Genomic DNA, 57,671 nt, shown 5'->3' with positions numbered 1-57,671 from the left:
CCGGATGCTGGCGCGCGGTCCGGCCGAGCTGAGCCCCACCGACATACCGCAGGCGGCGCTCACCGCACTGGCCGCGAGCCGGGTGACCGACATCCACATGGTGGGCCGGCGCGGCCCCTCGCAGGCCCGCTTCACCACCAAGGAACTGCGTGAACTGGGCTCCTTGCCGGACACCCAGGTCGTCGTGGACGAGGCCGAGCTGGCGCTCGATCCGGCGTACGCCGACCCGTCCGCCCTGCCCGCCGCGCAGCGCCGCAACGTGGAGGCACTGCGCGGCTGGGCGACCGTGTCTCCCTCGGGTGCCGCCCGCCGCATCAGGCTGCGTTTCTTCCGCCGCCCGGTCGAGCTGCTCGCCGCCGGGGGCCGGGTGGGTGCGGTGCGTTTCGAGCGGACGGTGCCGGACGGGACCGGCGGCGTGACGGGGACAGGGCAGTACGAGGACATCGAGGCGCAGCTCGTGCTCCGCTCGGTCGGCTATCGCGGGGTCCCGCTCGACGGGCTGCCGTTCGACGCGGCCCACGGCACCGTGCCGCATCTCGCGGGCCGCGTCCTGCGCGGCGACAGCCCCTCCCTCGGCGAGTACGTGGCCGGCTGGATCAAGCGCGGCCCGACCGGCGTCATCGGCACCAACCGCCCCTGCGCCAAGGAGACGGCGACCTCCCTGCTCGCGGACGCCGCCGCACTCGTACGGCAGGAGCGGCCCGAGGACCCGCTGACGGCACTGCGCGCGGCGGGGTTCCGGCCGGTCGAGTGGGCGGGCTGGCAGGCGATCGAACGGGCCGAGGCGGAACTGGGCGCCACGCTGGGGCGGGGCGTGGTGAAACTGCCTGACTGGAACTCCCTGATGGCGGCAGCAGGGGCTGCGGGCATCCCCTAGGGGCGCGGGGAACTGCGCGGTCGGCCCCCACCGGCCCGCAGACAACACACCACCTCCGCAGGTACGACACGCATCGGCAACAGGTCAGTAATCAACAAATTGTTCAAGCCCCTTACGGTCTCGTCGAGCACGGATGCTCGCCCGCCGCCGCCCCTGGAGTACCTATGACCCCCACCGCACCCCCACCCGTGCACCCCGTAGACGAGGTCCCACCCGTACGACAGCTCGCCGCCTTCGGCCTGCAGCATGTGCTCGCGATGTACGCGGGGGCCGTGGCCGTGCCCCTGATCGTCGGCGGCGCGATGAAGCTGTCGGCCGCCGATCTGGCGTATCTGATCACCGCGGACCTGCTGGTCTGCGGGATCGCGACGCTCATCCAGTGCGTGGGTTTCTGGCGCTTCGGTGTCCGGCTGCCGATCATGCAGGGGTGCACCTTCGCGGCCGTGTCGCCGATGGTCCTCATCGGTACGACGGGCGGCGGGCTCCCCGCGATCTACGGCTCGGTGATCGTCGCGGGGCTCGCGATCGTGCTGCTCGCGCCGGTCTTCGGGCGGTTGCTGCGCTTCTTCCCGCCGCTGGTGACCGGCACGGTGATCCTGATCATCGGCCTCTCGCTGCTGCCGGTGGCGGGCAACTGGGCGGCCGGCGGGGTGGGTTCGGCGGAGTTCGGTGAACCGAAGAACCTGGCGCTGGCCGGCTTCGTGCTGGCCGTGGTGCTCGGCGTGCAGCGGTTCGCGCCGGTGTTCCTGAGCCGGATCGCGGTGCTGATCGGCATCGTGGTGGGGCTGGCCGTGGCGATTCCCTTCGGCTTCACGGACTTCGACGGGGTCGGGGACGCGGACTGGGTCGGCATCAGTACGCCGTTCCACTTCGGGGCGCCCACCTTCGAGGCGTCGGCGATCATCTCCATGCTGGTGGTGGCGCTGGTGACGATGACCGAGACGACCGGTGACCTGATCGCCGTCGGCGAGATGACCGGCCGGAAGATCGAGCCGCGCTCCCTCGCCGACGGACTGCGGGCCGACGGCTTGTCCACCGTCCTCGGCGGTGTCTTCAACACCTTTCCGTACACGGCGTACGCGCAGAACGTCGGCCTCGTCGGGATGACCCGGGTGCGCAGCCGCTGGGTCGTGGCGACCGCCGGCGGCATCCTCGTACTGCTGGGCCTGCTGCCCAAGCTGGGCGCGGTGGTCGCGGCCGTACCGGCGCCGGTGCTGGGCGGCGCGGGCCTGGTGATGTTCGGGACGGTCGCCGCGAGCGGGGTGCGCACGCTGGCCCGGGTCGAGTTCGGCGACAACCACAACCTGACGGTCGTGGCCGTCTCGGTGGCCGTGGGCATGCTGCCGGTCGGTGTGCCGACGGTGTACGCGAAGTTCCCGGACTGGTTCCAGACGGTGATGAACAGCGGCATCAGCGCGGGCTGCCTGACGGCGATCGTACTGAACCTGCTCTTCAACCACCTTGCGGGGAAGGGCGGTTCAGTCGGTGGCGACCCGGCCGATACGGTCGGCCTGGCGGGCGGCGGCGAGCAGGACGCTGTCGAGAAGTCCCGGGAAGAGGTCGTCTAGGTCGTCCCGGCGCAGGCCGTTCATCTTGGCCGTGCCCTGGTAGACCTGCCGGATCACGCCGCTCTCGCGCAGCACCCGGAAGTGGTGCGTGGTCGTGGACTTGGTGACCGGCAGCACGAAGTGCGAACAGGAGAGCTCGTCGCCGGTGGCGGCGAGCTCTCGCACGACCTGGAGCCGCATCGGGTCCGAGAGCGCGTGCAGCACGCCTTCCAGCCGGATCCCCTCGCGCACCGGGTGCGGAAGATCGCGGCTGCCGGGGGCGGGGGCTGCGGTGGTCACGGCGGCTCCACTTCGTATTCGCCCGAGAATTCCGGTCCTGAGAGATTCAGCCCTGAGAGTTTCAGTCCCGGGAAGCCCATAGTACGAGAAGTCTCGTAGTTTGACACTCGCCGTACTACGATGCCTATCGTACAAGTCGTCCAGTGACCTCGTGACGTACGACGAGACGAAGGGAGCCCGCCGTGAGCGCGCTCTTCGAGCCCTACCGCCTCCGTGACCTGACCATCCCCAACCGCGTGTGGATGTCCCCGATGTGCCAGTACTCGGCGGCTCCCGAGGGTGTGGAGACCGGCGCCCCGAACGACTGGCACTTCGCGCACTACGCGGCGCGCGCCGCCGGGGGCACCGGCCTGATCGTCGTCGAGGCCACGGCCGTCAGCTCTGAGGGCCGGATCACCCCGTACGACCTGGGCATCTGGAACGACACACAGGTGGAGGCGTTCCGCCGGATCACCCGTTTCCTGGTCTCCCAGGGCACCGTTCCGGGAATCCAGCTCGCTCACGCAGGCCGAAAGGCGTCGACCGGCCTGCCCTGGCAGGGCGGCGCGCCGCTCGACCCGGACGACGCGTACGCCTGGCAGCCGGTCGGCGCGAGTCCGCTGCCGTTCAACGAGGAGCACCCGGTCCCGAGCGAGTTGACGGTCGATCAGATCCGGGACGTCGTCGGCCAGTTCGCGGACGCGGCCCGTCGCGCCCTCGACGCCGGCTTCGAGGTCGCCGAGATCCACGGTGCGCACGGCTATCTGATCAACAGTTTCCTGTCCCCGCACTCCAACCACCGCACCGACGTCTACGGCGGCTCGTACGAGAACCGGGTCCGCCTCGCGCTCGAAGTCGTCGACGCCGTACGGGAGGTGTGGCCCGAGGAGAAGCCGCTGTTCTACCGTGTCTCGGCGACCGACTGGCTGGCGGACGGCGGCTGGAGCGCCGACGACACCGTGCGCTTCGCCGCCGAACTCCACGCCCATGGCGTCGACCTCCTCGACGTCTCGACCGGCGGCAATGTCTCCGGCGTACGCATCCCGACCGGGCCGGGCTATCAAGTCCCCTTCGCCGCCCGGGTGAAGGCCGAGACCTCTCTGCCCGTGGCCGCCGTGGGGATGATCACCGACGCCGAGCAGGCGGAGAAGATCCTGTCCAACGGCGAGGCCGACGCGGTGCTGCTCGGCCGTGAGCTGCTGCGCAACCCGTCGTGGGCCCGGCACGCGGCTCGTGAACTGGGCGCCGAGGTGCGGGTGCCGGACCAGTACCACCGGTCCGTCTGAGTACGCCGGACCGTAAGTCCCCTGAACTCTCACAGAGTTGGCGGCAGCGCCTGTTCCGCCCAGATGGTCTTGCCCGTGCCCGTCGGGCGGGTGCCCCAGCGGTCGGTGAGCTGGGCGACCAGGAGGAGGCCGCGTCCGCCCTCGTCGAAGATGCGGGCCCGGCGCAGAATCGGCGAGGTGCTGCTGGCGTCGGAGACCTCGCAGATGAGGGTGCGGTCACGGATCAGCCGGAGCTGGATGGGGTCGCCGCCGTAGCGGATGGCGTTGGTGACCAGTTCGCTCACCACCAACTCGGTGACGAAGGCCGCCTCGTCGAGGCCCCAGCGGGTCAGCTGGTCGGTGGCGTGCTTGCGGGCGGTGGCGACGACCGCCGGGTCGGCGGGCAGGTCCCAGACCGCGACCTGTTCGGCGTCCAGGGCGCGGGTGCGGGCGACCAGCAGGGCGACGTCGTCGCCCGGTGTCTTCGGGAGCAGGGAGCCGATCACCGTGTCGCAGACGTCCTCCAGGCTGTCGGCCGGTGCCTCGAGTGCCGCGCACAGGGCGGCCGTTCCGGCATCGATGTCGCGGTCTCGGGCCTCGATCAGACCGTCCGTGTAGAGGGCGAGCACGCTGCCCTCGGGCAGCTCGAGCTCGGTCGCCTCGAACGGGAGCCCGCCGACGCCGAGCATGGGTCCCGCGCTCACCTCCACCACCTCGACCCTGCCGTCGGGGTACCGGACGACCGGCGGTGGATGCCCGGCGGCGGCGAGCGTGCAGCGCCGGGACACGGGGTCGTAGACCGCGTACAGGCAGGTCGCGCCGATCTCGCCGGACTCGCCGCTCTCGTCGGTCCCGAGGTGGCCGACCAGGTCGTCGAGGTGGGTGAGCAGTTCGTCGGGCGGCAGATCGACGTCCGCCAGTGTCCAGACCGCCGTACGGAGCCTGCCCATGGTCACCGAGGCGTGCAGGCCATGGCCGACGACGTCCCCGACGACCAGCGCCACCCGGGTCCCGGACAGCGGGATCACGTCGAACCAGTCGCCGCCGACGCCCGCCTGGGACAGCGCGGGCAGATAGCGGGAGGCGGACTCGACGGCCGCCTGCCCGGCCACCGTCTGGGGCAGCAGGCTGCGCTGGAGGGCCAGGGCGGTGGTGCGCTCACGGGTGTAGCGGCGGGCGTTGTCCACGCACACGGCCGCGCGGCTGGCCAGTTCGCGAGCCAGCGAGACATCGTCCTCGTCGAAGACGTCGGGCTTCTCGGGGGTCAGCAGCCGCACGAACACGGCCACCCCCAGTGTCATACCGCGCGCCATCAGCGGTACGGCCATCAGCGCGAGGTCGTGGGTGTCCGTGCCGCCGGTGGTGCGCAGCTTCGCGGAGCGTGCCGTGTGCAGGCCGAACCACCGGTCGAGGTCCGGATCGCCGGTACGGGCGAGGACGGGCAGGCCGGTGGCGAGCGCGCGGGCGGGCGGCGAGTACGGCGGGTAGACGTCCGCCGCGCCGAGGCCGATCGCCGCCTCCGGCACCCCGGCCGTGAGCGAGTGGTGGGCGACCCGGCGCAGCTCCACACCGGCTTCGACCTGCCCGAGAACCGGTTCGTCGCCCTGGAGCACCGAGTCCAGCAGGTCCACGCTGGCGAAGTCGGCGAGCCGGGGCACCACCAGTTCGGCGAGTTCCCGGGCGGTGCGGACGACGTCGAGACGGGTGCCGATGCCCGCGGCGGCCTCGTTCAGCATGGCCAGCCGCTGCCTCGCCGCGTACTGCTCGCTGCTGTCGAAGGCGGCGAGCGCGACGCCGAGCACCTCGTCGGCCGGATCCCGCAGCGGCCACATCTCGGTGGTCCAGGCGTGCATGCGCCGGCCCGAGGGCGACCGGGTCCAGCTCTCGTAGTGGACCGGCCGACCGGTCTCCGCGACGATCTCCAGATGGCGCAGAAAGCCCCGGCTGTGTTCGGCGTCCTCGACGGTGTCGGGGAAGTACCGGTGCAGGAACCCGTCCTCGGGCTGCCCCATGACGGCACAGGCGACGTCGTTCATGCGCAGATACCGCTGCCCGGTGTCGAAGACGGACATGGACACGGAGGCCTGCCGGAACGCCAGTTCGCCCAGGTCACGCCCGGCGTCGTCGGGCGTCACGGTGACGACGTACGCCCGACGCTCCCCCAGGGCCACCGGGCACAGGCGCAGCGTCGGCTCCAGGCGCCGCCCGTCCCGGTGCCGTACGCCCACGACGGCGGCGCCGGACGCTCGCAGTTCCCGCCAGGCCGCGCGCGGGTCACCTGCCACCAGATCCGCCGCCGGGCGGCCGGTGGCCTCGGCGGCGGTGTACCCGGTGAGCCGGCGGGCGCCCTCGCTCCAGCCCGTGAGAGTGCCGTGCGCGTCGATCACCGCCAGGGCGTCACCGGCAAGGACCACCCGCTCTTCGTCGCGCGGCCCATTCACCATATGCCCAAGAATGCGGGCATTGGTGACTGTCATCAACCCGGGATCAGCTCTTCCTGAACCAGGTCGCGGGAACGGCGGCGGCCAGCGTCCGGTATCCCTCGGGGTTCAGATGCAGCCAGTCCCCGTCGTGGAGGTCCGCGCGCAGCCGTCCCGGATCGGCCGGATCGCGCACCGCGCGGTCGAAGTCGACGACGGCGTCGAAGGCGCCTCCGGTGCGGATCCAGGCGTTCACGGCCTGTCGGGCCATCTCGCGCAGACCCGCCGGATCGTCGTACGACGTGTTGCCGCGGAAGGGTGTCAGGGTGGCGCCGTAGACGCGGATGCCCTGGGCGTGCGCGCGGACGACGATCTGCCGGTAGGCGGCGATGAGGCCGTCGGTGACGCGCTGCTGCGCGGCCGGGGTGGCCTCGGCGGTGCCGATGTCGTTGACGCCCTCGAAGACGATCAGCCAGGAGACCCCGCTGTGCGCCAGGACGTCCCGGTCGAGCCGGGCGAGGGCGTTGGGGCCGAGGCCGTCGTTGAGGACCCGGTTGCCGCCCGCGGCCTGGTTGAGTACGGCGATCCGCCCCCCGCCGGGAAGGCCCCGGAGCCGGTCCAGGAGCTGGTCGGGCCAGCGGTTGTTGCCGTTGGTCGTGGAGCCCCGGCCGTCGGACAGCGAGTCGCCCAGCACGGCGACGGCACGCGTGTCCCGGCCGGAGAGGACCTCGACGTCGCTGAGCAGGTACCAGTGGTTGACCGGGGTGGCCCCGGTCAGGTCCTGCTCTGCCGTGCCGTCTCCGGTACGCAGGTACGAGGTGGTGCGCGAGCCCGGGTGCGAGGTGAGCGCGAGCGAGGCCTGGCCGTTCGCCAGGTACGTCGTCACGGTCAGGTTGGTCGCGGGGCGCAGCCCGAAGTCCAGCGGGTCGGAGACGACCTGGGCCCCGGCGGGAACGGTGGTGGACCGGCGTCCGGCGAACGTCACCTCGCGCAGGGTGCCGGGTTCGACGGCGCTTACTCCTGCCCGGCCGTCCAGCGGAAGGGCGACCGTCACGGCCGTCAGCGGGAGCGGGGTGGTGCCGAAGGCGTTGGAGAAGCGCAGCCGGACGCGCTCGCCGCCGGTGGAGACGCGCACGGTCTGGCGCAGGGTGGTGTCGACGAGGACGGCACGCTCCCCGGTGAAGGGCGCGGGCGGCATGTTGCCGGGCTCGGTGAGCTGCGGCATCGACGTCCAGGTGTCGACCCAGTGCGGGGCGGACCGGGCCGGGTCGGCGACCGTCGGCTGCGGGCTTCCGACCAGGGCCACCACGGCGGAGGACGCCACGGCGAGGGCCAGCACGAACACACAGGTGGCGACCAGGTAGGCGAGCGCTGCTCTGGCGGACGGCCGCTGGGGCCGGGGCGACTGCGCGAGGCGGGGCGACTTCACGGGCCGGGTGCCTTTCTCTGTCTCAACGACGTCTTCCTCGGACCACTTCAGGCGAGGTGACCGGGTGCGCGCTCGTGGCACGCACCCGGCACAGCGGGGCTCAACCGGCCGTGCAGGCCGTTCCGTTGAGCGTGAAGCCGGACGGCGCCGCACTGTTGCCGGTGTGGCTCGCCTGGTAGCCGAAGCCGACACTCGCACCGGGCGCGATGGCCGCGTTGTAGGTGGCGTTGGTGGCCGTCACCGCGCCGGAGGCCGGGGCGAAGGTGGCGCTCCAGCCGGAGGTGATGGTCTGGCCCGAGGCCAGGGTGAAGCCCAGTTTCCAGCCGTTCACCGCCGTCGTGCTGTTGTTGGTGATGGTCACGGACGCGGTCAGCCCGTTGTTCCAGGCGTTCGTGGTGACCGCCACCTTGCAGGGGCCGGCCGGAGGCTGGGGCACGGTGCCGCCACTGTCCAGGCCGAAGAAGGTGATCACGCGGGCGGCCATACCGGTGGTGATCAGGTTGTGGCCGACACCCTGGAGGCTGAGGGCCTCTACGGGCGCCTTGTCACCGGTGGCGCCGTAGCGGGTGCGGGTCCAGCCGGACTGGGGCGAGTCGGTCGCGGACGGTGTCTGGCCGAGACCCTGCACGTTGGTCCACTGCTTGATCTCCTCCCCGAAGTTGGGGTAGCGCAGGGTGTCGTCCTCGGTACCGTGCCAGAGCTGCATGCGCGGTCGGGGGCCGGTGTAGCCGGGGTAGGCGGTGCGCACCAGGTTGCCCCACTCCTGCGGAGTGTGGATCACCGTCCCGTTGGCGCAGTCGCTGTTCCACTCGGAGCCGTTGGTGGTGGCGAAGCAGCCGAACGGCACGCCCGCGAAGGCGGAACCGCCCGCGAAGACGTCCGGGTAGTCGCCGAGCAGGACGTTGGTCATCATCGCGCCGGAGGAGACCCCGGTGGCGAAGACCCTGCTGGTGTCGGCGTTGTAGGTGCGGGTCACCCAGTCGACCATCGACTTGATGCCCACCGGGTCACTGCCGCCGCCCCGGGTGAGCGCCTGCGGCGAGGAGACGTCGAAGCACTTGCTGCTACGGGTGACGGAGGGGTAGATCACGATGAAGCCGTAGCGGTCGGCCAGCGAGGCGTACTCGGTGTTGGAGTAGAACACGGGGCCGGAGCCGGTGCACCAGTGCACGGCCACCAGAACCGCCGGGTGCGTGGTGACGCCGTCCGGCACGTACACGTACATCTGCAGGTTGCTGGGGTTGGTCCCGAAGTTCGTCACCTCGGTGAGCGCGGCGGCGGCGACGGGGGCCGCAGCGGGCGGCTCCGTACGGGCCGCAGCCGACGGCGCGGCGAGGAATGTCGCCGCGAGTAACGGCAGCAGGCCTGCGAGAAGCGTGGCGAGCACCGAACGCAGAGGTCGTTTCGCGATGTTGCCGACAGTGGTGGACACGTCCTTGTCCCTTCCTGATCACGGCTCGTGGGGTACGCGTGGCGGAAGTCGAAGTCCCGCTCGGCGGGGCTGCCCGCCCGCATCGTGGCATGAGCATGGCCTCCATGGAAGCGCTCCCACGCGTCGAAAACATTCGCTGACCAGCGGTTGCAGATCCGGTCGGCACGCATTGCGCGCAAAGCGTTGACCAGAAAGCGCTTACCCTCTACCTTCCGTTCAGCGATGTGACCCATCGATGTCGATCCGCATTCGACGGGACGACCCCGAAGCATGCACCCCCAGGGACAGTGCACTCTCTGGGGCACTACCGCCCCCCACGCTTCGGGCCCACCGTCACCGCTCCACCGCTCCACCGGCTCGCGCGCAGCACGCAACATGGCGCACAACATGGTGAATGAAGTTCATATAGCTGATCGCCCCGTCGATCAGCCAGCCCTCCCGAAGGGACGCACCCGCATGCGTACACACCCCCCACGTACACAGAAGCAAAGGCCCGCGGCGGCGGCAGCCGTGGCCACCGCCCTCGCGGCCGTCGCCGTTCTGGCCGTCCCCCAGCCGGCCGGGGCCGCCGAGAACGCGCCCATCGGATTCGGTGCCGGAACGACCGGCGGCGGCAGCGCCACCCCGGTCACCGTGACGACGCTCGCCGCCTTCAGGACGGCCGTCACGGGCAACGCGGCCAAGGTCGTGCGGGTGAACGGCCTGATCACACTGAGCGGTCAGGTCGACCTGGGCTCCAACACCACGGTCCTGGGCGTCGGTTCGTCCTCCGGGTTCACCGGCGGCGGCCTGAGGATCAAGGAGGAGACGAACGTCGTCGTCCGCAACCTCAACATCAGCAAGCCGCTCGCGCCGTCCGACGGCGTGACCGTCCAGAAGTCCACGAAGGTGTGGATCGACCACAACTCCTTCTCGGCGGACCGCACCCACGACAAGGACTACTACGACGGCCTGCTGGACATCAACCACGGCTCCGACAACGTGACGGTGTCCTGGAACACCTTCAAGGACCACTTCAAGGGCTCGCTCGTCGGCCACAGCGACAACAACGCGTCCGAGGACACCGGTCATCTGAAGGTGACGTACCACCACAACCACTTCAGCAACGTCTACTCGCGCATCCCCAGCCTGCGGTTCGGCACCGGCCACTTCTACGACAACTACGTCCAGGGCGCCGAGACGGCCGTGCACTCCCGGATGGGCGCCCAGATGCTCGTCGAGAACAACGTCTTCCGTTCGACACCGGTCGCCGTCACCACGAACCGCAGCAGCGACGTCGACGGATACGCCAACCTGCGCGGCAACGACCTCGGCGGAGCCGCCACGGAGGTCTCGCGGGTCGGCACGTTCACCACCGCTCCGTACAGCTACACCGCGGAGCCGGCCTCGACCGTCGTCGCATCGGTGACGTCGGGCGCGGGCGCCGGAAAACTCTGAAACAACCCCCAATCCCCAATCCCCAACTCCCCACACAGCACGACCGACCGGAAGAAGGCATCGGGACATGACTTCTGCAGTAAATCCACGCGCGCGCGGGCGCGCACTGACCGGCACGCTGGCCACCCTCAGCCTCTCGCTTGGCATGATCATGACCAGCGGCGCGCTCACCCCGGCGAGCGCCGCGACCTGGCCCACCGCCAACGGCAGCCAGGCCGTCTCGGCGACCATCCCGGTCTCCGGCACCAAGGACTACGCGATGAAGCGCCTGTACGGCACCGGCGACCTCGGCTCCGACAACCAGGACGAGGACCAGGGGCCGATCCTCGAGCTGGCGGCGGGCGCCGTCCTCAAGAACGTCATCATCGGCGCCCCGGCGGCCGACGGCATTCACTGCAAGGGCAGCTGCACCCTGCAGAACGTGTGGTGGGAGGACGTCGGCGAGGACGCCGCCACCTTCCGGGGCAGCTCCTCGTCGAACGTCTACACCGTGTCCGGGGGCGGCGCCAAGGAAGCCAGCGACAAGGTGTTCCAGTTCAACGGCGCCGGAACCCTCAACATCTCCAACTTCGCGGCGAAGAACTTCGGCACCTTCGTCCGGTCCTGCGGCAACTGCTCCACGCAGTACAAGCGGACCATCAACCTCACCAACATCGAGGCGACCTGGTCGGGCGGCAAGCTCGCCGGCATCAACACCAACTACGGCGACAGCGCGACCCTGAGGGGCATCACGATCGTCGGGGACTCCAGCAAGAAGATCGTCCCCTGCCAGAAGTACATCGGCAACAACACCGGCAAGGAGCCGACCACGAACGGCTCCAACCCCGACGGCACGTACTGCAAGTACGCGACGAGCGACATCACGTACCGCTGATCCATCCCCCCTCCGGCGGCTGTACGAGGCGGATCGCACCCGCCTCGTACAGCCGCCGTCCTTCTGTCGTGAGCTGCGTGCCCGACGCCCTGGCCCGCACGGGGGATCCGAGGACGGTACCCGTCGTGGCGGAGCTGCCTGCCGGCCCCGCCGCGCCGGACGACCCGGGCCACACGGTCGCGCACCTGGAACCGGCCGCGCCATGCAGGTGCCGGGGGCGACGGGGCCGCCTTGCCCCCCGCTCCCCGTTTCCCGGCTCCCTCGACACGCGGTCAGCGCGTGTTGCGCCCCCACATCGGGTCGAACCGCTCCCACGCCTCGTCCCACTCCTCCATCCGCCGTCGCTCCAGACGGCCACGGAGGAGACGCCAGGCGACATAGGGCACGGTCGCCCCGCTCGCGCCCGCCAGAGCGCCGACCAGGCCGGCCCTGAGGCGGGCCTCGGACGCGGTGGCGGGCTTCGTCACCAGCCGGCCCTGCGGATCCGTCCAGACCGTCGCCAGGCTGCCCGCGGTGCTGCCCGAGTCGACCCGGGCCTGACCCGTGTGCCGGGTGCCGTCCGCGGCACTCCAGCGGACCTTCGCCCACACCTTCTCGCTGCCGACGGTGCCGGGCGCGTCCTCGACGACCAGTGCCGTCACGGGACGCCACTCGGCTCGCTCTGTCGCCAGCCCTTGTTCGACGGAGCGGTTCGACACCAGGCCGACGAGGACTCCGGTGAGCACGATGAGCGCCCAGGTGGCCAGTGCGGCCCATCCCTCCACGGCATCCACACGGCGCCTCAGCGGATTCCGCCGCCAACGCCACAGCCACACCCTGGGACCACGGAATGCCGCCATCGAAGGCAACCTCCTCACGCGCACACGGACATGCCCTGCCGTCCTCCCATACGCGCGATGTCCCGCCGCTGCTCACGGCTGACCCGAGGTCTCCGTCACATCCCGCCGACAAACCGCTCCGACCTGCGAGGACGCCGTTCCCAGAGGTGACTGTCAGTGGTGGGGTGCAGACTGGCCGATGACTGGACAAAGACGTCCCGGAGGTGATCGGCATGACCGAGGTACTGCTCACGGTCGGCACGCGCAAAGGCCTGTTCATCGGGCACCGGCGCGGTGACACATGGGAGTTCGACGACAGCCCTTCTTTCAACGCGCAGGCCGTGTACTCGGTCGCGATCGACACCCGCCGGGACATCCCGAGGCTGCTGGTCGGCGGTGACAGCGCCCACTGGGGGCCGTCGGTCTTCCACTCCGACGACCTGGGCCGGACGTGGACCGAACCGGCGCAGCCCGCGGTCAGGTTCCCGAAGGACACGGGCGCCTCGCTGGAGCGCGTCTGGCAGCTCCACCCGTCGACGGCGGAAGCGGACGTGGTGTACGCGGGCACGGAGCCGGCGGCGCTGTACCGCTCCGAAGACCGCGGCGAGTCCTTCGAGTTGGTCCGCCCGCTGTGGGAACACCCCACCCGCTCGCGGTGGGTACCGGGCGGCGGCGGCGAGGGCCTGCACACGATCGTCACCGACCGGCGCGACCCGCGCGCGGTGACGGTCGCCGTCTCGACGGCCGGAGTGTTCCGCACGTCCGACGGCGGCGCGAGCTGGGCCCCGTCCAACTCCGGTGTCGCCGCGGTGTTCCTGCCGGATCCGAACCCGGAGTTCGGCCAGTGTGTGCACAAGGTCGCGAAGGACTCGGCCGACCCGGACCGTCTCTACCTCCAGAACCACTGGGGTGTGTACAGGAGCGACGACGCGGGCGGGCACTGGACGGACATCGGGGCCGGCCTCCCCTCGACGTTCGGTTTCGCGGTGGCGGCCCATCCGCGCCGCGGTGACACGGCGTACGTCTTCCCGATCAACGCCGACGCGGACCGTGTCCCCGCCGACCACCGGTGCCGGGTCTTCCGCACGGCGGACGCGGGCAGGAGCTGGGAGCCCCTGTCGGCGGGTCTGCCCCAGGAGAACCACTACGGCACGGTGCTGCGCGACGCCCTGTGCACGGACGACGCGGACCCGGCGGGCGTCTACTTCGGCAACCGCAACGGCGAGGTGTACGCGTCGCCGGACGACGGTGACAGCTGGCAGCAGTTGGCGTCCCATCTGCCGGACGTGCTGTGCGTAAGGGCCGCGGTGATCGGCTGAGGCTCGGTCAGGGGAAGGAGCCGAAGCCCAACTGACAGAACAGCAGGGGGCGGTGCGCACAGGCGGAGTCACAAGTTCCAATGGTTCGGTCGTCCGCGGTCGGCCTTCGGCCACCGGTTGATCTCTGTCGCGTGTACGGCAGTAGGGTGACGCCGTGGCACCACGACCGTTGCACGAGATTGTCGAAGCGGGCTGGGCGAAAGCCCTCGAACCCGTCGCCGAACGAATCGCCGGGATGGGCGACTTCCTGCGCGCGGAGATCGCCGCGGGACGCACCTATCTCCCGGCCGGACCGAACGTCCTACGGGCCTTCCAGCAGCCCTTCGACGACGTACGGGTCCTGATCGTCGGGCAGGACCCGTATCCGACCCCGGGGCACGCGGTGGGGCTGTCGTTCTCGGTCGCGCCCGAGGTGCGTCCGCTGCCCGGCAGCCTCATCAACATCTTCCGGGAGCTCAACACCGACCTGGGGGTGTCCCAGCCGTCCAACGGCGATCTGACGCCGTGGACCCGGCAGGGGGTGCTGCTTCTCAACAGGGCGCTCACCACGGCTCCGCGCAGCCCCGGCAAACACCGCGGAATGGGCTGGGAGGAGGTCACCGAACAGGCGATACGCGCGCTGGCCGGCCGGGGCAAGCCCCTGGTGTCGATCCTGTGGGGCAGCGACGCCCGCAAGCTCCGCCCGCTCCTCGGCAGCCTGCCGTCGATCGAGTCGGCCCACCCGTCCCCCATGTCGGCCGACCGCGGGTTCTTCGGCTCACGCCCCTTCAGCCGGGCCAACGACCTGCTGACCGGACAGGGTGTCGCCCCGGTGGACTGGCGCCTGCCCTGACCGGCGGGGGACGCGGACGATCGAACACCGCTTGTGCTGACCGATATGCGAGCCCGAATGACCGGCATATGAGTTTGATGCCCTATTGCCGGACAGGAGGCGACTCGTTCCACTGGTGCGCAAGTCCGCTCAGCCCACCGGGACGTGGCGGCCGTAGGCGACTGACCAGCACCGGAACACCATGAGGGTCGAATCCGTCCCCTCGGCTCCGCGCGAAGATGTCACGTACTGATCGCTTCTGATCCGTACGTAACTCATCAGACAAAAGCGGACGGATACCGCTCACCTGCCCCCTCCCCGAACAGGGGAGCCCAATAAGCCAGTAACATGCGGCGCCATGAGCTCCCCCACTGGGCCCGCCGGCCTGCCAGTACGAATGCCGCGCCCCCGCCAGCCGGGCCGGCACCGCCGCCCCGAGCCGCTGGCGGCTCCCGAGGGTGCGCCCGCGCTTCTCCTCGCGGTGCCGGGCGCGCCCAGCGCCGCCACGCGGAGCCTCGCCGAGGAGGTCGTGAGCATCGCCCGCTCCGAGCTCCCCGGCCTCGACGCCCACATCGGGTACCTCGACGGGGACGACGCGGAGTTCCCCACGCTCCAGTTCGTGCTCACGCGCACCGCGCAGGAGCGCACCGCCCGCTACGAGCAGGCCCTCGCCGCCGGTGCGGACGTCAAACAGCCCGAGGGGCCCGTGGCGGTCGTCGTGCCGCTGCTCGCCGGTCCGGACAACGCGCTGCTGCGCCAGATTCGCCAGGCCGTCATGGAGAGCCGTATCGCGGCCGACCTGACCGACGTCCTCGGCCCGCACCCGCTGCTCGCCGAGGGACTGCACGTACGGCTGTCCGAGGCGGGCCTCGCGCGCGCCGACCGGGCCCGTCTGTTCACCGTCGCGACAGCTGCGGACGGCATCGTCCTGGCCTCCGTGGGCGGCGAGGAGGCCGTGCAGGCGGCCGGGATCACGGGGATGCTGCTCGCCGCGCGCCTCGCTGTGCCGGTGATGGCGGCGGCCCTGGACCAGGACGGCTCGATCGCGGCCATCGCCGAGCAGCTGCGCGCCTCGGGCTCGCAGAACCTCGCGCTGGCCCCGTATCTGATCGGCCCGGAGATCGAGGCCGGTCTGCTGGAGGCCGCCGCCCAGGAGGCGGGCTGTGCCGCTTCCGACGCGCTCGGTCCCTACCCGGCCATCGGCAAGCTCGCGCTGGCCAAGTACACGACGGCGCTGGGCATCGCCCCGCAGCAGCCGCAGGGCGCCCCGGTCCGCTGACCCGGACAGCACCCCTGTACGGCGAAGCACGACGGCCGGAACCTGGTACGCCGAAGGGCCCGCTCCTTTCCGGGAGCGGGCCCTCGGCGTGTCCGGCCCACGGTCGGTCGCTCAGCCGAAGATCACACAGGACACCCCCGGGACCGCGAGCGAGCCGGCGCGGCGGGGGACGCCGGTGTCGGGGTCGAGGGCGAACCAGGTGACGTCCCCGGAGCGCTCGTTCGCGACGTACAGGTATCCGCCCGAGGCGGCCAGTTCGCGGGGCCAGTGGCCGCCGCACGGCACCGTGTCCACCAGCCGCAGGGCGGCCCCGGCGTCGTCGACGGCGAGCACGGACACGACGTCCTGGCCGCGCGTCGCCGTCCACACGAAGCGGCCGTCGGGCGAGACGACGATGCCCGACGGGTAGGCGTCGCCGTCCGGGGCGCCCGCCAGCACCGGTGTCTCGCGCAGGGGCGTCAGGAGGCCTTCGGCGGCGTCCCAGCGGCAGACGGTGACGGTCGGGGCGAGTTCGTTCAGCACGTACGCGTACGCGCCGTCCGGGTGGAAGGCCAGGTGGCGCGGCCCGGAACCGGGACGCAGGGCGCAATCGCGGTGCGGTACGAGGCGGCCGTCGCGCAGTGCGTACACGTGGACGGAGTCCGTCCCGAGGTCGACCGCGACGACCCATCGGCCGCTCGGGTCGGGCTGCACCTGATGGGCGTGCGGCTCGAGCTGACGCGCCGGATTCGGGCCCGAGCCGGTGTGCCGGCGCACGTCGGACACGACGCCGACGAGCGTGCCGCCGGCGCCGACCGGCACCGCGGTGACGCTGCCTGAGCCGTAGTTGGCGGTCAGTACGTGCCCGGCAAAGAGCCCGAGATGGGTGGGCCCGCTGCCGCCGACCGGCACGGGTGGCCCGGCGAGTTCGGGCGTGTCGCCGCTCACCCGGTAGGCGGCCACGGCGCCCTCGTCCGTCTCGCTGACCGCGTAGAGCGTGTGCCCGTCGGCGGCGAGGGCGAGATACGACGGGTCGGGTACGTCGTCCGCCGCGCCGAGCGCGGTCAGCGCGCCGCTGTCGTCGTCCACGGCGGCGACCAGGACACCTGGGCCTCCCGCCGTCGTGAACGAGCCGATGAACGCTCGTCGTCGCCCCATTGCCGTCCCCTCTCGGTCTCCTGATCGGTCGGGGCGACCGTACCCCATCGGTCTAGACCAAAAAGCGGGGTGTGGACGAGAGGACCTCAGGCCTCGACCAGCGGCGAGCCGGCCTGGCCACGCAGCGGAGTGGCCAGCTCGGCCAGGGCCCGTTCCAGGCCGTGCAGGTGAGCGAGGGCGGGCTCGATGGCGTGGGACCCTTCCTCAGGGGCCGTGACGGTGTCCGCGCGGCCCTCCGTGAGCGCCTCCACCGCGGTCTCCACACGTCGGCAGGCGGCGGCGAGCCGGACGTCGTGGGAAGCCTCCGGGTCGGCGGCCACGGCGGCCAGCCCGCGGATCTCACGGGCGCAGTCGTCGAGGAGCGCAAGTACCCGGCGGGCGCGGCGCTTACGGGCGCGCACGGGGTTGAGCGGATGCACGAGCGGCGCGACCGAGAGCCGGACACGCCCCAGCAGCAGCTCCAGTTCGGCCACGCGCGGTGCCGGGTCGGCGCCCGGCGCACCCGCGAGCCGGGCGGTGGCCTCGGCGGTGCAGGCGTGGACACAGCGCAGGGCGCGCTGGATCCAGGCGTCGGTGGTGGCGTGCGTGGTGATCGGCAGCACGAGGGCAACGGCCAGCAGGGCACCCAGGGCGCCGACACCGGTCTCCGCGAGCCGTACGCCGAGCAGCCCCGGGCCGAGGACGCCCAGAAGCCCGTACAGGAGCTCGGCGAGCAGGGTGACCGAGAGCATCATCCACGTGTACGACACGGCGGCCGAGTAGCAGATGCCGAACACGCATACGGCGACGAGCACGGCGGTGGGGACGGCCGCCCCCGCCACCGGAACGGCGACAGCGAGCCCGAGCGCGATGCCGAGCACCGTGCCGAGGACGCGGCGGAAGCCACGGACCAGGGTCTCGCCGCGCGAGGTGGTGTTCACGAAGATCCACCAGGTGGCACCGACGGCCCAGTACCAGCGGTCCCCGGACACCAGTTGGCCCACGACCAGCGCGAAGCCGGCGGCGGCAGTCGCCTGGACGGCCTGCCGTGTGGTGGCGCGGGCCAGGCCGCGTTCAGCAGCCGGGGCGACGGGGACCGGCGGCGGGGGCGTACGGCGTTCGTAGCACCACAGTCCGAAGCGCACCGTCGAGGCGGTGAACAGGGACAGGACGACGGCGGCGGACAGCTCGGGCAGCTGCTCCGGTCCCGTGTGCAGGAACTGGGCGACGAAGAAGGTCATGAACGCGAAGACGCCCAGGCTGTGGCCGCGCGGGCCCCAGCGGCGCGCGTACACACCCGCGCCGACGACGGTGAGGAGGGCGAGCCCACGGGCGACCGGGCGGTCATGCAGCTCGGCCGCGACGGCGAGGACGGGGAGGCCGACGGCGGGCAGCAGCGCGGTGGTGAACGCCTGCCCGCGCACCGTGGCGTCGGTGACCGTGAACAGGGCGAGCAGCGCGGCGAGTCCGCCCGTCACGGCCCCGGTGAGCGAGTGCCCGGCGAGGCCGCAGACGGTGACGGCCAGACCGACGCCGAGCACGGCCCGCGCGGCGAACCGCAGCCGGGCGCGGCCCGGGTCCGGCGCCATGAACACCCTCTTCAGCACTGCTGCCCCGCCCCTCTGGAATCGGCATGGAAATGGCGCCGCGGAATCCGCAGCGCCATCGACGCGATCATTGGAGCATTGCTGCCACTACTGGCTCAAGTGGGGTCGCATAGGCTGAGCCATTGGCACAGACATATCGGTCTGCGGGCGGCCACCGCCGAGCCAACGGACCACGTACGAGGAGGCCGGACAACATCGCCGTCGACGAGCTGGACACCCGGATCCTGCGGCTGCTGCTGGAGCAGCCGCGCACCAGCGTCCGCGAGTACGCCCGTTCCCTCGGCATCGCGCGCGGCACCCTGCAGGCCCGCCTGGACCGCCTCGAACGGGACGGTGTGATCACCGGCACGGGTCCGTCCCTGTCCCCCGCCGCGCTCGGCCACCCCGTGCTCGCGTTCGTGCACATCGAGGTCACCCAGGGCCACCTCGACGAGGTCGGGGACGCGCTGGCGGCCGTGCCGGAGATCGTCGAGGCGTTCTCGATCGCCGGCGGCGGTGATCTCCTCGCGCGGGTCGTGTCCCGTGACAACGCGCACCTGGAGGACGTGATCCAGTCACTGATCAGCGTGCCGGGCGTGGTCCGCACCCGCACGGAAGTCGCCCTGCGTGAGCGGGTCCCGCACCGGCTGCTCCCCCTGGTCGAGTCGATCGGCCGGTCGATCGGACGCACACCCACCGGCTGATCCCGCGCTCCGCGCCCACGCCCGGCCCCTGGCGTCCCGGGGAGCGCTACGACTTGCGGCGGGGCTTGCCCTGGCGGGTGCCGCCGGTCTTGCCGGAACCGCCGCTGCGGGCACCCCGGCCCGCGGACCTTCCCGCGGCGGGCTTGCGGGCCGTGCCCTCCGTACCGGAGCGCTTCTTGGGCTTCGGCTGCTCCCCCTTCGGCTCCTCCCGGCGTCCGCGCGAGCTGTTGACGGTGCGGCCCCGCACGATGCCGATGAAGTCCTCGACCAGGTCGGTCGTACGGTCCTCCGGCCAGGACAACGCGACCTGGGACTCGGGCGCGTCCGTGACCGGGCGGTAGATGAGGTCCTTGCGGTGGTGGAGACGGGCCAGGGACTGGGGGACGACGAGTACGCCGATCCCGGCCGCGACCAGCTCGATGGCGTCCTCCGTGGTCGCGGGGCGCTCGAGCGCGGGGCGGCCGGGGAGGGTCTCCCAGTCGAGGGCGTCGTCGAGGGGGTGCAGCACGATGTCGTCGGCGAGGTCCTCGGCGGTCACCTCCTCGACGGCGGACACGACATGGTCCCTGGGGACCACGACCACCGAGGTCTCGGTGTAGAGGGCGATCGCGCTGAGCACCGTACGGTCCACCGGCAGGCGCACGAGGGCCGCGTCGGCGTCACCGGCGAGCATCAGGCCGCCCACCTCGGCGGTGGACACCTGGAGCAGGGTCAGGGGGACGTCGGTTCGCCGCTCGTTCCAGATCCGCACCCACTTGGCGGGGATCACTCCCGGGACGTACGCGAGCCGGAACGCGGGGGAATCTTCCGAGCCAGTCACCGCGCCAGGCTACCTTCCGTGCTCCTCCCGTCGCGCTGCCGCCCTGCTCACCGTTGCCCGCCCGGTTCGCCGTGGTCGGCGCTGGTTCATACGCTCGATACCCTTGACACCATGACGACGCAGCAGACCTCCCAGACCATGAAGCCCGCGACCGCGGCGAAGAAGCTGGGTGTGTACCTCGAGGCCACCCCCGCAGAGTTCCAGGAGGGTGTCGTCACGCGCGCCGAGCTGACCGCGTTGCAGGCCGACCCGCCGGCCTGGCTGCTCGACCTGCGCCGCGACGGCCCGCACCCCCGCCCGGTGGTCGCGTCGAAGCTGGGCGTCTCCATCGCGGGACTCGCCCGCGGCGGGGTCACCGAGGCCCTCACCACCGAGCAGATCGACGCCCTGAAGCAGGACGCCCCCGAGTGGCTCCGGCACGAGCGCTCCGTACAGGTCGACGTCCGCAAGGAAACGGCGCGCATCAAGGAACTGCACCAGGAACAGCAGGAAAAGCGCGAGAACCAGAGCAGGTAGGCGCAGCCGGCTCCCGACATGCGCGCGACCCCCGTGTCGCCGATCATTGTCTCTGCCGTGTGGCAAGCGCCATGCCGACGAGAAGTGATGAGGTGCGGTGGTCATGGACGCTTTCCGGCCGCTGCTCTTCGAGGACGTCGAGGCGCTTCTCGCCGGGCCGACCGTCGGGGACCTGCCTCGGCTGGTCGAGGAGTACGGCGTGCTGCGTCAGCTGGTCGAGGGCACGGCCGCAGGGGTGGTCGTCCTCGACACGGAACTGCGCTTTCTGTACGTCAACCCGCACATGGTCCGGATCAGCGGCCTGTCGGCGGCGGAGCTCCTGGGGCGGACCCTGGCCGAGTCGTCGCCGGAGGTGGAGCGACCCGAGAGCGTGCTGCGGCAGGTGCTGTACGACGGGCAGCCCCGTGAGCTCGTGGGAACAGGGCACACGCGCGCGGACATACCCTTCACCCGCCGCGCCTGGCACGCCACCTATCACCGGCTCCAGGACGACGACGGCCGGGTGCTCGGTCTCGCCGGGATCTTCCTGGAGATCAGCGCCCCGCAGCAGCACGTCGACGAACTGGAGCGCGCGCACCGCCGGATGACACTGCTGGACACCGCGACCTCCCGCATCGGCACCACCTCGGACGTACAGGCGACCTGCGCCGAGCTGGCCCAGTTCATGGTGCCGGACCTGGCGGACGCGGCCGGTGTCGAGCTGAACCTCGATGTGAAGGCCGGTCCGCACCGACCGCCTCCGGGAGTGCTGCGACTGCGCCGGGCGGCCCTCGCGGCGGTGCCCGGCATCAAGGACGCGGTGCTCGCCCTGGCCGGTCTCGGCGACACCCTGGACTATCCGCCGGGCACGGAGATCCGCGCCTGCCTGGACGCCGGCCTCCCCTGGCTGAGCAACGGCATCTCCGAGCAGGACCGGCAGTCCGGCGCGGTGCACACGGACCGGTCCACGTCCTACCGGAACATCGGCGTCCACTCGGTCCTCGTCCTGCCCCTGATCGCGGGCAGGCGCCCGCTGGGCACCCTGTCGCTCGTGCGCGCGTTCAACTCCCAGGGCTTCACCGGCGACGACGTTTCGGTGGCCCTGGAACTGGCGCACCGGGCTGCCCGCGCCCTGGAGCGCGCCGCCCTGCACACCCGCGAGCACAGCATGGCCCTGGAACTTCAGCACGCGCTGCTCACCGACGCCGGCGCGCCGACCGACCCACGTGCGCCGACCGCGTTCCGCTATCTGCCCGCCGACGACGTGGCCCTCATCGGAGGTGACTGGTTCGACTCCCTGGCCCTGCCCGACGGCCGGAATCTCCTGGTCATCGGGGACGTCATGGGGCACGGGGTCGAGGCCGCCGTCGCGATGAGCCACTACCGTTCCGCACTGCGCGCCCTGGCCATGGCGGGCCTCCCCCCGCACCTGCTGCTCACCCACGCCGACCGCACGGTCGCCGACTCCGGGTTCGACCGGGTCGCCACCTGTCTGCTGGCCCTCGAGGATCCCGTCCGGCAGACGGTGTCCTACGCGAACGCCGGCCATCTCCCGCCCGCCTTCCTCTCCCCGGACGGCACTGTCGCTCTCGTCGAGATCCCGGTCGGCCCGCCCCTGGGCACCGGATTCGGCAGCTATACGACGCTCACCCGCCCGACGGTCCCGGACGGTGTGCTCCTGCTCTACACGGACGGGCTGGTGGAGCGGCGCGGCGAGGACATCGACGTGTCGCTGCGCCGCCTCACCCGGCTCCGGCTGTCGCCGCGCGCCTCCCTGGACGCCATCCTCGACGATGTCCTGGCTCAGCTCGCGGACGCTCCCGCCGAGGACGACATCGCCGTACTGGCGGCCCGTTCACGACCGGCCTGACCTACGAAGTCGGCCTACTCGGCGGGGAGTTGGTGTGCCACAACGCGGCCGGCCGACGTGGGGAGGTGGATGGTGCGCTCGCTCCCAGTGCCCCTCGCCGTCCTGGCCCCGGCGTGGCCCGACCCTGCTGGCAGCCCGCCCTGCGCGATCCCGTCGCCACCGGACCGGCCGGAGAGGTGGCCGGGTTCCGCGGGACGCCGGTCTCGACCGCGCGCCTGAGCAGCTCACCGGCCGCCCGCTGCGCGAACACCGGACCACCATGGCCCTGTACCTCGCCTGTCCGGCCGACGGACTGGGCGAGGGCGCCACCCCCGACGAAGGGTGACGCCCCCGAAACCGTGCTCCCCCTGCTTATCCGGCGGACTCCCCCGCCGTGGGCCGCCGCGAGTCCGCCATCGCCGCGTCGACGTCCTTCAGGGGACGCAGCCGGTAGCTGTACGAGTAGTCGCGGTTGGCGAACAGCTTGTACTCGTCGTGGGTGTGCGCGCCCCAGCTGTTGTCGCCGCCGACGCCCATCTGGCGGTGGCTCAGACGCAGGACGACCTCGTCTCGCGGGGTGAGCTGGTAGTCGTGGCGGGCCCCGACCGACAGGTCCTCCGGCGTGAAGTGCGAGGCGTTGACCTCCAGAAGCGGTTCGGCGGAGACCAGCAGACCGGCGCCCCGGCGGTCCGTCAGGGCGATCCAGCGGACGTCGGTCTTGTTGCCGTTCTCCTGCGGGCGCAGATAGCCGCTCCACTGCCCGTCGACGGTGCCGGAGTACAGGCCCACGTCGGTGGAGTTGTTGCGGTCCCAGTGGTTCTCCTCTGGGCCGCGCCCGTAGTAGTGCAGCCTGTCCAGGCGGCCGGGCAGCAGGAGCAGGTTGCCGACCTCCGGAATGTACGGCAGTGAACTCGCCCCCGGGTGCAGGGTGTTGTCGACCTTGATCTCAGCGTTGCCGAAGACGGTGTAGGTGGTGGTGTACGTCGATGCCGGTGTCGTCGGCAGCGTGCCGGTGACCTTGATCTCGACGGCCCGGTCCCGCAGGGCGCGGACGCTCACGCCGGTCACCGCACGCCGGGTGCCCGCGTCGCGCCAGGTCTGGTTGCGGGTGTGCTGGGAGTTGCCCCGGTCGTTGTCGGTGGGCGCCCGCCAGAAGTTCGGGGTGGGCCCGGAGGCGATCAGCTGGGCACCGCCCGCCTTGTACGACGTGATGGCTCCGGTCGCCTTGTCGACGGTGACCGAGAAGCCCTTGCCCTTGACGGTGACCGACGCGTCACCGTCCTCGTGGCGGAGCGCCGGGACGCTGTCCAGCGGTGTGGGTGTGACGGCGGGGCTGCCCGCGTCGAGGGCGAGTTGCTGCCGGGCCACCTCGAAGCCGGCCTTGGCCCACTTCGTGCTCTCCCTCGTGGTGAAGGACAGCTGGAGGAAGTACTCCGCACCCGGCGCCGGGTCGTCCGGCAGCTCGAAGGGCACGGTGATGGTCTTGCCGGACAGGGGCGCCACGTCCAGCTGGGCACGGGTCAGCTTGCCGCGCCGGACCACGCTTCCGTCGGCGACCAGTTCCCAACGCCCGTCGAATTCACGGAGGTTGGTGAAGAGGTACTCGTTGGTGAGGGTGACCGTGCCCGGCGTCGCACCCGAAGTGACCTGCACCGCCTGGTAGATCCGCTTGACCTCGGCGGACTTGCCGGTCAGCCCGCGGTCGGCGGTGATGATGCCGTCCCCGGCGAAGGCCCCGTCGTTGGGGTTGTCGCCCCAGTCGCCGCCGTAGGCGTAGAACGTCTTGCCACGGGGCCGCTTCTCGGTGAGTCCGACGGTGGCGGCGTCGAACCAGAACCGTACGCCGTCGTCACCGGGGCCACGGCTCTCGGAGGCCAGCTCGGCGGCGCTCAGCGCGCGGGCGTAGACGCGGGCCCGCCGGATGGTGCCGCTGAACTCCCGGGTGGGGTTGTCGATGTCGGTGGCCAGCGCGAGGGACGCGGTGTTGTTGCTCGGCCGCTGGGTGGTGGTCCTGGTGGCCCGCGCCACGCCGTCGACGTGGAGGGTGAGTGTGCCCGCGGTCGCGTCGAAGACGCCGGCGATGTGGTGCTCCTTGCCGGTCCAGTCGTCGGGCAGCGCCCACCACGCGCTGATCCACTGGCCGCCGCCGTAGATGAAGAACTCCAGGCCCCTGCCCGACTGCTTCAGGGCGTACTGGGTGTCCCCCTTGGCGATGACGGGCTGGTGGTAGCCCAGGAAGTGCGGGGTGATCCACGCCTCCAGCGTCAGGGACCCGGTGAGGTCGAGGCGCTCGTCGCGGGCGAAGACGGTGCCACCGGAGACTCCCTCGTCGCGGGTGAAGGTGCCGGCGGGGGCGATGATCTCGCCCTGGAGTGCAGTGGGCCCTGTCTCGGTGAACAGCTTGCGCGTCGGGGTGGGCCAGGCGAGGGCCTGGTCGACGAAGTCCCAGATCCAGCCGCCCTGGAGGACGGGGTAGCGGCGGACCAGATCCCAGTACTTCTTGAAGTTCCCGTTGGAGTTGCCCATGCCGTGGGAGTACTCGATCATCACGTACGGCCGGGTGTCGGCGGTGTCCTTCGCGCGTTGCTCGACGCGGGCGGGACTGTCGTACATCTCGGAGCGGATGTCGCTGATCCCGGGGCGGTCGTCGCCCTCGTACTGGATGACACGAGTGGTGTCGTAGGAGCGGATCCAGTCGTACATGGCGTTGAACGTGCTGCCGCCGCCCGCCTCGTTGCCGAGCGACCAGATGACGACGGAGGCGTGGTTCTTGTCGCGGTGGACCATGTTCTGGGCGCGGGCCACGCACGCCGTGGTCCACTCGGAGTGGTTTCCGGGGTACTCGCCCCGGACGCCATGGGTTTCGAGGTTGGTCTCGTCCACGAGGTACAGGCCGTACTCGTCGGCGAGTTCCAGCCACTGCGGGTTGTTCGGGTAGTGCGAGGTGCGGACGGTGTTGATGTTCAGCCGTTTGATGATGCCGATGTCCTGGACCATGTCCGCGCGGGTGAGGGCGGAGCCGTGGACGGGGTGCATCTCGTGCCGGTTGGTGCCCCGGAAGGAGACCGGCTTGCCGTTGATGCGCATCAGCCCGTCCTTGAGGGCGAACTCGCGCAGGCCGACCCGGTGGGAGAGGGTCTCGATCACTCGGCCGGCCGGATCGCGCAGGCGGAGCACGGCGGTGTAGAGGCTGGGGTGTTCGGCCGACCACAGACGCGGCGCGGGCACGGCCTTCGCTGCCTGTACGGACTTCTCCTCGCCGGCGCCGAGCGCGACGGTCTGCTGGAGCGGACGCGACCAGACCGGGTGCCCGCCGTCGTCGTACAGCTGGGTCTCGACGGAGTACTGACCGGCGCCCTTGCCGCCGTAGTCGCGCACGTTCGCGGTGACCGACAGTTCGGCCGCCGAGTAGTCGTCGCTCAGCGGGGTGTCGAGCCGGAAGTCACGCAGGCGTACGGCCGGGGTGGAGTAGAGGTAGACCGAGCGGAAGATGCCGCTCAGCCGGATCATGTCCTGGTCCTCCAGCCAGTCGCCGTCGGAGTAGCGGTAGACCTCGACGGCTATCTGGTTGGTGCCCGGCTTCAGGTGCGGGGTGATGTCGTACTCGGAGGGGTCGTACGAGTCCTCGTGGTAGCCGACCAGCGTGCCGTTGATCCATACGTAGTGGGCCGACTTGACGCCCTCGAAGTGGAGGAACGTCCGGCGTCCCGACCAGTCGCGCGGGAGGGTGAAGGTGCGGCGGTACTGGCCCACGGGGTTGTGGACGGTCGGGGCGGCCGGCGGCTGAGCTTCCTCGCCCCGGCCGTTGGCGCCCCACCAGGGGTAGTCGCTGTTGATGTAGATCGGGCTGTCGTACCCGTACAGCTGCCAGGCCGAGGGGACCGGGATGGTGTCCCAGGCACGGTCGTCGAGGTCGGTGCGGTGGAAGTCGGTGTCCCGGTCGTCGGGGCGGTCGACGTACGCGAACTTCCAGGTGCCGTCGAGGCTCTGCCGGTACGGGGAGCGGGTCCGGTCGGCGGTGAGGGCCTGGGCGAGGGTCGCGTACGGCATCAGCGTGGTGTGCGCGGGTTCGGTGCCGACGCGGAAGACGTCGATGTGGCCGTTCCACTCGGGGGTGGCGTCCGACGCGTCCGCAGCGGCGGCCCGGTGGGCGGCGGCCGGTCCGGACAGGGCGAGCGCGCCGAGGACGGCGGCTCCGCCCTCCAGCAGACGGCGGCGGCTGACGGCGAACTCGTGGGGGTGCGGCATGACCGTGGCCTTCCTCGGTACGACAGTGCGCTGCACGGACCGAGGGTGCGTCAGATCTTGTTCGTTACTGTTGACAATCCGACCCGGAATCCGGCAGCGCTGTGGTCATCGGCGGCGGCTCAACCCACTGGGGCGGTGTGGGAGTTGATATTGAGTCAGCACACAACTGCTGGTGACAGTGGGAGCTGGCGAGCCAGGCTCACCCTAGGACTTCGAACACAGCCGAAGCAAGAATCTTGTCGGACTCTGTTGGATCCTGATGGCTCGCCCGGCTACTCCCCTACGCAGTGACTCCGGAACACCCCTCGTCAGGCGGGAACGTCCCACAGCACGTGCACAGCAGACGGCTTGCGGAAGACCAGGCCCCGCACAGTCGCGGGGTGGTCCGGGTCGAGGCGCAGGCCGGGCAGGTGTTCGAGGATGCGGTGGAGGGCGATGCGGGTCTCCAGACGGGCGAGGTGCGCGGCGAGGCAGTGGTGGGGGCCGTGGGCGAAGGCCAGTTGGAGGCGGGCGTTCTCGCGTCGGACGTCGAACCGGTCGGGGTCGGGGAAGACGGCGGGGTCGCGGTTGGCGCCCGCCAGGGAGACGGTGACCAGGTCGCCGCGGCGGATCGCGGCCGACCCTAGGACGGTGTCCCGGGTGGCGTAGCGGTCCACGACCGCGGCGCCGGGTTCGAGGCGCAGGGACTCCTCGATCGCGCCATCCAGAAGGTCGAAGTCGTCCCGGACGAGGGCGAGTTGGGCGGGATGCCGGAACAGGTGCAGCAGCGCGTTGGTGATCATCGCCTCGGTGGTCTCGATGCCCCCGAACATCAGGACGGCCGCATTGGACGCCACCTCGGGCACGGTCAACTGCTCGGCAGCGGAGACGAGAAGCGAGGCGGCGCTCCGGTCCGCGACGGTGGCTTCCACGGCGGCGCTCAGCTGCGCGTAGGCAGCGGTGCCGGCGGGGCCCGCCAGGTGTCCGGCGGTGATGTCGGAGACCGACCGCACGATGGCGTCGTACCAGGCGAGCACCGCGTCCGCGGTGGTACCGGTGAGGCCGAGGGCCTCGGTCACGACGGCGACCGCGAGGGGTCCGGCGAAGGCGCGTCGCAGGTCGGCGGCGCCGGCCGGCGGGAGCCCGGTGATGAGCCGGTCGGTCTCGCGTTCGATGCAGGCGGTGAAGCCCTCATGTACCGCCCTCGGGCGGAAGGGGGCGTTGAAGGGCTCGCGGTGGCGGGTGTGCCGGTCGCCGTCGAGGGAGAGCATGCTGGGGCCGACGACCTGCGCGGTGGAGAAGCGGGGGTCGTCCACGGTGAAGACCGCGGCGTCGCGCATCACGGTCAGGGCGAGGTCGCGCCGGGTCACCAGCCAGCCGTTCAACTCCGGCAGCCAGGAGACGGGTTCGTGGGCACGCAGCAGCGCGAGTCGCGGATGCGGGTCGTCGGCGAGTTCGGCGAGGGTGGTGGCGGCGCCGAGCGGGCAGGCGTCGACGAGGCGGGGTGTCATACGGTGCGAACTCTCTCTCGGTGGCCGGTGCTTGGGGCTGGGGCGTTCACTCGACGAACAGTCCGCGGCCCGCGCGTCGAACTCCGCCGGGTGGGCCTGCGCGTCCGGCAGAGCGTCACACATGGCCTCCGGCAGAACCTGCCCCAGCGGCATCGGAGCGCCCTCTCTCCTGCCCGAGTGCCGGGCGGGAGAGAGGGCGGACGGTATGGCCACAGCCGAACCGGGTCAGCTCACGAGACCGGCGCTCGTCAGCCACTCCTTGGCGACGGCGCTGGCATCCTCTTTGTCGTTGACCAGCTTCTTCATCATCTCCACCAGGTCCTCGGTGGTGAGCTTGGCCGAGATGCCGTTGAGGGCCGCCTTGGCCGTGTCGTCGACCGCCGACTTGTAGACCAGCGGCGTGACGTTCTGCGAGGAGAAGAGGTTCTTCGGGTCCTCCAGGACCACCAGCTTGTCCTCGACGATGCCGGGGTCTGTCGTGTAGATGTTGGCCGCCTGCACCTTGTCCGACTTCAGCAGCTTCAGCAGGGTGCTCTGGGCGCCCGCGTCGAGCGGCTGGAACTTCCCGAACTCGACGCCGTAGACGGTCTTCAGGCCGACTCCGCCCTGCGTGCGGGTCTTGAACTCCGAACCGGCGCCGATCGTCATGTCCTTCGCGACCGGCTTGAGGTCGGCGAGGGTCTTGAGGTTGTACTTGGCGGCGGTCTCGGAGGTGACCGTCACCGAGTCCTTGTCCTCGGCCGCGGCGGAGTCGAGGATCTCCACCGACGACGGGAGCTTCTTCTTCAGCTCGGCGTTGATGTCCGTCGTGCTGGTCGCGGTGCTGGTCTTGTCGACCGCCGTCGCCAACAGGGCGCCGTTGTACTCCGGGAAGACACCGATGCCGCCCTTGACGACCTGGTCGTAGTAGACCTCGCGGGCGCCGATGTCGAACTTTCTGGTCACCTTCAGGCCCTTGGCCTCCAGAGCCTGGGCGTAGATCTCGGCGAGCAGCTGGTTCTCGGGGAAGTTCGCCGAGCCGACGACGATGGACTTACCGCTGCCGCTGCCGGCACTGTCGCCGGTCAGCGGGTTGCTGTCGCTGTCGTCGCCTCCACCGCAGGCGGTGAGCGAGAGCGCGGCGATCAGGCCGAACGCGGCGCCACGGTGGATGCCTCGGATGGTGCTCATGGGGTGTTTCCTTTCTCGGAGCCTGGAAGCTCGGAAAATCAAGGGTTCGGAGGACTCAGGACTTCGACGGCGAGACCCGAAGGCCCGGCGAGACGATGGCGCGCCGCAGCGCGGTGAAGGCGACCTGGACGACAAGCGCCAGTACGACGACGACGGTCGAGCCGCCGATGACCAGCTCGTAGTCGTTACGGGAGAGCCCGTCGACGATGAACCGGCCGAGGCCCCCGAGTCCGGGGTAGGCCGCGACGGTCGCGGTGGCCACGACCTGGATGGCGGCGACCCTGAGGCCCAGGAGGATCAGGGGCAGTGCCATCGGCACCTCCACCCGTACCAGGACCTCCCACTCGGTCATACCGACCCCGCGCGCCGCGTCCCTGGTGGCGGGGTCCACACCCCGGACGCCCTCGAAGGTGTTGATGAGGATCGGCGGGACCGCCAGCGCGACCAGGGCGACCAGTACGGGCGTCGTGCTGAGCCCCGCGAGGGTGACGACGAGGACCACCAGACCGAAGGTGGGGATCGCCCGCGCCAGGTTCACCACGGTGGCCACGGCGAACGCACCGCGGCCGGTGTGTCCGACGAGCAGTCCGAGGGTCAGCCCGATGAGGGCGGCGAACAGCAGGGACAGACCGCTGTAGGTGAGGTGTTCGAGGAGCCTGTGGGGGATGCCGTCGTCGCCGTGCCACTGCTTCGAGGACGTCAGCCAGTCCCCCACGAGCCGCATCTGGTTCAGGAAGTCGTTCATCGCGCCGTCACCTTGTTCCGGGACCACGGGGTCAGCAGCCGCTGTGCGAGCACCAGAGTCGCGTCGGTGGCGAGTGCGAGCAGCATGATCAGCGCGATCGCGGTGATGATCGGCGTCGGGAAGTCGAGTTGGAGACCACGGGTGATGTAGTACCCGAGTCCGCCCTGGCCGATCAGTTGTCCCACCGCGACCAGGCTGATGGACGACACGGCCGCCACACGGACGCCGGCGATGACCACGGGTACGGCGATCGGCAGTTCGACCTGGACGACACGCCGTATGGCGCCGAACCCCATCGCGGTGGCCGCGAGCCGGACCGGTTCGGGGACCGACGCCAGCCCGTCCACGACGTTGGGCACCAGCACCGACAGTGTGTAGATCGTCAGCGGGATCATCACCGTGCGTTCGGTGAGTCCCGTGTACCGGACGAAGATCATGAACAGGGCCAGCGACGGGATCGAGTAAAGGATGTTGGCCACGGTCAGCACCGGTGGGTACAGCCAGCGATAGCGGTGGCAGAGGATGCCGAGCGGTACCGAGATGATCAGCCCGAACAGCACCGGCAGCAGACCGAGTCTCAGATGGATTCCGGTGTAGTGGGCCAGTTCACCGGCGTGATCGCCGATCCACTGCCACCGGATGAGCGGTTCGTCGTCACTCATGGCTTCCCACCGTCCGCCCCGGCGGCGCGGGCGGCACCGGCGTCCGTCACGGCGGCGTCGGCTGTCCCCGCGGACAGTTCGTGGGCGTCCGCGACTCCGACCACCGCACCGTGCGCGTCCACCCCCACCGCGAGGCGGGCGGGCGACAGGAGCGCCGAGTCGAGGGCGGCCCGTGCCGAGTCGCCGACGAGGCTGAAGGTGTGGCCGAGGGGTGCCAGCGGTACGTCCGCGAGGGTGCCGCTGTCCGGCAGGTCGGCGACCGCTGCCCAGCCGAGCGGCCGTCGGCCGTCGTCGACGACCAGAACCCAGGGCTCGTCACCGGACCGTGCCGACGCCACCGGCGAGGTCGCCGGCAGTACCGGGCCGTCGCGCAGCGGCACATCGGCCGCGTTCACGAAGGACAGCCGGCGAATGCCCCGGTCGTGCCCCACGAAGTCGGCAACGAAGTCGTCGGCGGGATGAGCGAGGAGTTGTTCGGGGGTGTCGAACTGCGCCAGCTTGCCACCGGTGCGGAACACGGCGATCTTGTCGCCGAGTTTGATCGCCTCGTCGATGTCGTGGGTGACGAACACGATCGTCTTGTGCAGTTCCTTCTGGAGCCGGATGAACTCCGCCTGCAGTTCCGCCCGGACGATGGGATCGACCGCGCTGAACGGCTCGTCCATCAGCAGTACGGGCGGGTCGGCGCCCAGCGCCCTGGCCACCCCGACGCGCTGCTGCTGTCCGCCGGAGAGCTGGCTCGGATAGCGCTTGGCCATCTCGCTCGGCAGCCCCACCAGTTCCAGCAGTTCCGCCGCCCGCGCGCGGGCCTTCTTCCGGCTCCAGCCGAGCAGCAGCGGAACGGTGGCGATGTTGTCGAGGATCGTGCGGTGCGGGAACAGTCCCGCGTGCTGGATCACGTACCCGATACCGCGGCGCAGTTCGGGGGCGTTGACCTCCCGGATGTCCTGGCCGCGCAGGCTCACCGTTCCGGCCGTGGGCTCCACCATGCGGTTGACCATGCGCAGGGTGGTGGTCTTGCCGCAGCCGGAGGGACCGACCAGGACCGTGAGGCCACCCTCGGCCAACTCCAGCGACAGTCCGTCCACCGCTGTCGTCCCGTTTGGATAATTTTTGCTCACTGCATCGAATCTGATCAAGGCTGCCCCTTACCTGACTGCATATAGTCATGCAGAGTGATCCGTGACTGAATGAATCGTCAATGCTCGGCTGTAAACGGCACGTTACAATCACACGAAATCAGGCCAGGACGTCCGAAATGTGGGGAGACACCGGCATGAAACCGGTCTGGTTCACCTTTTTGAACGGCGCGGACATCGAACAACTGGAGCTGACCGACGCCGAGATCCTCGACGCCGTCGAGGACGGGCTGCGCGCGCAGGGGCAGGGCGAGACGGTGATCGAACCGCGCGTCCACCTCGTGCCCGACGCCGCGTTCGACGGTCACTTCAACGTGCTGCGCGGCTATGTCGCCCCGCTCTCGCTGGCCGGGGTCAAGATCGTGGGCGACTTCGCCGGCAACTACAAGGCCGGTCTGCCGTCCGAGATGGCTCTGCTCAACCTCTTCGATCCACGCACCGGTATGCCGGTGGCCGTGGTCGACGCGACCGCCCTCACCGAGATGCGCACCGGCGCGCTCACCGCGCTCGGGGCACGCCACCTGGCCCGTCCGGACGCCAGAGTGCTCGGCCACATCGGCGCCCGCGCCACGTCGTACTGGAACGTCCGTCTCCTCGACCGGCTCTTCGACCTGACCGAGATTCGCGTCCACTCGCGCCGCCCCGAGAGCCGCGAGGCCTTCGCCGAGCGTCTGGAGCGGGACCTCGGCAAGCCGGTCGTCGTGACGGAGGACTGGCAGAGCTGCGTGGAGGGCGCGGACATCGTGGTGGAGGCGTCCCGCCTCGAACGTCCCGAGCCGCTCCTGAAGACGGAGTGGATCGCCCCGGGCGCCCTGGTCGTGCCCTACGGAACGAACAGCGCGGTCGAACTGAGCCTCACGGACATCATGGACAAGATCGTCGTCGACGACTGGGGCCAGGCACACGCCGGACCGTTCGGCGCCCTGCGCGCCCATGTGGACTCCGGCAGGCTCAACATAAGCAATCTGCACGGCGAACTGGGCGAGATCGTCGCGGGCCGCAGGCCCGGCCGGGAGAGCCCCGAGGAGACGAACCTCTTCTGGCACCGGGGCCTGTCCCTCTCCGACATCGCGCTGGGCGCCGCCATGCTGAGAAAGGCCGAGGAGCGCGGCCTCGGCCAGAAACTCCGCTTCTCGTGACGGACACCGGCATGACGGACACCGGCATCGCAAAGGTCTTCGAGGTATTCGTCGACGGGCGGAGTCTGTCCTACGACGATGTCGTCGCCGTCGCCCACCACGGTGCCCAAGTCGCCCTCACGGACGGGGTGTTGCCGCGACTGGAGCGCGAGCGGGCCGTCGTCGAGGACATCGTCGACCGCCAGGTTCCGACGTACGGACTGACGACGGGACTCGGCACCCGCTCCTCCTACGCCCTGCCGCGCGCCGAGCTGGAGGAGTTCAGCGTCCGTACGGTTCGGGGACGGGCGAACGCGGTCGGTGATCCGCTTCCGGTCCCCGTCGTCCGCGCCGCCGTTCTCGCCCGGGTGAACGGCATCGCGGGCGGCGGCAGCGGGGTGCGACCGGAGATCGCGCGGCTGCTCGTGGCGATGCTCAACGCGCGGGTGCATCCCGTGATCCCCGAGGTGGGGTCGATCGGCGCCTCCGACCTGTGCCAGCTGGCGCATGTCGGCCTGGTCGTCATCGGTGAGGGCAGCGCCGAGTTCGACGGGGAGGTGCTCGACGGCGCCACGGCTCTGCGACGGGCCGGTCTCGCGCCGGCCGTACTCGGCCCCAGGGACGGGCATGTGCTGTGCAGCGCGAGCCCGCTGGCGGCCGGACAGGGCGCGCTCGTCCTGCACGAGGCCGCCGCACTCCTCGCCCTGGCCCAGTCGGTCACGGCACTCACCTACGAGGGTTTCCGGGCGAACACGAGCCCGCTCGACGCCCGCGTACTGGGCCTGCGCCCCGCCCCCGGCCAGTCCCGCGCCGCGCGCGAGCTGCTCGCTCTGCTGGACGGCGGTGAGCTGGGTGATCCGCGCAACGCGCGGCGGGTCCAGGACCCCGTCAGCCTGCGCTGTGCGGCCCAGGTGCACGGCGCAGCGTACGCGGCCCTGGACTTCGCCGGGGCCGCTCTGGATCCGGAGCTGAACGGCTGCGGCGACAACCCGGTGGTACTGCCCGACACCGGCGAGATCCTCTCCTCCGGCAACTTCCACACCCCGGCGCTTGCCCTCGCCCTCGACACCCTTGCCCTGGCCCTGACCCAGACGGCGTCGATCTCCGCCGAGCGCATGCGCCGACTGCTCGACCCCGCGGTCAGCGGACTGCCGGCGAACCTCTCGCCGTACGGACCGGAGCGCTCGGGCTTCGCGCCCCTGACCAAGACCGCGCAGGCTCTCGTCGCCGAGATCCGCATGCTGGCCTCGCCGGTGTCCGTCGACCCCCGCCACGGCGCGGACGCCGTCGAGGACGACTCGACCAACGCGTCCCTCGGAGCACGGCGGCTGGCGACGATCCTCGCCCGGCTGCGCCTGCTGCTCGCCGTGGAGGCCGTCGTCGCCGCGCAGGCGGTGGACCTGGCGGCGCCGCCCACCCTGGGGCGTGGACCCCGGTTCCTGCACCGGGCGATCCGGGCGGCCGTGCCCCGTCTCGACGACGACCGGCCCTGCGGGGTGGACGTGGAGGCGGTGAGTCAGGGCATCCTGGGGTCCGACGACGTCCGGGGCGCGCTGCGCGCGCTGCTGGAAGAATCGTCAGCCCCGGCGGGAGGAACGTCATGACCAGCGTCGACGTGCACCAGCATCTGTGGACCCCGTCGCTGGTGGCGGCCCTGCGCTCGCGCCGCGAACCACCGTTCCTCGACGGCTGGACCCTGTACCTGCGCGGTGAGCCGCCCTACGAGATCCCGCCCGCCGACCACGACATAGCCGGCCGTGCGGAACTCGCCGCCGCCGACGGCCTCGGCCGGGTGCTCGTCTCGCTGTCCGCCCCGATCGGCGTGGAGTGGCTGCCCGCCGCCGAGGCCCGGCCTCTGCTGGACGCGTATCACGACGGATCGGCCGCGCTACCGAAACCTTTCGACGCCTGGGCCGCAGCCTGCGTCCGGGAGATCGACGCGAACGCGACCGCCAAGGACCTCGACCGGGGGTTCGCCGGCCTCCAGCTCCCGGCGAACGCCCTTGCCGACGCGTCCGGTTACGCGCGGTGCGCCCCACTCCTCGACCTGCTCGAAGAACGCGACCTGCCGCTGTTCGTCCACCCGGGACCGGCGGCAGGCGAGCCGGCGGGTCCCGGGTGGTGGCCGGCGATGGTCCCGTACGTCCAGCAGATGCACGCCGCCTGGTTCGCCTTCCGCGCCTTCGGCCGGCCCCGCCATCCACACCTGCGCGTGTGCTTCGCCCTGCTGGCCGGGCTCGCCCCGCTGCACGGGGAGCGTTTCGCGGCCCGCGGCGGCGGCCCGGAGGGGAACGTGGACCCGGGCGTCTTCGTCGACACGTCGTCCTACGGCCCTCGTGCCGTCGACGCGATCGTCCGCGCCCTCGGCGCCGGCGCCGTCGTCCAGGGCTCGGACCGGCCCTACGCCCAGCCGCCGCTGCACCCCGGATTCGGTCTGGGCGGGGCGGCGGCGTACGCCTTCCGTATCGCCAATCCGCGGCGGCTGCTCACAGGTAACAAGTAGCGAAACCTTTCGACATGAAAAGCGAATGATGCGAGGGGTATTGACGCGCGCCGCGCGCCTTCTAGTATCCAAGATGCCCGAAGACACGGCCATCGTTCGATATAGCGAACACTGAGAGCCGAGTTCCTCGCCACCGCCCGACTTCGCACACCTCTTAGCCCCCAGACAAGAGGAGCGCTCACATGTCATGGCTCCATCAATCCTGCACGCGCCGGAACACGCTGACCACGGCGACCGGCCTGGTCGTGGGAGCGGCCCTGCCCGGAACACCAGCCGCAGCCGCACAGCCAGTCCCGGCAGCCGCGCAGTATGCGAACCCCGTGCTCTGGCAGGACTTCGCGGACATCGACATCATCCGTGTCGGTGACACGTACTACTACTCGGCGTCGACGATGCACTACTCCCCCGGGGCGCCGATCCTCCGCTCGTACGACCTGGTGAACTGGGAGTTCGCCGGCCACTCCGTGCCAGTCCTGGACTTCGGGTCCAAGTACGACCTGAACGGCGCCCGCGGTTACGTACGCGGCATCTGGGCGTCGTCGCTCGCCTACCGCCCGAGCAACCGCACCTTCTACTGGCTCGGCCAGATCGACTTCGCCCGCACCTACGTCTACACCGCGACCAGCGTCGAGGGTCCCTGGAGCCGGCTCACGACGCTCAACACGGCCTACTACGACGCGGGTCTGCTGGTCGACACCGACGACACCCTGTACGTGGCGTACGGCAACAGCACCATCAGCGTGGCCCAGCTCTCGGCGGACGGCCGCACACAGGTCCGGGCGCAGCAGGTGTTCAGCACGCCGTCGAGCATCGGCACCCTGGAGGGCTCCCGCTTCTACCGGATCAACGGGAACCACTACATCTTCCTGACCCGCCCGGCCAACGGCCAGTACATCCTGAAGTCGACGAGCGGCCCCTTCGGCCCGTACACCCTGCGTCAGGTCCTCCTCGACCTGCCCGGGCCGCTCTCCGGCGGCGGTGTCCCCCACCAGGGCGGGCTCGTGCAGACGCAGAACGGGGCCTGGTACTACCTGGCCTTCGTGGACGCCTTCCCCGGCGGCCGGGTCCCCGTCCTGGCGCCGGTCACCTGGACCTCGGACGGCTGGCCCGTCGTGCAGCTCGTCAACGGCGGGTGGGGCGCGTCGTATCCCAGTCCCGTCGTCCCGTCGCCGCCCCGGCAGGTCGCCCCGATGACGGGCGTCGACACGTTCGACGGTACGACGCTCAAGCCGAAGTGGGAGTGGAACCACAACCCGGACAACACCAAGTGGTCGGTCGGCAACGGCCTGACCCTGCGGACCGCGACCGTCACCAACGACCTGTACTGGGCCCGCAACACCCTCACCCACCGCGTCCAGGGCCCCACCTCGACCGCCACAGTCCAGCTCGACTTCTCGGCGATGCGGGACGGCGACCGGGCCGGACTCGCGCTCCTGCGTGACTCCTCCGCGTGGATCGGCGTCAGGCGCGACGGCGGTGCGAACCGGCTGGTGATGGTCAACGGGCTGACCATGGACGGCAGTTGGAACACCACCGGCACGGGGTACGAGGCCGCGAGCGCCGGCGTCTCCGGAGGCCGGGTCTGGTTGCGGGCCACGGCCGACATCCGGCCCGGGTCGTCGCGCCCGGGGACGTTCTCCTACAGCACCGACGGCGTCGACTTCGTCCGGCTGGGGCCCGCTTTCACCATGGGCAACAGCTGGCAGTTCTTCATGGGTTACCGCTTCGCCCTCTTCAACCACGCCACGCAGACGCTCGGCGGCTCGGTCCGCATCGCCCGCTTCGAGCTGTCCACCCCCTGATCGCACCACCCGCATCACCCGCACATGGCAATGGGCACACATCCGCACCCGCATCCCGCACCTGACCGTACGAGGAGAGCAGATGACCCTTCTGAAACGAGCAAGTCGGCGCCGGGCACCGGCGCTCGGCCTGTTGGCCGCGACCGCGCTGATGGCGACCGGCACCGCCTCGGCCGTGCCCGCGACCGGGGCCGGAGCGGACGTCCGCGCCACCACTCTGGGCGCCCAGGCGGCCCAGTCCGGGCGGTACTTCGGGACCGCGGTGGCCGCCGGCAAGCTCGGCGACACCACCTACGCGACCATCCTGAACCGTGAGTTCAACATGGTCACGCCCGAGAACGAGCTGAAGTGGGACACCACCGAGCGCACGCGCGGCTCGTTCAACTTCGGCCCCGGCGACCAGATCGCCAACCAGGCCTCGTCGCACGGGCAGCGCCTGCGCGGCCACACCCTGGTCTGGCACTCCCAACTGCCCAGCTGGGTCAGCTCGATCACCGACGCGAACACGCTGCGCAGCGTGATGAACAACCACATCACCACCGTGGCGAACCACTACAAGGGCAAGGTCTACGCCTGGGACGTCGTCAACGAGGCCTTCGCCGACGGCGGGAGCGGCACACACCGAGCCTCGGTGTTCCAGAACCTGCTGGGTGACGGCTTCATCGAGCAGGCCTTCCGCACCGCGCGGACGGCCGACCCGGCGGCCAAGCTCTGCTACAACGACTACAACATCGAGAACTGGACCGACGCCAAGACCCAGGGCGTCTACCGCATGGTGCGTGACTTCAAGGCGCGCGGTGTGCCCATCGACTGCGTCGGCCTCCAGGCCCACTTCGGCGCCGGCGGCCCGCCGTCGAACTTCCAGACCACGCTGTCGAGCTTCGCGGCGCTCGGTGTGGACGTACAGATCACCGAACTCGACATCGCCCAGGCATCGTCGGCCGCGTACACGAACACCGTCCGGGCGTGTATGAACGTGGCGCGCTGCACCGGGATCACGGTGTGGGGCATCCGGGACAGTGACTCGTGGCGCAGTGGGGACAACCCGCTGCTGTTCGACCGCAACGGCAACAAGAAAGCCGCCTACCAGGCGACACTGACCGCACTGGGCGGCAGCGCGGCCACGGTCGCGGCGCAGACCACGAGCACCCGCTCGGGCGCCTCGGCGGCTGCCCTGCCCACCAGCTTCAAGTGGAGTTCCAGCGCCGCGCTGATCGGGCCGAAACCGGACGCCACCCACAACATCGCGGCGCTCAAGGACCCGACGGTCGTCTACTACAACGGCAAGTACCACGTGTTCGCCAGCACGGCGAGCGCCTCCGGGTACAACCTGGTCTACCTGAACTTCACCGACTGGTCGCAGGCGGGTTCGGCCACGCACTACTACCTGGACCGCACCGCGATCGGCACCGGATACCGGGCCGCGCCCCAGGTCTTCTACAACGCCCCGCAGAAGCTGTGGTATCTCGTCTACCAGACGGGCAACGCCTCGTACTCCACCAACTCCGACATCAGCAACCCGGGCGGGTGGAGCGCGCCCCGCAACTTCTACTCCGCGATGCCCGACATCATCAAGCAGAACATCGGCACCGGCTACTGGGTCGACATGTGGGTGATCTGCGACAGCGCCAACTGCTACCTGTTCTCCTCCGACGACAACGGCCACCTGTACCGCTCGCAGACGACCGTCGGCCAGTTCCCGAACGGCTTCACCAACACCGTCATCGCGGCCCAGGACTCCAACAAGTACGCCCTGTGGGAAGCGAGCAACATCTACAAGGTGCAGGGCTCCAACCAGTACCTGATGCTCGTCGAGGCCATCGGCTCGGACGGCAGGCGCTGGTTCCGCTCCTGGACCGCAGGCAGCCTGACCGGCTCGTGGACGGCGCTGGCCGCCTCCGAGAGCAACCCCTTCGCCCGCGCCAACAACACCACCTTCCCCGCCGGAGCCTGGACCAAGGACATCAGTCACGGCGAGATGATCCGCGCGGGCTACGACCAGACACTCACCATCCCCGGCTGCAAACTCCAGTACCTGTACCAGGGCATGAACCCCAGCGCCACCGGCGACTACAACACGCTGCCGTGGCGCCTCGGCCTGCTCACCCAGACCAACTCCCCCTGCTGAAAGGCCGATTGCCCCGATGAGGTGAGCCGGGGTACCGGGTCCTACGACCCGGTACCCCGGCTCACCTCGCGCTCGCGCAGGCCGCGCGGGTCGACGACCTCACGGATGAGCCGCAGTTCGTTCTCGTCGGGCAGGCGGGTCTCGGGGGCTGCGGTCGCGTCGAGCGCGAAGCCGGTGTTCGCGTGGACCTCCTCCGCGGTGACACCGGGATGCAGCGAGCGCACGCGCAGCCGCCCGTCGTCGCCGTAGTCGAGGACCGCGAGGTTGGTGATCACCACGCCCAGGTGGTGGAATCTCAGCCCTTTGGCGCCGCGCGCACGGTCGTTGCCCACGCCGCAGACCACGTCGACCTTCTCGACGAAGACCTTCGGGGTGTGCCGGGCCACCCAGTAGTCGGTGCGGTGGTTGGCCGTGTTGCCCGGAGCGCCGCGCACACCGATGAGTTGCCGCGTGGGCCGGCGCCAGTCGCCGATGAGGGAGATGTTCTGGTTCCCGTAGCGGTCGATCTGGCTGGCCCCCATCATGCTCTGGCGACGGCCACTGGCGACGATGTCGAAGACCCGCCGGTACGGCACCCAGCCCTCGACGACGCCCCCGTCCGCGGCGGTCCGGCCGAGGGGTGGCGGATCGCTCATGAAATAGGCCTCGCCGTCGGTCAGCACCAGGTCCGGGCTGGTCGTCAGGCGGGCGAGGCGTGCTCCGACCGAGGGCAGCACACCGGCCGTGTGCGCGAGCACCTCCCCGGCATCACGCCATACGTCGGCGCACGCGGCGGCGCACACCTCGGCCCGGGTGATCTCCGTCATCGCCCCTCCTCCTGTCCCTCGCGGTTGGCGTGGAACTCCGCCACGGCCTCGTGGTACGCCCGTTCGTCTCCGTCGAGGAACGTCTTGCGGAACAACTGCCAGGAGTCGGCGTCCCGCGCCGCCGACGCGTAGTGCGTCTGGAAGGCCTCGTCCCGTCCGTAGTCGGGATCGCAGGAGGTGAAGTGGGCGCCCCGGGGTGTCTCGATCACCCCGTTGACGAAGAGCCGGCTGATCAGCAGTGACTGCGCGGGCCCGGCGGCGAGCAGATCCGCCGGCTCCACGATCCGCTCGGTGCTCACATAGCAGCGGTCGGCCGCCATCGCGAACAGGTCGTCGAAGTACGGGTCCGGGCCCAGATACTGGGCGTTGCCCGCCCGGTCGGCCCGGTTGACGTGCACGAGCGCGACATCGAGCCGCAGGGCCCGCATCGCGACGTACTCCTCGTCGGCGTACGGGGAGGCGATCGTCACCAGGTCCGGGTTCATCGTGAGGACGTCGGAGCCGAGGCCCGCGCGCGTCGGCAGGAAGGACAGCCGGCTCGCGGCGGCCCGCAGGCCGGTGACGAACATGCCCTCGTCGTACTCGGCGGTCTCCACACCGCCCCGCTCCCGGACGGCACGGAAGTGCGGGTCGAGGGCGATGCTGTCCAGCGACACGAAGCCGTAGACGAGTTTGCGCACCTTCCCCGCCGCGCACAGCAGCCCCACGTCCGGGCCGCCGAACGTGACGACGGTCAGATCGCGCACGTCGGAACGCAGGAGCTGACGCACGAGTGCCATCGGTTTGCGTCGCGATCCCCACCCGCCGATGCCGATCGTCATGCCCGACTCGACGGTGCCCACGAAGTCCTCCAGGGACATCGACTTGTCACCCATGGACTGATCCCTCCCACGCTCTCACCCTTACGGAGTCTTACCTATCAAACACTTGTTAGGTTACGTTGGCCAGACCGACAACCCCTCGGAAGCCGGGCCCGAGGATTCGTCCCCGCCCCGGCGAGCGGCGCGCGAAGGAGACCCGGTATGAGCGCCCCCATCGCCCCTGTCCATCCCGCCCTGCACACCGCGCTGTGCGACCTGGTCGGCGTCCGCTACCCCATCGTGCAGACCGGCATGGGGTACGTGTCCGGCCCCGAGCTGACGGCGGCCACCGCGGCGGCGGGCGCGCTCGGCATCCTGGCCAGTGCGACGCTCTCCCTCGACGAGACCCGGGACGCCATCCGTGCCGTCCGGGAACGCACCGACGCGCCGTTCGGCGTGAACATGCGCGGCGACTCCCCCGACGTCCTGGAACGCGGTGACCTGTTGGTGCGCGAGGGCGTGAAGATCGCGTCCTTCGCCCTCGCGCCCCACGAACGCGTCATCCGGAAGCTGAAGGACTCCGGGCTGGTCGTCATCCCGTCCATCGGCGCCCGCCGCCACGCCGAGAAGGTCCAGGCGTGGGGCGTGGACGCGGTCGTCGTGCAGGGCAGTGAGGGCGGCGGCCACACCGGGGGCGTACCCACCTCGATCCTGCTCCCGCAGGTCGTGGACGCCGTCGACATCCCGGTCATCGCGGCCGGCGGGTTCCGCGACGGGCGGGGGCTGGTGGCCGCGCTCGCCCAGGGTGCGGTGGGCATCGCGATGGGCACGCGGTTCCTGCTGACCAGCGACAGCACCGTGCGCGACTCGGTCAAGGCCGAGTACCTCGAGCGGAGCGTCACCGACACCGTCGTCACCCCGGTCCTCGACGGCATCCCCCAGCGCGTACTGCGCACCGAGGCGGTGGAACGGCTGCTGCGGGAACGCGCACCCGCGCGACTCGTCCGTTCGCTGCGGCACGCCGTCGCGTTCCGGAAGATCTCCGGCACCTCGTGGTCCGACCTGGTCCGTGAGGGACTGGCGATGCGCCGCAGCCATGAACTGGGCTGGTCCCAGGTCGTGATGGCGGCGAACACCCCGATGATGCTCCGCGCCAGCATGGTCGACGGCCGGACGGACCTGGGCACCCTCGCCTCCGGCCAGATCGCCGGCGTCATCGACGACCTGCCCAGCTGTGCCGAACTCGTCGAACGCATCGTCGCGGAGGCCGACGCCGTCCTCACCCGTCTGACCACGGCCGGAGCGAATCAGTGACCGGTGACCACGGTCGGCCGCGCCGCGATCCGGCCCGCGACACAGGAAGAGAGCCCATGGGCACTGAAATCATCAAGGCCGCCGTCGACGGACGCGGCATCGCAGAGGTCGTCGTCGACTGTCCGCCGGTCAACGCGCTGCCGGTGGCGGGCTGGTACCAACTGGCGGCGACGGTCGAACAACTCGGCCGCGACCCGGACGTGCGAGTCGTGCTGCTGCGTGCCGAGGGCCGCGGTTTCAACGCGGGCGTGGACATCAAGGAGTTGCAGGCCGACCCCGGCCACACCGCCGTCATCGGGGTCAACCGGGGCTGCTTCGCCGCGTTCGCCGCGGTCTACGACTGTGCGGTGCCGGTCGTCACCGCGGTCCAGGGGTTCTGCCTGGGCGGCGGTATCGGTCTCGTCGGCAACTCGGACGTGATCGTCGCGGCCGAGGACGCCTACTTCGGGCTGCCGGAGGTGGAGCGGGGAGCGCTGGGCGCCGCGACGCACCTGTCGCGTCTCGTCCCGCAGCACAGGGCCAGGGCGATGATGTACACCTGCGCCACCGCGTCCGCCGCCGAGCTGCACGCCTTCGGTTCGGTGCTCGACGTCGTCCCGGCCGACCGGCTGCGGGACCGCGCGCTTGAGGTCGCCGCCGACATCGCCGCGAAGAACCCGATGGTGATCCGCGCCGCCAAGGAGGCCTTCAACGGCATCGATCTGTGGGACGTCAAGCGCAGTTACCGCTACGAACAGGGCTTCACCTTCGAGATCAACCTGTCGGGCGTCGCCGCCGAGGTCCGCGACACCTTCGGCGGCCGTCCGGACGGGGAGGGGTGAGCCGTGGATCTGACCTGGAGTGCCGAGGAGGACGCGTTCCGGCAGGAGGCACGGGAGTGGCTCGCGGCGAACGTGCCGGCGGACCCGCTGCCGTCCGGTGACACCCGCGAGGGGTTCGCCGCCCATCTGGAGTGGGAGCGCGCGCTGTTCGAGGCCCGCTGGTCGGTCGTGTCCTGGCCCGGGGCGTACGGCGGCCGGGACGCGTCCCTGTGGGAGTGGCTGGTCTTCGAGGACGAGTACCACCGGGCCGGGGCGCCCGCCCGGGTCACCCAGAACGGCATCTTCCTGCTGGCCCCGACCGTCTTCGCGTTCGGTACGCAGGAACAGCAGCGGCGCATCCTGCCGAGGATGGCCGCCGCCCAGGACCTGTGGGCGCAGGGCTGGTCCGAGCCCGGCGCGGGCAGTGACCTCGCCGCCATCCGCAGCCGGGCGGTCCGGGACGAGGGGGCCGGTGGCTGGCGGCTGACCGGCCAGAAGACCTGGACGACCCGCGGCGCCTTCTGCACCCACCTGTTCGGCCTCTTCCGTACGGACCCGGCGGCGGAGCGCCACCGCGGCCTCACCTACTTTCTCGTTCCGCTGGACGCGCCCGGCGTCACGGTCCGCGGATTCGAACGCCTGGACGGTGACGAGGGGTTCGCCGAGGTCTTCCTCGACGACGTCCTCGTGCCCGACGCCGATGTGCTCGGCGGGGTCGGGGAGGGCTGGCGGGTGGCGATGGCGACGACCGGGTCCGAGCGCGGGCTGACCCTGCGCTCCCCCGGCCGCTTCCTGCGCACCTCCGACCGGCTGCTCGATCTGGCGCGGGCGACGGGGCCGGGGCCGCATCAGGAGCGGGTCGTGCAGTCGTGGATCGAGGCCCAGGCCTACGAGTTGTTCACCCTGGAACAGGTCACCTCGATCGTCGAGGGACGGCAGGTCGGCGCCGAGTCCAGCCTGAACAAGTTGTTCTGGTCCCAGCTCGACATCGCCCTGCACGAGACGGCCGCCGATCTGCTCGGTCCCGAGGCGGAGATCGACGGGCCCTGGAGCCGGGGCTTCCTCTTCTCGCTGGCGGGTCCCATCTACGCCGGAACGAACGAGATCCAGCGCAACATCGTCGCCGAGCGGCTGCTCGGCCTGCCGAGGAGGTGACCGGAAGCGATGCGCTTCGCCATAGACGAACGGGACGCGGCTCTCGCCGAGGCCGCCGCCGAGGTGCTGGCCAAGCAGGCCGGCGCCGAACAGATCCGGGCCGGTTGGCCCGGTGGCCGCGCCGAGAGCGTCGACGCCGTGTGGCGCACACTGGCCGGCGTCGGTGTCACCGGTGCCCTGGTCCCAGAGAACGCCGAAGGCAACGGTCTCGGCCTCGGCCTCGACGAGAACGCGCTTCCGCCCTTGATGGAGACGCTCGGACGCAGCGGTCTGCCGGTCCCCGCCGCCGAGGTCGTGGCCGTCGCCGCGCCCTTGCTAGCCGCTGCGGGCGCGCCCCAACTCCCGGCCGTGCTAAGGGGATCGGCGCTGCTCACCGTGTCCCTCACCCCCGACGCCCCGGTCCCCTTCGCCGCACGCGCCGACCTGATCGCTGTGCCCCATGGCGACGGGCTGCGCCTGTACACGCGCGACGAGGTGGAGACCGACCCGGTCGATTCGGTGGACGGCTCGCGGTGGTTGGCCCGGGTCCGGGTTCCGGCGGGCGGAGGGCTTCTGCTGGCCGAGGGGCCCGCCGAGTTGGCTGTCGCGTACCGTCGCGGGGTGCTGGCCACGGCCGCCCTGCTGCTCGGACTCGCCGGCCGGATGCTCGAACTGACCGTGGCCCATGTCCGGGAGCGGCACCAGTTCAGCGTACCGGTCGGCTCGTTCCAGGCGGTCAAACACGCCCTGGCCGATGTGGAGTTGGCGGTACGGTTCGCCCGGCCCGCGGTCCTCGCGGCGGGCTGGGCGCAGGCGGCCGGGGATCCGGAGACCGCCGTACGGACGTCGATGGCCAAGGTGCTCGCCTCGGAAGCGGCCCGGAAAGCGGCCCGTACGGCGATCCAGTGCCATGGCGCCATGGGGTACACCACCGAGTACGACCTCCATCTGTACGCCAAACGGGCCTGGGCTCTGGCCGCGGACTGGGGCGGCCCGACGGAGCACCGCGAGTCCATCGCGCGGCGGCTGGGCCTCGCCGGGGCGGCGGACATCGGCAGTGAAGGGGCAGCCACGTGAGCGGAATCCCTCCGGAACGAGTCGTCGTCACCGGAGCGGGCCGGGGCCACGGTCGCGAGTACGCCCTCGCACCGGCCGGCGAGAGGGCCCAGGTCGTGGTCAACGCCCCGGGCAGGACCGCGAAAGCGGTGACCGAGGAGAACAGGGCGAACGGCGGCACGGCTGCGGCCGGCCCGGACATCGGCAGTGAAGGGGCAGCCACGTGAGCGGAATCTGTCGGGACCGGGTCGTCGTCGTCACCGGAGGGGGGCAGGGCCTGGGGCGCGAACATGCTCTCGCGCTGGCCGCCGAAGGTGCCCGGGTCGTGGTCAACGACCTGGGCGAGGCCGCGAAGGCGGTGGCCGAGGAGATCGGGGCCGCCGGTGGTACCGCTGTCGCCGATCTGGGCGACGTCAGTGACTGGGGGTACGCGGAGCGGCTGATCGGGCGGGCCGTCGACGAGTTCGGCGCGCTGCACGCCCTGGTGAACAACGCGGGCATCAATCGCGACCGGATGCTGGTGTCCATGACCGAGGCGGACTGGGACCTGGTCCTCAAGGTCGACCTCAAGGGGCATGCGGCGCCACTGCGGCACGCTGCCGCGTACTGGCGGGAGCAGAGCAAGCAGGGCCGACCGGTCGACGCCAGGGTCGTCAACACCAGTTCGGGCGCCGGGTTGTTGGGCAGCGTCGGTCAGGGAAACTACGGCGCCGCGAAGGCGGGCATCGCGGCGCTCACTGTGATCGCCGCCGCCGAACTGGCCCGGTACGGCGTCACCGTGAACGCGATCGCCCCCTCCGCCCGCACCCCGATGACCGAGGCGGTCGAAGCGTTCGCCGAGAAGATGCGCGCACCGGAGTCCGGCTTCGACGCCCCGCACCCCGGCAACGTGTCCCCGCTGGTGGTGTGGCTGGCGTCGGCCGGGTCGGGGGACGTCACCGGCCGCGTCTTCGAGGTCGAGGGCGGCATGATCGGCCTCGCCGACGGCTGGCAGCACGGACCCCAGCGGGTACGCGACCGCCGCTGGACCCCCGACGAGATCGGCCCGGCGGTACACGGACTGCTCACCGAAGCGCCCTCGCCCGCGCCGGTGTACGGCGCCTGAGCGCGGGCTGCGGATGCGCGCCCCTGGCGCAGCGCCCGGCAGACCCGAACCGGCGCCCCGACGAGGTCGGCCGCCGGTGGCCCGGTGGCTCGGCCACCGGGCCACCGGGCCGAGGTCACGCGAAACCTCGGCACGCCCAACAGGGCGGCCCGAGGCGGCGGTTACGTCAGCGGCCGGTGCGGATGAGCCCCGTGAGATAGCGCCACAGCGAGGAGCGCTGCCGCGCCGTCGGGTCCGGCAGTTCCGTATCGGCGGACTGCGTCACCGGGTCGTACGCCAAGCGTCGCTCGGGCACCGGGGCGAGTTCGTACCGGACGGGCAGCGACCGCAGGCCGCGCATGAACGGCGATGAGCGCCAGGGCAGTTGGTCGACGGGCAGGGCGAGGTCCAGGTGCGAGAACCGCTCGAAGAGCCGACCCACTCCGACCGACGCGACCGTCGACGCGAGCTCGCGCGCCGGGCACTGGCGTGGGCCCGCGCCCCAGGACAGGTGCGCCCGGGTACTGACCGTGGTGCTCGGGCACACGTTCCCGGCGAAGAGGGGGTCGGCGTGTGCCGCTGCGGCGGAGACCCACACCGGGTCGCCCGCGCGGATCGTGTACTTGCCCAGTGCCGTGTCCCTGGCCGCGAAGCGGGGCACGAAGTTGACGAGCGGCGGCTTGCGCATGACCACCCGGTTCATGGTCTCCCTGACCATCCCGGCGGACAGGCTGGCCCGCACGCCGCCCTCGCCCGAGATGACCTCGACCACCGTGTTGGAGATGAGGATGCCGACGTGGTCGGAGGTCATGCCCAGCAGCATGAACAGCTCACGGGCCAGTTCGTCGAGCGAGAGTTCGGGGTGCGCGGCTATCAGGTACGACGGGAAGTCGTCCCCGGGCTTGTCCAGTTTCACCGCCGCCAGTTCGGCCAGGGTCGCGAGCAGCCGCTCCAGGGCGGGCTCCGCGTCCGGGCCCGCGTCCAGTACCCGCCACATGTCCATCAGCGCGTCGTCGCCCTGTGAACCGGGGAAGCCGAGCAGACGGCTGGCCACCATCAGCGGCAGGGGCCGGGAGAACTGGGCGGACAGGTCCGCCAGGCCCGTGCTGCCGCCCTGGCCCATCAGGCTGATCAGTTCGTCGGCGTATTCGGTGACGGCCCTCTTCAGCCGCCTCGCCTGGGGATGGCCCGGATCCTGGAACGGCTTCAGTGCCACGTCCCACGCAGCCCGCAACGGCCGGTATCCGGGGCCGCCCTGGATCAGCACATGGTTGACTTCAAGGGACGGTCCGAGCGGCCAGTCGGCGGGTACTCGGCCCTCCGAGCGGGCCGTCCAGTTCTCCAGCCCCTTCGGCCACCCGTCGTCGTCCTGGAGCACCTGGAGCGACTCCCGGTAGCCCAGCACCAGCCAGGCGGGTACGCCCAGCAGGTCGACCGGCGCGACCGGGCCGTGCCGCTGCCGCAGCCGTTCGTACACGAGCGCGGGACGCGTCTCGTAGTCCCTGGTCAGCAACGGTTCAGGGGACATCTCCTCCAACCGTGTGCCGTCCAGGTCCACGGATCCGCCGTCGCCCCACTGGGATTTCATCGTCGCGCCGCCCCTCCAACACTCCCCGTACCGGCTTACGTTCAACCGGTAGTTGGAAACGGTGGGGACCCTACCGCAGGACGTACGGCGGAGTAACAACGGGGGCACGAACCGCAGTTGAGGACCCCGTGAAGACGGCTTCCACATGATCGCCGCGCGGCCTCCACATGGTCTCCACGCGAGCGGGGTCAGGCCGCCGTGTATCCGAGTTGGCGCCTCATGTAGGGGGTCATGAGGGTCTTGGCCTTGGCCAGGGTGGCGGTGCGGCCGCCGAGGACCGCGGTCTCGCCGCCGGGCACGGGCACCATGGTCACTCCGTCGGCGGCGCCGAACGGCACGACGAGCGGGGTGCGGTGGATCGGACGGTAGAAGCGCGGCTGCCTGCGATGCTTGCCCGAACCCTGGAGGTAGGCGCGGATGTTGTGGAAGGCGAGGTCCGCCTGGGCGAGCGCGACGGGGGTGATCTTGAGTTCGCTGACGTCGTTCACGTCGCCGACCGCGAACACGTCCGGCCAGCCCTCGACCCGGAGCGTCCGGTCGACCCTCACATGGCCGGAGGGGTTCAGCCAGTCACTGTGGCCGGCCATGCGCAACCAGAAGGTGTTGGGGGTGGTGCCCGTGGCCCAGAAGGAACGGTCGGCGTCGATGACGTTGCCGTGGGCGTCGCGGTAGGTGCCGAAGTCGTTGCCGGGCGACATGAAGGAGTCGAGCCGGACCTCCACGTCATGGGCTTCCAGCCAGGCTCGGGCCCTGTTCCCGGCCCGTTCGCTGCCCGTGGCGTGGAGCAGTATCGACCCGGAGTGGGCGAGGGTGACCCGGGCGTCCGGCCGGGCCAGGCGGATCTCGGCGCTGAGTTCGACACCGGAGGGCCCGCCTCCGACGACGAGGACATGCTCCGCGGCGGCGATGTTCCGCTGGTGCCCGGCGAACGCCTGGGCCGCCTCCTCGACGGTGGTGCCGGTGAAGCGGGCCGGTTCCGGATAGTCGGCGCCGGTGGCGATCACCACCACGTCGTACGGGAGGCACTCGCCCGTGGCCAGCACCACCTGCCGCTCGGCGGTGTCGACACGGACCGCCTTGCCCACGGCCACCCGGCCGTTCCTCAGCAGTCGGTCGTACGGAATGAACGGAGCGACCGTCCATTCCGGGTGTACACCGGCACGCAGGGAGGCAATACGGTGGAAGAAGACCTCCTTGCGGTCCACCAGGGTGACGTTCGCCGTCTCGTCCAGTCGTTTCGCCAGCCGCACGCCGGCATAGCCGCCGCCGATCACTACTACGTCGCCGTCACGCACACCGAGTCTCCTGTGCCTGTGGGGGGAGCGAGCACCGGGGCGTGTGGGCGCCGTCGGCCACTCGACTGCCGTCGAGAGTAGCGCTTGAAACTTAAAGAGCCGAAGAACTTCGGTGTGCATTCTGTGAATGCGACGGCACGGATGGCCGGCTCCGGCCGTCGACCACGCCTCCAGGCCGGGACTGCCGGAACGTCGGGCCTACCCGAGCGCGGGCGCCGGTCACCCTCACCCCTTGATCCGGCGTAAGTATGGTGATCTCGTGAAAGCACTGCTGTTGTCCCGGTGAAGAAAGGTTCAACCAGGTGAGCTCCAGGATCCAGCCGACCGCCCAGGTCGACGAAACGGCCACGCTCGGCGACGGGACCACGGTCTGGGATCTGGCCCAGATACGGGAGGACGCCCAACTGGGCAGCGGCTGCATCGTGGGCCGGGGAGCGTATGTCGGCCCGGGGGTGCGGATCGGCGACAACGTGAAGCTCCAGAACTACGCGCTGGTGTACGAACCCGCGGTGCTCGGCGACGGGGTGTTCGTCGGCCCGGCGGCGGTTTTCACCAACGACCACTTCCCCCGCTCGGTGGACCCGGAGGGCCGGCTCAAGCGCGGCGGCGACTGGGAGGCCGTGGCGGTGGTCGTCGGCGAGGGCGCGTCGGTGGGGGCCCGCTCGGTGTGCGTGGCGCCGGTGCGCATCGGCCGTTGGGCGCTCGTCGCCGCCGGCGCCGTGGTGACCCGGGACGTGCCGGACTTCGCGCTCGTGGTCGGCGTTCCGGCACGCCGGATCGGCTGGGTCGGGCGGGCCGGCGTACGGCTTACCGAGCGGGAAGGCGAGTCGGGCGTATGGGAGTGCCCCGAGACGGGCGCGCTGTTCGAGGAGAAGGACGGCGAACTCGTCGAGCGCGCGTAACTTTTGCGTCCCACAAAACGCAAATCTTCGAACATCTACAGGCATAACATGTGTACGAACTATGCAGACCAAGCACAATGAGCACACTGACCAGTGCCCAGGGGGGGTTACCGGGTGGATACGCCTGCGCCGAAAGCGAGGAGCGACAACCGCTCCGACGCTTTACGTCCGACGCCTGATGTCTGATGTCTGATTCCTGACGTCCGATGTCCGATGTCTGACGTTTGATTCCGCCGCGTGCCCATTCCGCGCCGTGGCGGTCACCAGTCTGTTCACCACAGGACCCACAGGGGGGTTGGTGTGCCCAAACCATGACCACCACACGTCTGACAGCGCTCGGTCGTGAGGAACCACCGCTGCTCGCGCTCGCCCAACGGCTGCTCACGGTCGCCGAGTCGGGGCTGCCGTCGATGCTGCTCCCCGGCGGTGAGACCTTCGTCTTCACCATGATCGGGCGGGAAGCCCCCGGCGGTTCCTGGACCTTGGAGCGGCGCGGGACCAGCACCCGGTACGCGGCCATCACCGCGCTGGGCGCCCAGTACCTCCCCGAGGACCGCCAGCGCGCGGTGCTCGGCGGCCACACCGCGCAGGAGTTCACGGGTCTGCTGGTCCAGTCACTGCCCACGGTGACCAACCTCGGTGACGCGGCGCTGATCGCATGGGCCGCCGCCGAGACCGACCACCCCAAGTTGTCCGACGCGCTCGCGCGGGTCGACGCCCTGGACGACGAGAGCCGGCCGCAGTACACCGTCGAGGCGGCGTGGGTGCTGTCCGCCCTCGCGGCGGCACGCGGCACGGTCGACGTGGAGAGAGGTTTCACCGCGGCTCGGGACCGCCTTCTGCGGGCCCGGATCGGGGACAGCCCGCTGTTCCCGCACGCCACCGGACCCGGCCTGGTGCCCTGGTACCGGTCACATGTGAGCTGCTTCGCGGACCAGACGTATCCGCTCCAGGCCCTGGCCCGCGCACACGCCAGCGGCGACGGTGACGGCGATCCGGAGGCGCTGGCCGCCTCCGAGGCGTGCGCGGCGCGCATCTGTGAACTGCAGGGCGACGGCGGGCAGTGGTGGTGGCACTACGACGCGCGCACCGGCGGCGTCGTGGAGGGCTACCCGGTCTACAGCGTCCACCAGCACGCGATGGCACCGACCGCCCTGTTCGATCTGACCGACGCGGGCGGCAGCGACTTCGGCGCGTCGATCCGCAAGGGCCTGCGCTGGATGACGGACGTGCCCGAACTGGCCGCAGGGAACGAGGAGTCGATGATCCTCGACGAGCTCGGCGTCACCTGGCGCAAGGTCTACCGGGGCGACCCGAAGAAAGCCGTACGCGCCGCCCGGGGACTCGGCACCCGAGTCACTCCGAACCTCCGGCTGAAGTCCCTGGACCGGGTGTACCGCCCGGTTTCCGTGGACCGCGAATGCCGGCCGTACGAATTCGGCTGGATGCTCCACGCCTGGCTTGGGGGACGAATATGAGCGAGCGCCGGACCCTGTTCGGGGTCGAGCTGGACCCGCTGACCATGGACGAGACAGTGCGGCGCTGCCTCGAAGCGGTCCGTCACAGCAGACAGCTGGAGATCGGGGTGGTCAACGCCGCGAAGCTGGTGAACATGCGGCGCGATCCGCGGCTCGCCGCCGCGGTGGCCGGCTGCGATCTCGTCGTCGCCGACGGACAGGCCGTGGTCTGGGCCGCCCGGGTGCTGCGCGCCCCGCTGCCGGAACGGGTGGCCGGTATCGACCTGTTCATGCGGTTGCTGGCCGAGGCCGAGACGGCGGGCATGTCCGTCTACTTCCTGGGCGCCAAGGAAGAGGTGCTGGAGGAGATGCTGAGCCGGGTGGCCGACCGCTTCCCCGGCCTGAAGGTGGCCGGCAGCCGCAACGGCTACTTCGACGACTCCCAGCAGGAAAGCATCGCCGGCGCGATCGCCGAGAGCGGCGCCCAGATGCTGTTCCTCGGCATGACCTCGCCGAAGAAGGAGATCTTCACCGCCGCCTACGGCGAACGCACCGGCGCCCACGTCGTGCACGGCGTCGGCGGCTCCTTCGACATCCTGGCCGGGATCACCAAGCGGGCCCCCGAGGTCTGGCAGCGGTGGGGAGTCGAGTGGCTCTACCGCGCGCTGCAGGAGCCGCGCCGCCTCGGCCGGCGCTACGTCACCACCAATACCGCCTTCCTCCTCATGACGGCGCGGGAGCTCATCCGGCTCACCCCGTCACCCGCCTCCGCGAACAGGAGCAACTGATGCGCGTAGTCGTGGTCGGACAGGGATACGTCGGCCTGCCGCTGGCCATCCGCGCCGCCGAGGTCGGACACGAGGTGATCGGCTACGACGTCGACTCCCGGCGGATCAAGACCCTCGCGGCCGGTGAGTCCTTCGTCGAGGACGTCTCCTCCGAGCGGATCCGGGCGGCACTGGACAACGGCTCGTACCGCCCGAGCGAGTCGGCCCGCGACTGCGGCGGTTTCGACATCGCCGTGGTGACGGTCCCGACGCCGCTGCACGAGGGCACTCCCGACCTCCGTTACATCAGGGAGTCGGCGGTCACCCTTGCCCGGTACCTGCGCCCGGGAGCCACCGTCATCCTGGAGTCGACCACCTATCCCGGCACCACCCAGGAGCTGTTCGCGCCGATCCTGGAGGACGGCTCGGGCCTCGCCGCGGGCGCCGACTTCCACCTCGGGTACAGCCCGGAGCGGATCGACCCCGGAAACGCCGTCTGGGGCTTCAAGGAGACCCCGAAGGTCGTGTCCGGGGTCAACGAGGCCTCGCTCAAGGCGGTTCAGGACTTCTACGCGCAGCTCGTCGACACCACCGTGCCGGTGAGCTCGCCCAAGGAGGCCGAACTCGCCAAGCTGCTGGAGAACACCTTCCGGCATGTGAACATCGCGCTGGTCAACGAGATCGCGATGTTCGCCCACCACCTGGACATCGACGTCTGGCAGTCCATCGACGCCGCCTCCACCAAGCCCTTCGGCTTCATGAAGTTCACGCCCGGACCGGGTGTCGGCGGCCACTGCCTGCCGATCGACCCCTCGTACCTGTCCTGGCGGGTGCAGCGCGAACTCGGCCAGAGCTTCCGCTTCGTGGAGCTGGCCAACGACATCAACAACCACATGCCCGAGTACGTGACGCGTCGCATCACCGACCTGTTCAACGACAGACGCCGTTCGGTGAACGGCTCACGCGTCCTGCTGCTCGGTCTGGCGTACAAGAAGAACACCAGCGACGCCCGCGAGTCGCCCGCCCTGCGCATCTCCCAACTCCTGCTCGACATGGGAGCCCAGGTCAGGGCGGCGGACCCGCACGTGGTCGAGAGCCTGCCGGTGGACAGCCGACTGGTGCGGGTCGAACCGACCCCGGAGGAGCTGACGGCCGCCGACGTGGTGGTCCTGCTCACCGACCACGACAGCTTCGACTACGAACTCATCACCGAACACGCCCTCTTTGTCCTCGACTGCCGCCGTCGGCTGTCCGCGGGACCCACGATCGAGGTGCTCTGAACCATGACGCGAGTCATCTGCGTCGCCGGGGCGCGACCCAACTACATGAAGATCAAACCGGTGATGGACGCCCTGGAACGCCGGGGCGCCGAGGTGATCCTCGTCCACACCGGCCAGCACTACGACCCGGCCATGAACGACGTGTTCTTCGCCGACCTCGGCATCCGGCCGCCCGACCGCTTCCTCGGGGTCGGCTCCGGCAGCCACGCCGAGCAGACCGGGCGTGTGATGACCGCGTTCGAACCGCTCCTCGACGAGGTGTCCCCGGACATCGTCGTGGTGGTCGGCGACATCAACTCCACCCTGGCCTGCGCCCTCGTCACCGCGAAGGCCGGGCCGCTGCTGGCCCACGTCGAGGCCGGCCTGCGCAGCCGCGACTGGAGCATGCCGGAGGAGGTCAACCGCGTCGCCACCGACCGGGTCAGCGACTATCTGCTGGCCCCCTCGCCGGACGCCGCAGAGAACCTGCGTGCCGAGGGCTACCGGGACGACCAGATCCACCTGGTCGGCAACGTCATGATCGACACGTTGCTGGCCAACCTGGAGCGGGCCAGGGCCTCGGACGTCCTCGACCGGTACGGCCTGTCCAAGGGCGAGTACGGCCTGGTCACCCTGCACCGGCCCGCCAACGTGGACGACCCGGAGGTCCTGGCCGCGCTGCTGAAGGCCCTGGGCGAGATCGCCGGCCGCTGCCCGCTCCTGCTGCCCGTGCACCCGCGCGCCTCGCAGCGGCTGGCAGACATCGGCGTCCCCGGGGGCATCCGGCTCGTTCCGCCCGCCGGATACCTGGACTTCATCGCCCTCCAGGACTCCGCCCGGATCGTGCTGACGGACTCCGGTGGCATCCAGGAGGAGACCACCGCACTGGGCGTGCCGTGTGTGACCCTGCGGGACAACACCGAGCGGCCCATCACCGTCGAGCAGGGCACCAATGTGCTGGCCGGCCGGGATCCGGCGCGGATCGTGTCCACCGTGAACAGGGTGCTGGACGCCCCGCCCGCACCGCGCAGGCCCGACCTGTGGGACGGCCGCGCGAGTGACCGGATCGCCGATGTACTGCTGGAGGGGGGCACAGCGAGCACCCGGCAGAGACCGACCGACCTGCCGGGAGCCATCGACCGCGCGTTCCCCATATGATCCGCTTGAAACACACGCTCGTAGAACATTTGGCCGCAATGGGGGACCGCCATGGATCTCGCTGAGATCTTCCGTGTCACGCGCAGGCGCTGGTACGTCCTGCTGCCCGGACTGCTGCTGACCGCCGGTCTGGTGGCCGCCGTGGTGATGCTGGTTCCGGTCACCTACCAGTCGCAGAGCACGGTGCAGCTTCTGAACTCCCCGAAGGCCACCGTCGCCTATGGCGGCAACCCCTTCCTCAGCACCCAGACCTCGCTCACCGGCATGGCGGACAGCCTGGCCCGCAACCTCAACTCCGACGGCTCCGTCCGGGAGCTCAAGTCCCGTGGTGCCACCGGTACGTTCGAGGCCAAGATCGCCGACAACGCGCAGGGGCCGCTCATGTGGCTCACGGTCACCGGCACGGACAGGGCAGCGGTCCTGGCCTCGGACCGCATTCTCACCGCGTATGCCACGGACCGACTGGAGCAGTTCCAGGAACAGCAGTCGGTCGACCCCAAGGCCATGATCCAGATGATGACGATCGTGGTTCCGCAGCCGCCGGTGGCGCAGACCAAGACCCGGCTCGAGTACATGATCATGGCCGGCGGCATGGGCCTGGTGCTGAGCCTGATCGCCGTCTTCTACGTGGAGGCGCGCCGCCGGACGCACCCGGCGGCGACCCCGGAGGAACCCGCACCGGCGGTCGACGCGCCCGAGCCGGCGCCGGCGGCCGAGCCCCTTGTCGCCGCCCCCCGGGCGACGGCCGAGGAGTCGGTCGCGGAACAGACGATCGCTCTGCGCACCCCGCCCGCCTGGGCGCGGTCCGCCAACAGGCCCGCCGCGGAGCCGAGAGCGGGACGGGCCGCCACGGTCGTGGCACCCGCCGCCGAGCCGCTCGACGAGGAGTCGACTCATGGACAGCGTTCGCACACCGGACAGCGGGACCGCTGAACCCAGCGACACCCCCGCTCCGGCCGCTGCCCCCTCCCTGGGCGGGAAGGTCCGTTCGGCTGCCCGCTGGAGCCTGATCAACACCGTCGTCATGCGGCTGGGCAACTTCGCGACCGGCATCCTGCTGGCGCGCTTCGCCCTCGGACCGGCGGAGTGGGGCGTCTACGGCATCGCCCAGACCGTACTGCTGGTCCTGCTGTCCGCGAACGAGCTGGGCGTGGGCCTGGCCATCGTGCGCTGGGAGGGCGACGCACGGCGGTTCGCACCGACCGTACTGACCCTCAGCGTCCTCTCCAGCGGCCTGCTGTACGTGGCGCTGTTCGCGGCGGCGCCGACGGTGGCGGGCCTCCTCGGCTCACCGGACGCCGCGGGCGTACTGCGGGTGATGTGCCTGTGCGTGGTGATCGACGGGGTGGCGCAGGTGCCCGCCGGTTTCCTCACCCGGGAGTTCGCCCAGGGCAAGCGGATGGTCGTGGACGCGCTCAACTTCGTGGTCAGCACCTCGGTGACGCTGCTGCTGGCCTTCGAGGGCTGGGGTGCGATGAGCTTCGCCTGGGGAGCGGTGGCGGGGAACGTGGTGACGCTGATCGGCTGCGGGCTGGCGGCACCCGGCACCCTGAAGTTCGGCTGGGATCCCGATCAGGCCCGGGCGCTGCTCAGGTTCGGGCTGCCGCTGGCGGGGGCGAGCATGCTGGCCCTCGCGGTGGTCAACGTCGACACCATGGTGGTCGGCGCGACACTGGGCAATGTGGCGCTGGGTTTCTACGTACTCGCCTTCAACATGTCCGGCTGGCCCGTGCGGATCATCTCCGAGGCCGCCCGCCGGGTCTCCTTCGCCGGCTTCTCCCGCCTGGCCGAGTCACCACAGGCTCTCGCCCAGGGCTTCAGCCGCGCCCTGGGCGTGGTGATCACCGGCACCGTCCCGCTGTGCGTCCTGCTGGCCTGCCTAGCGGAGCCTGCCATCGTGACGATCTACGGAGACCGCTGGGGCCCCGCCGCCGCCGCACTGCCCTGGCTGATGGTCCTCGGCCTGATCCGCATCGGCAGCGAACTCGCCTACGACTGTCTGGTCGCGATCGGCCAGCGCCGCTCGCTCTTCCTGGTACAGGTCCTGTGGCTCGCGGCCCTGGTCCCGGTGCTTCTCGTCGCATCCCGTCTCAACGGCATCGTCGGGGTCTCGCAGGCCCATGTCCTGGTCGCCGGCGGCTTGGTGGTGCCCGTGTTCCTGGTCGCCCTGCACCGTGGCGGCATCGGTTTCGGCCGGGTCGCCAGGGCCTGCGCGTGGCCCTTCCTCGGCGGGGCCGTGATGGCCGCGATCGTCCTCGGCCTGCAGCGGCTGTTCGGCGACGGACGGCTCGCGCTTCTCGCCATCAGCACGATCGCCCTGGCCGGCTACACGCTGTGCGTACTGCCCAGCCGTGACTTCCTGCGCGGCGTCGACCGCAGCGACCGGCCCCACCACGGCCGGCACCGGTCCTCCGCACCGGTCCGGCCTCCCCAAGAGGACATGAGGTGAACCTGATGTCACGGCGCATCAGCCGCAACTCGCTCGTGGGACTGCTGCTCGCAGCGTTGCTGGCGGTCCTCGGCGCGGCCTGCTCGGGCTCCGGCTCGGACCGGTCCGTGTCACAGGACTGCCCGGCCGACGGACCGACCTGCCGTACGGACGGGTCCTCCGCGTCACCGAGCCCGGATCCGTCGGCCACCGTCGGCGAGGCGACGAGCAGCCCCACCGCCTCGCCGTCCCCGACCAGGAAGCCCACCCCGACAGCCAAGCCCACCCCGTCCCGGAAGCCGACCGCGACGCCGGGCACCGGCAGTGCGTCCGGCGCCCCGGCGGCCAGGACCAACTGCGCCTCGCCCGGCGCCTGCGGCTTCCCCGACGCCGACACCACCGGACCGCGGATCGCCCTCAAGCCCCACAACACCGGGTACTGGGCCGTCCGCACCAACGGG

48 protein-coding genes (2 of these 48 only partly in view) are annotated in these 57,671 nt (G+C 70.8%); 30 read left to right on the top strand and 18 right to left on the bottom strand.

From position 1 onward, the window contains the following. Both G3I71_RS24270 and G3I71_RS24265 read left to right on the top strand, forming a co-directional pair. On the top strand, positions 1 to 877 hold the 3' portion of the coding sequence (locus G3I71_RS24270) for an FAD-dependent oxidoreductase (protein WP_164317185.1). The gene continues 476 nt to the left of window position 1, outside the view; the window shows 877 of its 1,353 coding nt (coding positions 477-1,353); its start codon lies off the left edge, out of view; its stop codon occupies positions 875 to 877. A 164-nt stretch (positions 878 to 1,041) separates the two neighbouring features. Continuing rightward, positions 1,042 to 2,445 carry a nucleobase:cation symporter-2 family protein gene (locus tag G3I71_RS24265; protein WP_164317183.1) on the top strand — a complete coding sequence of 468 codons (1,404 nt, stop codon included), beginning with the start codon at positions 1,042 to 1,044 and terminating at the stop codon, positions 2,443 to 2,445. Here G3I71_RS24265 and G3I71_RS51310 read toward each other — a convergent pair. Continuing rightward, positions 2,356 to 2,724: a helix-turn-helix transcriptional regulator gene (locus G3I71_RS51310; protein ID WP_164317181.1), complete on the bottom strand. Its 369-nt coding sequence runs from the start codon at positions 2,722 to 2,724 to the stop codon at positions 2,356 to 2,358. The two genes, G3I71_RS24265 and G3I71_RS51310, sit on opposite strands and share 90 nt — an antisense overlap. 182 nt (positions 2,725 to 2,906) lie before the next feature. Between G3I71_RS51310 and G3I71_RS24255 the strand changes: the two genes are divergently transcribed. Then, positions 2,907 to 3,989 (top strand): NADH:flavin oxidoreductase/NADH oxidase, encoded by a 1,083-nt coding sequence (locus G3I71_RS24255; protein ID WP_164317179.1) that lies wholly within the window; start codon positions 2,907 to 2,909, stop codon positions 3,987 to 3,989. 29 nt (positions 3,990 to 4,018) lie between these two features. On the opposite strand, the gene G3I71_RS24250 is transcribed toward G3I71_RS24255, so the two are convergent. The 3 genes from G3I71_RS24250 to G3I71_RS24240 all read right to left on the bottom strand — a co-directional run bounded on the left by G3I71_RS24250 (position 4,019) and on the right by G3I71_RS24240 (position 9,249). Next, positions 4,019 to 6,412: a SpoIIE family protein phosphatase gene (locus tag G3I71_RS24250; protein ID WP_164317177.1), complete on the bottom strand. Its 2,394-nt coding sequence runs from the start codon at positions 6,410 to 6,412 to the stop codon at positions 4,019 to 4,021. 43 nt (positions 6,413 to 6,455) lie between these two features. After that, on the bottom strand, positions 6,456 to 7,748 hold the full coding sequence (locus tag G3I71_RS24245) for an SGNH/GDSL hydrolase family protein (RefSeq protein WP_164317323.1): 1,293 nt from the start codon (positions 7,746 to 7,748) through the stop codon (positions 6,456 to 6,458). A gap of 169 nt (positions 7,749 to 7,917) precedes the next feature. Then, complete coding sequence (locus tag G3I71_RS24240) at positions 7,918 to 9,249, bottom strand: PHB depolymerase family esterase (protein ID WP_164317175.1); 1,332 nt, start codon at positions 9,247 to 9,249, stop codon at positions 7,918 to 7,920. Between the two features lie 456 nt (positions 9,250 to 9,705). Between G3I71_RS24240 and G3I71_RS24235 the strand changes: the two genes are divergently transcribed. Both G3I71_RS24235 and G3I71_RS24230 read left to right on the top strand, forming a co-directional pair. After that, a complete protein-coding gene (locus tag G3I71_RS24235) occupies positions 9,706 to 10,686 on the top strand; it encodes a polysaccharide lyase family 1 protein (RefSeq protein WP_164317173.1) in 981 nt (326 codons plus the stop codon). A gap of 67 nt (positions 10,687 to 10,753) precedes the next feature. Next, positions 10,754 to 11,560, top strand: a complete 807-nt coding sequence (locus G3I71_RS24230) for a pectate lyase (RefSeq protein ID WP_164317172.1) — start codon at positions 10,754 to 10,756, stop codon at positions 11,558 to 11,560. A 272-nt stretch (positions 11,561 to 11,832) separates the two neighbouring features. On the opposite strand, the gene G3I71_RS24225 is transcribed toward G3I71_RS24230, so the two are convergent. Next, positions 11,833 to 12,399 (bottom strand): hypothetical protein, encoded by a 567-nt coding sequence (locus G3I71_RS24225; protein ID WP_164317171.1) that lies wholly within the window; start codon positions 12,397 to 12,399, stop codon positions 11,833 to 11,835. Between the two features lie 212 nt (positions 12,400 to 12,611). Between G3I71_RS24225 and G3I71_RS24220 the strand changes: the two genes are divergently transcribed. The 3 genes from G3I71_RS24220 (at position 12,612) to G3I71_RS24210 (ending at position 15,787) form a co-directional block, all read left to right on the top strand. Further along, positions 12,612 to 13,697 carry an exo-alpha-sialidase gene (locus tag G3I71_RS24220; RefSeq protein ID WP_164317170.1) on the top strand — a complete coding sequence of 362 codons (1,086 nt, stop codon included), beginning with the start codon at positions 12,612 to 12,614 and terminating at the stop codon, positions 13,695 to 13,697. Between the two features lie 154 nt (positions 13,698 to 13,851). Then, complete coding sequence (locus G3I71_RS24215; RefSeq protein ID WP_164317169.1) at positions 13,852 to 14,529, top strand: uracil-DNA glycosylase; 678 nt, start codon at positions 13,852 to 13,854, stop codon at positions 14,527 to 14,529. A 337-nt stretch (positions 14,530 to 14,866) separates the two neighbouring features. Further along, on the top strand, positions 14,867 to 15,787 hold the full coding sequence (locus G3I71_RS24210; protein WP_203731182.1) for a sirohydrochlorin chelatase: 921 nt from the start codon (positions 14,867 to 14,869) through the stop codon (positions 15,785 to 15,787). A gap of 111 nt (positions 15,788 to 15,898) precedes the next feature. Here G3I71_RS24210 and G3I71_RS24205 read toward each other — a convergent pair whose 3' ends face one another. Together G3I71_RS24205 and G3I71_RS24200 are read right to left on the bottom strand one after the other, a co-directional pair. Beyond that, the gene (locus G3I71_RS24205; RefSeq protein WP_164317168.1) at positions 15,899 to 16,924 is read right to left on the bottom strand and encodes a lactonase family protein; all 1,026 of its coding nucleotides are present in this window, start codon (positions 16,922 to 16,924) and stop codon (positions 15,899 to 15,901) included. An 86-nt stretch (positions 16,925 to 17,010) separates the two neighbouring features. Next, the gene (locus G3I71_RS24200) at positions 17,011 to 18,510 is read right to left on the bottom strand and encodes an FUSC family protein (RefSeq protein WP_164317167.1); all 1,500 of its coding nucleotides are present in this window, start codon (positions 18,508 to 18,510) and stop codon (positions 17,011 to 17,013) included. A 194-nt stretch (positions 18,511 to 18,704) separates the two neighbouring features. Between G3I71_RS24200 and G3I71_RS24195 the strand changes: the two genes are divergently transcribed. Further along, a complete protein-coding gene (locus G3I71_RS24195) occupies positions 18,705 to 19,193 on the top strand; it encodes an Lrp/AsnC family transcriptional regulator (protein WP_164317321.1) in 489 nt (162 codons plus the stop codon). A gap of 46 nt (positions 19,194 to 19,239) precedes the next feature. On the opposite strand, the gene G3I71_RS24190 is transcribed toward G3I71_RS24195, so the two are convergent. Then, positions 19,240 to 20,013: a LysR substrate-binding domain-containing protein gene (locus G3I71_RS24190; protein ID WP_164317166.1), complete on the bottom strand. Its 774-nt coding sequence runs from the start codon at positions 20,011 to 20,013 to the stop codon at positions 19,240 to 19,242. Positions 20,014 to 20,124: 111 nt separating this feature from the next. On the opposite strand from G3I71_RS24190, the gene G3I71_RS24185 reads away from it, so the two are divergent. Continuing rightward, positions 20,125 to 20,529, top strand: coding sequence for a DUF5997 family protein (locus tag G3I71_RS24185; RefSeq protein WP_164317165.1), 405 nt, complete (start codon positions 20,125 to 20,127; stop codon positions 20,527 to 20,529). A gap of 103 nt (positions 20,530 to 20,632) precedes the next feature. Then, positions 20,633 to 22,378: a SpoIIE family protein phosphatase gene (locus tag G3I71_RS24180; RefSeq protein WP_164317164.1), complete on the top strand. Its 1,746-nt coding sequence runs from the start codon at positions 20,633 to 20,635 to the stop codon at positions 22,376 to 22,378. Positions 22,379 to 22,729: 351 nt separating this feature from the next. Here G3I71_RS24180 and G3I71_RS24175 read toward each other — a convergent pair whose 3' ends face one another. From G3I71_RS24175 to G3I71_RS24150, 6 genes are all read right to left on the bottom strand, one after another. Next, entirely contained in the window at positions 22,730 to 26,605 is a 3,876-nt protein-coding gene (locus G3I71_RS24175) for a glycoside hydrolase family 2 TIM barrel-domain containing protein (protein WP_164317320.1), read from the bottom strand. A 308-nt stretch (positions 26,606 to 26,913) separates the two neighbouring features. Beyond that, positions 26,914 to 28,095: a cytochrome P450 gene (locus tag G3I71_RS24170; protein ID WP_164317319.1), complete on the bottom strand. Its 1,182-nt coding sequence runs from the start codon at positions 28,093 to 28,095 to the stop codon at positions 26,914 to 26,916. Between the two features lie 225 nt (positions 28,096 to 28,320). After that, entirely contained in the window at positions 28,321 to 29,265 is a 945-nt protein-coding gene (locus tag G3I71_RS24165) for an ABC transporter substrate-binding protein (protein WP_203731177.1), read from the bottom strand. A gap of 55 nt (positions 29,266 to 29,320) precedes the next feature. Further along, complete coding sequence (locus G3I71_RS24160; RefSeq protein WP_164317163.1) at positions 29,321 to 30,010, bottom strand: ABC transporter permease; 690 nt, start codon at positions 30,008 to 30,010, stop codon at positions 29,321 to 29,323. After that, complete coding sequence (locus tag G3I71_RS24155; protein ID WP_164317162.1) at positions 30,007 to 30,672, bottom strand: ABC transporter permease; 666 nt, start codon at positions 30,670 to 30,672, stop codon at positions 30,007 to 30,009. Before G3I71_RS24155 ends, G3I71_RS24160 begins: the two co-directional genes overlap by 4 nt. Next, on the bottom strand, positions 30,669 to 31,811 hold the full coding sequence (locus G3I71_RS24150) for an ABC transporter ATP-binding protein (protein WP_164317161.1): 1,143 nt from the start codon (positions 31,809 to 31,811) through the stop codon (positions 30,669 to 30,671). The genes G3I71_RS24155 and G3I71_RS24150 overlap by 4 nt, the downstream gene beginning before the upstream one ends. Positions 31,812 to 31,948: 137 nt before the next feature. On the opposite strand from G3I71_RS24150, the gene G3I71_RS24145 reads away from it, so the two are divergent. From G3I71_RS24145 to G3I71_RS24125, 5 genes are all read left to right on the top strand, one after another. Further along, complete coding sequence (locus G3I71_RS24145) at positions 31,949 to 32,950, top strand: ornithine cyclodeaminase family protein (RefSeq protein ID WP_164317160.1); 1,002 nt, start codon at positions 31,949 to 31,951, stop codon at positions 32,948 to 32,950. Between the two features lie 11 nt (positions 32,951 to 32,961). Next, positions 32,962 to 34,533: a histidine ammonia-lyase gene (gene hutH / locus G3I71_RS24140; protein WP_164317159.1), complete on the top strand. Its 1,572-nt coding sequence runs from the start codon at positions 32,962 to 32,964 to the stop codon at positions 34,531 to 34,533. Then, positions 34,530 to 35,432 (top strand): amidohydrolase family protein, encoded by a 903-nt coding sequence (locus G3I71_RS24135; RefSeq protein WP_164317158.1) that lies wholly within the window; start codon positions 34,530 to 34,532, stop codon positions 35,430 to 35,432. The genes hutH and G3I71_RS24135 overlap by 4 nt, the downstream gene beginning before the upstream one ends. Before the next feature lie 182 nt (positions 35,433 to 35,614). Beyond that, positions 35,615 to 37,234 (top strand): glycoside hydrolase 43 family protein, encoded by a 1,620-nt coding sequence (locus G3I71_RS24130; protein ID WP_164317157.1) that lies wholly within the window; start codon positions 35,615 to 35,617, stop codon positions 37,232 to 37,234. Positions 37,235 to 37,316: 82 nt separating this feature from the next. Next, positions 37,317 to 39,362 (top strand): non-reducing end alpha-L-arabinofuranosidase family hydrolase, encoded by a 2,046-nt coding sequence (locus G3I71_RS24125; protein WP_164317156.1) that lies wholly within the window; start codon positions 37,317 to 37,319, stop codon positions 39,360 to 39,362. Between the two features lie 41 nt (positions 39,363 to 39,403). Here G3I71_RS24125 and G3I71_RS24120 read toward each other — a convergent pair whose 3' ends face one another. After that, positions 39,404 to 40,168, bottom strand: a complete 765-nt coding sequence (locus G3I71_RS24120) for a CoA-transferase subunit beta (protein WP_164317155.1) — start codon at positions 40,166 to 40,168, stop codon at positions 39,404 to 39,406. After that, positions 40,165 to 41,043, bottom strand: a complete 879-nt coding sequence (locus tag G3I71_RS24115) for a CoA transferase subunit A (RefSeq protein ID WP_164317154.1) — start codon at positions 41,041 to 41,043, stop codon at positions 40,165 to 40,167. Before G3I71_RS24115 ends, G3I71_RS24120 begins: the two co-directional genes overlap by 4 nt. Positions 41,044 to 41,190: 147 nt before the next feature. Between G3I71_RS24115 and G3I71_RS24110 the strand changes: the two genes are divergently transcribed. Genes G3I71_RS24110 through G3I71_RS24085 form a run of 6 tightly spaced genes read left to right on the top strand, consistent with a single transcriptional unit; the run spans position 41,191 to position 46,377 of the window. Next, positions 41,191 to 42,282 (top strand): nitronate monooxygenase family protein, encoded by a 1,092-nt coding sequence (locus G3I71_RS24110; protein WP_164317153.1) that lies wholly within the window; start codon positions 41,191 to 41,193, stop codon positions 42,280 to 42,282. Positions 42,283 to 42,338: 56 nt separating this feature from the next. Continuing rightward, positions 42,339 to 43,103 carry an enoyl-CoA hydratase family protein gene (locus G3I71_RS24105; RefSeq protein WP_164317152.1) on the top strand — a complete coding sequence of 255 codons (765 nt, stop codon included), beginning with the start codon at positions 42,339 to 42,341 and terminating at the stop codon, positions 43,101 to 43,103. A gap of 3 nt (positions 43,104 to 43,106) precedes the next feature. Next, positions 43,107 to 44,237 (top strand): acyl-CoA dehydrogenase family protein, encoded by a 1,131-nt coding sequence (locus tag G3I71_RS24100; protein ID WP_164317151.1) that lies wholly within the window; start codon positions 43,107 to 43,109, stop codon positions 44,235 to 44,237. A gap of 9 nt (positions 44,238 to 44,246) precedes the next feature. Continuing rightward, positions 44,247 to 45,293: an acyl-CoA dehydrogenase family protein gene (locus G3I71_RS24095; protein WP_164317150.1), complete on the top strand. Its 1,047-nt coding sequence runs from the start codon at positions 44,247 to 44,249 to the stop codon at positions 45,291 to 45,293. Beyond that, complete coding sequence (locus G3I71_RS24090; protein WP_164317148.1) at positions 45,290 to 45,499, top strand: hypothetical protein; 210 nt, start codon at positions 45,290 to 45,292, stop codon at positions 45,497 to 45,499. The genes G3I71_RS24095 and G3I71_RS24090 overlap by 4 nt, the downstream gene beginning before the upstream one ends. Continuing rightward, the gene (locus tag G3I71_RS24085; protein ID WP_164317146.1) at positions 45,496 to 46,377 is read left to right on the top strand and encodes an SDR family oxidoreductase; all 882 of its coding nucleotides are present in this window, start codon (positions 45,496 to 45,498) and stop codon (positions 46,375 to 46,377) included. Before G3I71_RS24090 ends, G3I71_RS24085 begins: the two co-directional genes overlap by 4 nt. Positions 46,378 to 46,543: 166 nt before the next feature. Here G3I71_RS24085 and G3I71_RS24080 read toward each other — a convergent pair whose 3' ends face one another. Both G3I71_RS24080 and G3I71_RS24075 read right to left on the bottom strand, forming a co-directional pair. After that, positions 46,544 to 47,944, bottom strand: a complete 1,401-nt coding sequence (locus tag G3I71_RS24080) for a cytochrome P450 (RefSeq protein WP_164317144.1) — start codon at positions 47,942 to 47,944, stop codon at positions 46,544 to 46,546. Between the two features lie 188 nt (positions 47,945 to 48,132). Further along, positions 48,133 to 49,239, bottom strand: coding sequence for an FAD-dependent oxidoreductase (locus tag G3I71_RS24075; protein ID WP_164317142.1), 1,107 nt, complete (start codon positions 49,237 to 49,239; stop codon positions 48,133 to 48,135). Between the two features lie 302 nt (positions 49,240 to 49,541). Here G3I71_RS24075 and G3I71_RS24070 point away from each other — a divergent pair, with 302 nt between their 5' ends. The 8 genes from G3I71_RS24070 to G3I71_RS24035 form a co-directional block, all read left to right on the top strand. Further along, positions 49,542 to 50,141, top strand: a complete 600-nt coding sequence (locus tag G3I71_RS24070; protein WP_164317140.1) for an acyltransferase — start codon at positions 49,542 to 49,544, stop codon at positions 50,139 to 50,141. A 311-nt stretch (positions 50,142 to 50,452) separates the two neighbouring features. Next, positions 50,453 to 51,619, top strand: a complete 1,167-nt coding sequence (locus G3I71_RS24065) for a hypothetical protein (RefSeq protein WP_164317138.1) — start codon at positions 50,453 to 50,455, stop codon at positions 51,617 to 51,619. Continuing rightward, positions 51,616 to 52,386, top strand: coding sequence for a WecB/TagA/CpsF family glycosyltransferase (locus G3I71_RS24060; RefSeq protein ID WP_164317136.1), 771 nt, complete (start codon positions 51,616 to 51,618; stop codon positions 52,384 to 52,386). The genes G3I71_RS24065 and G3I71_RS24060 overlap by 4 nt, the downstream gene beginning before the upstream one ends. Next, positions 52,386 to 53,645, top strand: coding sequence for a nucleotide sugar dehydrogenase (locus tag G3I71_RS24055; protein ID WP_164317134.1), 1,260 nt, complete (start codon positions 52,386 to 52,388; stop codon positions 53,643 to 53,645). Before G3I71_RS24060 ends, G3I71_RS24055 begins: the two co-directional genes overlap by 1 nt. Positions 53,646 to 53,648: 3 nt before the next feature. Next, on the top strand, positions 53,649 to 54,782 hold the full coding sequence (wecB, locus tag G3I71_RS24050) for a non-hydrolyzing UDP-N-acetylglucosamine 2-epimerase (RefSeq protein WP_164317132.1): 1,134 nt from the start codon (positions 53,649 to 53,651) through the stop codon (positions 54,780 to 54,782). 51 nt (positions 54,783 to 54,833) lie between these two features. Beyond that, entirely contained in the window at positions 54,834 to 55,715 is an 882-nt protein-coding gene (locus tag G3I71_RS24045; RefSeq protein ID WP_164317130.1) for a chain length determinant protein, read from the top strand. After that, positions 55,678 to 57,231 (top strand): lipopolysaccharide biosynthesis protein, encoded by a 1,554-nt coding sequence (locus G3I71_RS24040; RefSeq protein ID WP_164317128.1) that lies wholly within the window; start codon positions 55,678 to 55,680, stop codon positions 57,229 to 57,231. Before G3I71_RS24045 ends, G3I71_RS24040 begins: the two co-directional genes overlap by 38 nt. Before the next feature lie 5 nt (positions 57,232 to 57,236). Next, positions 57,237 to 57,671, top strand: the 5' portion of a protein-coding gene (locus G3I71_RS24035; protein WP_203731175.1) for a hypothetical protein. 714 nt of this gene lie beyond the right edge of the window; 435 of the gene's 1,149 nt are visible here — the first part of the coding sequence; its start codon is at positions 57,237 to 57,239; its stop codon lies beyond the right edge, outside the window.

Origin of the sequence: Streptomyces sp. SID12501, assembly GCF_010550245.1 — a bacterium.
Lineage (GTDB): Bacteria > Actinomycetota > Actinomycetes > Streptomycetales > Streptomycetaceae > Streptomyces.
This window is presented reverse-complemented; position numbering and strand designations above follow the sequence as displayed.

Coding starts and splice junctions, on each gene's coding strand:
- G3I71_RS24135 (WP_164317158.1), top strand. CDS start 34,530: ATGACCAGCGTCGACGTGCACCAGCATCTGTGGACCCCGTCGCTGGTG.
- G3I71_RS24055 (WP_164317134.1), top strand. CDS start 52,386: ATGCGCGTAGTCGTGGTCGGACAGGGATACGTCGGCCTGCCGCTGGCC.
- G3I71_RS24040 (WP_164317128.1), top strand. CDS start 55,678: ATGGACAGCGTTCGCACACCGGACAGCGGGACCGCTGAACCCAGCGAC.
- wecB (WP_164317132.1), top strand. CDS start 53,649: ATGACGCGAGTCATCTGCGTCGCCGGGGCGCGACCCAACTACATGAAG.
- G3I71_RS24180 (WP_164317164.1), top strand. CDS start 20,633: ATGGACGCTTTCCGGCCGCTGCTCTTCGAGGACGTCGAGGCGCTTCTC.
- G3I71_RS24045 (WP_164317130.1), top strand. CDS start 54,834: ATGGATCTCGCTGAGATCTTCCGTGTCACGCGCAGGCGCTGGTACGTC.
- G3I71_RS24185 (WP_164317165.1), top strand. CDS start 20,125: ATGACGACGCAGCAGACCTCCCAGACCATGAAGCCCGCGACCGCGGCG.
- G3I71_RS24205 (WP_164317168.1), bottom strand. CDS start 16,924: ATGGGGCGACGACGAGCGTTCATCGGCTCGTTCACGACGGCGGGAGGC.
- G3I71_RS24125 (WP_164317156.1), top strand. CDS start 37,317: ATGACCCTTCTGAAACGAGCAAGTCGGCGCCGGGCACCGGCGCTCGGC.
- G3I71_RS24080 (WP_164317144.1), bottom strand. CDS start 47,944: ATGAAATCCCAGTGGGGCGACGGCGGATCCGTGGACCTGGACGGCACA.
- G3I71_RS24265 (WP_164317183.1), top strand. CDS start 1,042: ATGACCCCCACCGCACCCCCACCCGTGCACCCCGTAGACGAGGTCCCA.
- G3I71_RS24120 (WP_164317155.1), bottom strand. CDS start 40,168: ATGACGGAGATCACCCGGGCCGAGGTGTGCGCCGCCGCGTGCGCCGAC.
- G3I71_RS24130 (WP_164317157.1), top strand. CDS start 35,615: ATGTCATGGCTCCATCAATCCTGCACGCGCCGGAACACGCTGACCACG.
- G3I71_RS24160 (WP_164317163.1), bottom strand. CDS start 30,010: ATGAACGACTTCCTGAACCAGATGCGGCTCGTGGGGGACTGGCTGACG.
- G3I71_RS24250 (WP_164317177.1), bottom strand. CDS start 6,412: ATGGTGAATGGGCCGCGCGACGAAGAGCGGGTGGTCCTTGCCGGTGAC.
- G3I71_RS24095 (WP_164317150.1), top strand. CDS start 44,247: ATGCGCTTCGCCATAGACGAACGGGACGCGGCTCTCGCCGAGGCCGCC.
- G3I71_RS24210 (WP_203731182.1), top strand. CDS start 14,867: ATGAGCTCCCCCACTGGGCCCGCCGGCCTGCCAGTACGAATGCCGCGC.
- hutH (WP_164317159.1), top strand. CDS start 32,962: ATGACGGACACCGGCATCGCAAAGGTCTTCGAGGTATTCGTCGACGGG.
- G3I71_RS24170 (WP_164317319.1), bottom strand. CDS start 28,095: ATGACACCCCGCCTCGTCGACGCCTGCCCGCTCGGCGCCGCCACCACC.
- G3I71_RS24220 (WP_164317170.1), top strand. CDS start 12,612: ATGACCGAGGTACTGCTCACGGTCGGCACGCGCAAAGGCCTGTTCATC.
- G3I71_RS24235 (WP_164317173.1), top strand. CDS start 9,706: ATGCGTACACACCCCCCACGTACACAGAAGCAAAGGCCCGCGGCGGCG.
- G3I71_RS24165 (WP_203731177.1), bottom strand. CDS start 29,265: ATGAGCACCATCCGAGGCATCCACCGTGGCGCCGCGTTCGGCCTGATC.
- G3I71_RS24175 (WP_164317320.1), bottom strand. CDS start 26,605: ATGCCGCACCCCCACGAGTTCGCCGTCAGCCGCCGCCGTCTGCTGGAG.
- G3I71_RS24145 (WP_164317160.1), top strand. CDS start 31,949: ATGAAACCGGTCTGGTTCACCTTTTTGAACGGCGCGGACATCGAACAA.
- G3I71_RS24230 (WP_164317172.1), top strand. CDS start 10,754: ATGACTTCTGCAGTAAATCCACGCGCGCGCGGGCGCGCACTGACCGGC.
- G3I71_RS24225 (WP_164317171.1), bottom strand. CDS start 12,399: ATGGCGGCATTCCGTGGTCCCAGGGTGTGGCTGTGGCGTTGGCGGCGG.
- G3I71_RS24065 (WP_164317138.1), top strand. CDS start 50,453: ATGACCACCACACGTCTGACAGCGCTCGGTCGTGAGGAACCACCGCTG.
- G3I71_RS24060 (WP_164317136.1), top strand. CDS start 51,616: ATGAGCGAGCGCCGGACCCTGTTCGGGGTCGAGCTGGACCCGCTGACC.
- G3I71_RS24105 (WP_164317152.1), top strand. CDS start 42,339: ATGGGCACTGAAATCATCAAGGCCGCCGTCGACGGACGCGGCATCGCA.
- G3I71_RS24110 (WP_164317153.1), top strand. CDS start 41,191: ATGAGCGCCCCCATCGCCCCTGTCCATCCCGCCCTGCACACCGCGCTG.
- G3I71_RS24155 (WP_164317162.1), bottom strand. CDS start 30,672: ATGAGTGACGACGAACCGCTCATCCGGTGGCAGTGGATCGGCGATCAC.
- G3I71_RS24115 (WP_164317154.1), bottom strand. CDS start 41,043: ATGGGTGACAAGTCGATGTCCCTGGAGGACTTCGTGGGCACCGTCGAG.